Genomic DNA, 41,652 nt, shown 5'->3' with positions numbered 1-41,652 from the left:
CCCCTACACTTTTTTTTTAGGACAAGACAAGACAAAGACATCTCGCAGTAGCCACAAGGCATGCCTTGTGGCTACTGCGAGATTGTGCTACTGCGTGGTTGTGGTTGACAATTCTTTTGATTTTACCTCTTTGGTTCTGGCTTGTCCAGGTTAGGAGCAAGCATTTTAAAACAAAACTGATTATCAGCAAATCTTTGCGTACTTTTGCACCCTGAATGAACTTTATCAGAAGTTGACTGCTTATGATGGTTTATTCATAAATATTCTATTCAATAAATAGCAGTTTAACAAAGCAGCACATCTTAAGTGTCAAGTCTCGGTAAAATGTACAGATACCAAAGGTAAAAACCCGTCAGGTTTTAGAAGCCCCAATAAATTGCATAAAAATCAACCAATGACATCATTCAAATCGCTTGGATTAAAACCCGAAATAGTTCAAGCCGTAGAAGCCCTCGGATTCGAAAAACCTTCTGAAATCCAGGAAAAAGCCATTCCTCCCCTTCTTGAAAAACCACAAGACCTCGTAGGACTGGCACAAACCGGCACCGGAAAAACAGCAGCTTTCGGCCTGCCACTGGCGCATTTGCTGGATTTTAGCAAAAAACAAGTACAGGCAGTTATAATTTGCCCCACACGCGAACTTTGCAATCAGATACACGCTGATTTTAAGGATTTTCTGAAATTCATTCCCAAAGCCAAAACAGTAGCCATTTATGGCGGAGCCAGTTTTGGGGGACAATTGAAAGAACTCGATCAGAAACCACAGATCATTGTGGCCACCCCTGGTCGCCTGATGGATATGATGAGGCGCAAAAAAATAGACCTGAGCAAAGTGCAATACTGTGTGCTTGACGAAGCCGATGAAATGCTCAATATGGGCTTTAAGGAAGATATTGACAGTATTTTGGCTGATACCAATGCCGACAAAAAAGTGTGGTTGTTTTCTGCCACCATGCCACCTGAAATCGCCCGTATCAGTAAGACTTATATGCACAATCCGGTGGAAGTAACTGCCGGAACAAAAAACTCAAGTGCGGAAAACCTGGAACACCATTACTTTATAGTAGATGGTCGCCAGCGCTTTGCCGTTTTAAAAAGAACACTGGATTTCTGGCCCGATATGTACGGCCTGGTTTTTTGCCAGACCCGCAGGCAGGTCATTGAAGTGGCCGAAAAGTTGGCCAAATCGGGCTATCCGGTAGATGCCCTGCACGGTGAACTTTCGCAGCCGCAAAGAGATGCCGTGATGAAAAAATTCAGGGAAAAATCCATTAGCGTGCTCGTAGCAACCGATGTAGCAGCACGAGGTATTGATGTGGATGATATCACACATGTGATCCACTTCAATTTACCCAATGAAATTGAAAACTATACCCACAGAAGTGGAAGAACAGCACGTGCCGGTAAATCGGGGATTTCCATTGCATTGATCACCCCGGCAGAACAAAGAAAAATCAAAGATATTGAGCGGAAAATCGGCAAGAAAATGGAACATTCACAAGTTCCTGCCGGTGATGAAGTGGTGAAAAACCAATTGGCCGGTTATCTCAAGGAATTGATTGAAGCACCTGTTGACAATAAATCTTTTACAGAATGGAGGGCTATGGCTGAAAAAGAATTGGCAGCTATTTCCAAAGAAGAACTGATCGAAAAAATCCTGGCACTTAAGCTGAAAGATATCGTAACAGAACACAGCAATGCACCCGACCTCAACCGAAAGGCAGGTAGAGGTAGTAGAGATGGCGGATCATCTTATGGCAGCGATCGCGATAAATTCGCCACTCTTTTTATCAACCTCGGTGAAATGGATAAATTAGACAAAGGAGGTATGCTGCGCTTTATTTGCGAGAATTCAAATGCAGAAGGATCTGCTGTTGGTAAAATTGATGTGAAACGCGAATTCAGTTTCGTGGATGTGCAAAAAGAATTGGCCGATGATATTATTGGACAATTGCGCGGAGCAAAAATGAAAAACCGTCCTGTAAAAGTTGAAGTGGCTGAAAGAAGTCAGTCAAGAGGAGGAGGAAACAGAAATAGTGGAGGAGGCAGAAATAAGAGGAAGGGTTTTAAAAAGAAATCATTCAATAAATCTGAAGGTTTTGAGCGCAAAAGAAAGCGGAAATACACTAAATAATGTTATATTAATTAATGGATGAAAGAAGTTTGAGTAAACGAAAGTGCAACTCCTTGGAAAATCGTTACTGTTTATAAAACTTCTAAAATAAATAAGTACCATGCAAATTAAATATAACAAGGAAAACGACATTGTTTATATTCAACTCAGTGAAGCACCCATTGCCGAAAGTGACGAAGACAAAAAAGGCGTCATTATAGATTATGCTGATGACGGAAGTATTGTAGGAATTGAAATTTTAAATGCTTCAAAAAATTTAAATGATCCTTCGGATATAAAGTATGTAGCCGCCTGATTGTAAAGTTATTCATGGTTGCTAAATAGTTTCTTTATTCTGTAAATATTTAAAACACAATAAAATATTAACAGAAAGTCATTAAGAAATTACCTTTTTGAAAAACTTCCCATGCCTTCATTACTTTGGAAATTTTAAGTTCAGCCGATATATCAAAAAGTATAATTCAAATTAACATTTGGTCAAATTAATTTTGTAGCCCTAAACGATTATCACATATTTGTCAGAAACAAAATGCTGTTATACCCATTATACACAGTGAAAATCGCAAGGAGGCTATATGGAAAATAAAGATTACAGCAAAGGAAACCTACTGGTTGCAGAGCCTTTTTTACAGGATCCCAATTTCAAGCGCAGCGTGACATTGATCTGTGAACACAGTCCAGAGGAAGGCAGTGCCGGACTGGTATTGGGAAAAAAAATGAACATGACCCTGGGAGATGCCATTCCCGATCTGAAAAAACATAAATACCCACTTTACCTCGGTGGCCCTGTTGCCAATGACACTTTGCATTTTCTGCACAATTTTGGCGAAGAGCTGGATGGCAGCAATGAAGTGTGTGAAGGACTGTGGTGGGGCGGCAATTTCGAGCGCTTGAAAATCATGATCGATCTTGGTGCTGTATCCCCTGATGATATCCGTTTTTTCATTGGTTATAGTGGATGGGCGCCCGGGCAACTGGAAATGGAAATGCAGGAAGAATCCTGGTTTACCCACCCTGCTCGTGCCGAACATATTTTCAAAAAACAATCTACAGACTCACTCTGGGAACAAATATTGCTTGAAAAGGGCGGGCAATACAAGCAGATGATCAATTACCCGGAAGACCCGCAGTTGAATTGATTGTTTGCTTAATTTATTTGAATATTTATCAGAACTTTAGCTATAATTATGTATCAATACTGCTATCTTAAAGGTTATATTTAAAACCACCTAAATTCACTTTCAAGATGAACGGCATACTTGAACAAATAAAAAAAACACTTGCTGCCCATCTGCCCGATTTGCAGAAGCGCTATCCCATAGAGCGGCTGGCACTTTTCGGTTCACTTACGCGGGATGATTTTGAAGAAGGGAAAAGCGATGTTGATATTCTAGTGGAATTAAACGGGGATATGGATTGGAATTACTTTGATCTCGTGTGGGAATTGAATAAGCTGTTTCCCGAACTTAAGGTGGATGTAGTAAGCCAAAACGCCATACAACCGCATTATTGGGAATATATTGAGGAGGATCTGCAATATGTCTAAGCGAAGTGAAAAACAACTGGAACAACTGAAAGAAGAATTATAAGCAAATGATCAATTACCCGGAAGACCCGCAGTTGAATTGATTGTTTGCTTAATTTATTTGAATATTTATCAGAAGTTGAGCGGTGAGAATGTTTGCGATAATTGATATCTTGAAGGTTACAATTAAAACTACCTAAATTCACGATCAAGATGAGCGGCATACTGGAACAAATAAAAAATACACTTGCAGCCCATCTACCCGACTTGAAAAAACGCTACCCCATTGGGCGGCTGACTTTATTTGGCTCAGTTACCCGAAAAGATTTTGACCCTGATAGAAGCGATATAGATATTCTGGTAGAGTTCAATGGCGATATCGGCTGGGAATTTTTTGATCTTCATGAGGAACTGGAAAAAATATTAAACAGAAAAGTGGATTTGGTATCAAAGCGTGCTTTAAAACCCCATTATTTGGAGCATATCAAAAAGGATTTGGTTGATGTCTTATAGCTCCAAAATATTGATCATTGATATGCTGGATGCAATAGGTGCTATCCTGGATTTCAGTTCTTAGTTGGAATATTTTTAGCTTTAAAATATGTTATTATGCCGGCATTTTGGTTTTGGAGTGGTGTACCAGCCTTATGGTTTTTTTGTAATTTCAAGTTTGAATAAACATGCAGGAGAACCAACATATAGAATATAAATTGAACTGGAGGGATGAGTACCTTAAAACACTCTGTGGCTTCGCCAATGCAGAAGGCGGGGAGTTATTGATAGGTGTGGACGATAATGGGGTTTCTACTGGCATAATCGACAGCAGGAAATTGCTGGAAGCCTTGCCCAATAAAATTTTGCAAAAATTGGGCATTCACGCTCTTGTACATCAAATTGAAAAAGATGGGGAAAACATTTTAAGCATTATCGTTGACAGGTATGATGTTCCAATTTCCTTTAATGGCAAATACTACATCCGCACAGGAAGTACTACTCAAGAATTGAAAGACAAAGAGCTTACCCGTTTTTTGCTGAAAAAAAGCAAAATGTCCTGGGAAGGAATTACCGAGGACAAGGCCAATTTAGACGATATAAGTGAAGATACCCTTGCAAAATTTAAAAAGCTGGCGAAAAAGCGTGTGCCGGGCATTGAAAATGAGGACACGCACTCCGTGCTGAAAAAGTTACATCTGATTGATACGGAAGGTCATTTAAAACGGGCTGCCATCCTTCTTTTCGGCAATGATCCTTTGAAATATTACCACAGTGCCTACTTCAAAATAGGCAAATTTATGAGCGATACCGATTTGGTTACGGATGACGTAATTGAAGGAAACTTATTTGACCAACTGGATTTGATACTTGAAGTACTGCGGGTAAAATACCTGAGATTAATGGTTAAGGGATATAAAGACTGGAAAAGGATTGAAGAATATGAGTATCCCGAAGACGCCATGCGCGAGGCGGTCATCAATGCCCTAATCCACAAGGATTACACGGGCAGCCATACACAGATGAAGATTTACCCAGACAAGATTATGCTCTGGAATCCCGGCACACTCCTTGAAGGTATCACTATCAAGCAGCTAAGGGCATCGCACCAGTCTGTGTTGCGAAATGAATTGATCTGCAATGCGTTTTATAAGGCGAGTTTGATTGAAAGCTGGGGAAGGGGTACGGTTCAGATTACTGAGAATTGTCTGGAAGCGGGATTGCCCGAACCGGAATTTCGAGAAGCGTTTGGTGGATTTGAAGTGATTTTTTATCAGGACAAATACACAGAGAAGTACCTGAAAGATTTGGGATTAAATGAAAGGCAGGTTAAGGCGGTTAATCACATAAAAAACATTGGAAAAATTACCAATAAAACATACCAGGAAATCAATTCAGTATCCAATAAAACGGCCTACATGGAATTAGCTGAAATTGTTGATCTACAAATTCTAAAAGTCCAGGGAAAAGGGAGGTCTATTTCCTATACCCTTAAATTGTAGCAAAGTAATGGTTAAGTAATGATTGCGTAATGAAAGTAACGATAAAGAAATGTTTGACCTAACACAACAGAAACAAAAGGAGCTGGCTCTTTCTATGAAATTTGAATTGCGCCAAAATCGGATTTATATGGTGGGCAGGTTTTGTTCAAACTTTTAGGTATAACCGAGTGTGTGGAAATGATCAACTACCCGGGAAACCCACAGTTGAATTGAGCATTTGCTTGTTTTTCTGTTTGATTATTTCAAAACAATAAACTTAAGATTTAATGTTATTGTTTTCGATAAAATAATTTACCTTAACCAAAATAGACTTAGAAAAAGCTTGAAAAATGAATGATCTATTAAAACGCATTACAATAGTACCAGACCTTTGCAACGGTAAACCAAGCATCAGAGGCATGAGAATTACCGTTGAAACTGTTTTGCAATATCTTTCAGCCGGTGTTAGCCCTGAGGATATTTTAAAAGCATATCCATTTCTTGAAAAAGAAGACATACAAGCATGTATAGCTTTTGCCTTAAAGGGTTTATTACTTCAGAAAAATGAAATTCAACTGGTAGCTTAAATGAAAGAAATGCAGTTTTTGGTAGATGTAAATCTGCCAAAATTTTTCAGCTTTTTTAATTCCCCCAATTTTTCCGTTTGTTCAAGATATTAATCTACAATTGATTAAATAATGAATCCAATTTCAATAGCCATACATGGTGGTGCTGGGAATATTTCCAAAAACCAGCTCAGTGAAAGCCGGGAAAAAGCAGCTACTGAACTGCTTCGGAAAACGCTCTCCTCAACCTACCAAATGCTGCGCAAAAATGCCACTGCCATAGAAGTGGTTGAACATGCGGTAATGTTGCTGGAAGACGATCCGCTTTTCAATGCGGGAAAAGGATCGGTATTCAACCACCTGGGAAAGCAGGAAATGGATGCCGCCATAATGGACGGCAGAAACCTGGAAGCTGGCGCGGTGGCAAACGTGAAAAATGTGAAAAACCCCATTGCGCTGGCAAGGCTGGTAATGGACAAATCAGAGCATGTGCTGCTGGCCGGAGCTGGTGCCGAGGATTTTGCCCGCCTGGTGAATTGCCCATTTGAAGCCGACAGTTACTTCTTTGACCAATTGCGCTATGACCAATTGCAAAACATAAAAGACAGCGACAAAAGCGCTTTGGACCACTCCGTAAATACCGATGAAAAGTACGGCACAGTTGGAGCTGTGGCCTTTGATGCTTATGGCAACCTGGCTGCTGCCACTTCCACCGGAGGCATGACCAACAAAAAATACGGCAGGATTGGCGATTCTCCCTTGATTGGAGCCGGTACTTATGCCAACAACAAAACATGTGCGGTTTCCTGCACCGGAAGCGGGGAATATTTTATCCGCAGCATGGCCGCAATAAGACTTTCCTGCCTGATGGAATACAAAGGGCTGGACCTGCAAGCTGCTTCGAAAGAAGTAATTGAAAAAACTATTGCGGGTTTAGGCGGCAGTGGCGGCTTAATTGCAGTTGACACAAAAGGCAATATTGCAATGCCTTTCAATACTACGGCCATGTACAGGGGGGCTGTGGATGGCTTTGGTGGAGAAGTGGTGGGGGTGTTTTGAAAAAATTATTCCCGCATACAAGTATTTGTTACTTGCGTGAGTTTGATTTTAAAGAGTTATAATTCATAATACGTTTATCACATTATTCACTTTACGTATTATCCCGAAAAAATATAAATACTCGCTATTTGATCTGCATCAATCCTGACAGAGACTTTTTGGAGCCATGCCAGGGTTAAGATGACACCCTTTCAACCAAAGGAAACTGAATCCTTACACTTGTACCACCCGAACTGCTTTCAATGGAAAAATCAGTGGAGCGTTTGTAATACTGCTTGTAAGCTTCCAACCTCTCTTTCAGGCCTTTCATAGACCAGGACTGGTGGTTGTCTTTGCCGTGGCTTCCAATACTGCGGCCATGTACAGGAGCGCTATTGGAAGTGGTATGGATAGTGTTGTGGGAGTGTTTTGAGTATTTTATAATTAATATTATATAGTTTTTTTGTGTGTACATTTAAGCAAATCACAACTGATGTATTGTTGAATTTTTTAGAGCTATAGTGTCCTAAGCCATTTCTGGAATAAAACATCATGAATGCGATATTGCCCATCTTCCTTGAACACGATTTCTTTATCAAGTAAACTTTTTATTGCTGACTGAACTGAACTTGCCACACCCAGGCTATATTTCATGATAAAGGATTTTCCGGTAATATTTTCAGCAGGCTCCTCTCTTGCGATTGCTTTCAATAATTGCACCTGTGCATGAGACAAGAGATTAAGCCATTCGGTATATGCCCGTTTTTGCTCCTGCATAAGCTCTTTGGTAATATTAATAAAATCTTCATTTTCAGGTTTATCATGCCGGAAAAACAACCTGTTGCAAATAACTTGAATACTATACGTCTCTCCATTGCACCAGCTGTAGATTTCACTTGCCAGTGTCTCAGAAATAGATTTACCATGTTCACTGAACTTTTTTAATATAAATTTCACATATACAGACTCGTCAATTGTTTTGATATCCAACAATTGTGTGCTTTTATAAAAAGGGCGTTGATAGGAGCTAAACATAGATTGTATTATCCCTTTGTGGCTCCCACAGAATGCAAAATGAAGCGAGGGAAATTTTTGAGTAAGGCCACGAAGTTCTGCCTCAGTATTGCTTTCCCTGAAATGATTTATTTGCTGAAATTCATCAAATACAAGCAATACAGGCTGATCCTGCTCTTCCAAAAATGAAGCTACCGCCTGTAAAGAATGTAGTTTGTTATCAGGTCTGTCAGTGTTATACCCTAATGAAAACTCAGGCATTCCTGAGTGAGGGTCAAAGCCCATTTTGATGCCAAGGCTTGCTATCAGCTTCTGAAAACCAAGCCTTATTCCTTTCCGGCCAGCACCGAATTTTTCATACACAACATCTACTGCTTTTAATGTCATTTCCTGCTGTGATCTACAGGCAGAAATATCAATCATGACTGTTTGTACCTGGTGTTTCTTTTCAAGTATATCTGCGAGTGCGTAAAGCAAAACTGTTTTTCCCAGTCTCCTCCACCCAAAAAGCGTGAAATTCCTGTTGTTTAAAACATGTTCGCGCAAAAGTTTTAATTCGCTTTCCCTGTTGCAGAAATATTTTTTTCCTTTAAACCCATGTAAAACAAAAGGGTTTGTTAATTTTTTTATCATAATACGTATATTACATTATTCAATTACCGTAATGCAATTTACGTATTATGTTTCGGAAAAGAAAAACAGCGGTATTTTTATACGAATAAGCATAGTTTTATCTTAATGCGTAAACCACATAATCTAGTTTGCGTATTGTACAAAAAAATGGAGCCCTAAGCTCGGAGCCCTGCCTCAACCCTGTCAGGGTTAAAATCACAGCCTCTCAACCAACGGAAACTGAATCCTTACACTTGTACCACCCGAACTGCTTTCAATGGAAAAATCTGTTGAGCAAACTTTCAAGTTTGACTGAATTCAATATATTGAGAAAAGCCGGAAAAGGAAAAAAAACCACCTATAGCTTATGATGTGGCGGGAATAGCGGGAAATAGATAATGCAAAAGGAGCTGGCTCTTTCTATGAAATTTGAATTACGCCATAATTGCGCCAATTGCGCCAAAATCGGATTTGTATGGTGGGCAGGTTTTGCGCAAGCTTTTAGGCATGACCGAGTGTACACTTATCAATAATTGAAACACTCCCTCACCTTTTTATTATTTCTGAAGCTCAATAGGTGGATCAATCCATAAATCTGTATCAGGTGATGAATCTTTATATATTCTGGCTTTACTTGCCATTTCTTCCATCTTATATTTTATTTCAGGTGGAATTGCTTCTCCTTTTGTAGGTACATAGCCGACTTTTATGTCAGCGTGGAAATCATGATGTTTGGGTGTATAAATTACATCAGCCTCCAAATCTCTTATCTCAGATGCAAAAAGTACTCCTAAACCATAATATGAAGCTTTTCTATTCGGGTCTTGGATTGATTTACCATGTTTTTTACAAAAATTTTCATCACAATAATCAAGCCTGATAACTGACACTTCATCCTCTCCTGCTTTAGTCCTAAAAGCCTGCCACTTAAGTATTTCGTCACTCTTTCTAAACTGAGTTGGGAATAACAAAACCCTAACAATTTTCTCAATATCAGCTATGTGATTAGGAATTTCAGATTTAGTAGCTGACTTGGAGCTGTTTTTATAAGGTCTTAACGAATTCGTTAATTTTTTCAGCTTCTTTTTTATCCAAGATATCACCTTTTACAAAAATTGGTTTTTGAGAATTATATTTTACATAATAAGAATAATTATTGTTTCCAATTTCCAATGACACTCTCTCTCCAGAACTATTCTCCCAAAATACTGAAACTGTACCATTTGAATTTGGCAAGACACCTTCTATATCACTTATTGTTTTGTCTGCTAGAAGGTTTATGAAGTTTATGGCATTTGCAGCACTTTCTACTTCTAATGGATAAGCACTAAAACCGTCCCAGTTCATTTTTAAGGATTCGAAAGATACAATCTCTTTTATAAGTTCCTCCTTAACTGATTTTTTTTTGTAAAAATGATTGTTTAATTCTAATTCGTATTCCGAAAAAGGGGTATCTACTAAGTTTTGATAATTTTCAAGTGTGATATTTTCATTTTTATCCTGTTGAAATAAAACCTCTTTTGCTGCTTGAGCATCACTTATACAAGTTAATGCTAAAGCTGTGCCTACTATCAGAATTTTAGTAGAAGATTTGGAAACTTGAGATTGCAAACTAGGTGAATAAGTAACATCACGATCATGCCAAACATTATCACAATACATAGCAAGTCCTTCTGGGTCAAAATTTTTATTATCTGATATTATCTTAAAGGTCAACATAATCAATGTTTTAGTTCTTCAATTGCATTTTTACTTATTGCCCAATTAAAAATATTGAATATTTCTGTATTCATTTTAGTAGCTAAATCCATAAAATCTTTATGTTCAATATCGCTAACTTTAAATCTATCGATATCAACTAAGACATGTCCAATCTTTTCATTTGTGGCTGGTAACACTAAACCATATCTTAATTTCAGTCGATTATTGTCTTTAACGTAATCGATAGTGTGAATGTTTTGTTGAATTAAATGAGTATTGGGGAAGTAAGAAGCATTATTTATTAAATCGGGGTTCAATAATATTTCCATAACTTCCATTGGCGACAAGTCAGTCTTTTCTGGAATTTGAAATTCAATAATATTTATTTTTCGGATCGCCACTCGAGTAAATTTATTAATACCACACAATTCTAAAGATTTTAATATCTCGTGCAGTTCATTTTTTATATTTTCAAAATTTTTATATTCTTGACCCGATATAGTATATGTAGTTGTATCTTTTGAAAATCTTAAAACCTTATGCCCATTTTGAGAGCGCAGTTCAAAACCGGAATCGGTTTCAGTGAGAGGTTGTAAGATAGGGGTTTGATCAGATTTGAAAGCAATTTCAAATCCTTTTTGTACGCTATTTTTTATTCTAGGTAATAATTCGCTAAACTGATCTGTTAAAGTATCTTTGTTTTTTATAATTGAATCTGTAGTTTCATACTTAATTTGGAAAACAACAGATTTCAGGTAATTACTACTGTAATGATTAATCTCACTTCTATCAACATTCGGGAATCCAAACATATGTAATGGTTGATTAAATTAAAAGTGAAAAGTTACTATAATCACACTTTAAAAACCGGATATGCTGCATTTTATTTTCTGTTTTTAAAAAAGTATTAACTCTTTGCTTATGCTAAGGTAAAATATTTTACTTAAACCCAAATTTAATAGTTGTTAATCATCACAAATGAAAGCAAGTTCAATAACAGATATGAGATTATTACATGAATATTTTTGGTGTAGATTGTTATTCAAAAACAAAGAAACTTTGCTTTTTTTGTCAGAAAATAAAGAGATGTTCTAAGCTTCTTTTTTCAGAAAACTCCAGAAAACTATGCCTTTTTAATCTTCGCACCTGATGTACGGACAACTATTATTTAATACCATAGTCACCGGCTTTCTGCTGGCTTTAGTAGCTGTTGGATTCAACTTGATATTCAACACTACCAAAGTATTTCATTTGGCGCATGGTGCTTTGTATGTGATTGGAGCTTATGCCTTGCTGCAATTTATGGAGATGTTCAATGTAAGCAACACAGTAACTGTAGTACTTGCTTTAACAGGAAGCCTGATTGTTATAGCATTAATTGCTGTGTTGATTGAGAAATTGATCTACCAACCTTTGTCCAAGAAGAAAGCCAGCCAGGCTATTTCTTTGATTAGTTCGGTGGGCATTTACATATTCCTTATCAATCTCATTGCCTTGCTTTATGGAAACGAAACCAAATTCGTTGATCCCCATCTAGGCAGCAGTTTTTCCTTGGTGGGACTAACCATTGTTCCGATCCAGTTGGTGCAGCTAATCGTTTCGGTGATTCTTATTGGAAGTATTCTCCTTTTCACCAAAACGAAATGGTTTTTAAAAGTTAGAGCCATGATCAGTGAGGAAACAGTTGCATCGGTTTTGGGAGTAAATACAAAAGCAATTCGGATTTGGACAATGGCTATCGGAAGTATTTTAGCAGGTATTGCTGCAATCCTGCATTTATTTGACACAGGGATGGATCCTCACCGCGGAATGACCATTACCTTAAGTGCAGCGGTGGCCGTGATAATTGGTGGTAAAGGTTCAGTAAAAGGAACCGTTCTAGCTTCACTATTAATAGCGTTTTTACAAACCGCTACGGAATGGTTTATTTCTGCTCAGTGGAAAGAAGGTATGACCTTCCTACTTTTGATTTTGGTAATTCTATGGCGAACAGAAGGTATTGTTTCATTTAAAATGCGGGTGGAGGAAAAATGAATTACCTTTTGCACATACTGATCATGGTTGAGATATACCTCATTCTTGCCCTGGCCATGAACTTGCTGGCTGGCTACTCAGGATTATTATCTTTAACACAGGCAGCCTTTTACGGCATAGGTGCTTATGCCGCAGCCTTATTGCTAACAAAATCAGGTGTTTCTTTTTCTATGGCATTATTAGGTGCAATAGTTTTCAATCTCGTTGCTTGTTTGCCAGTAGTTTGGTTTTCCATTAAGCTTAGGGATTTGTTTTTTGCCCTGGCTACCCTGGCATGGCAGATAATAGTTTTTGCCGTACTCTACAATTGGACAAGCATTACCAATGGTCCTTTTGGAATTACCGGCATCCCCAAACCAGAGCTATTCGGTTTTTCATTTAGTTCACTCCCTTCTTTTGCCATTTTGGGTGGTGTGGTTGCGCTATTGGTTTTGTTATTCTTCATTGGCTTGCACCGCACACCACTTTCGAGATTTTTCCAGGGAGTGCGTGATGATCAATTGGCTATGATGACTTTTGGGAAAAGCCCAGCTTACTATAAAACTGTCGCTATAATGCTGTCCAGTGGTTTTTCCGCTGTTGCAGGAGTGCTTTACGCCACTTATTTTAGTTATATTGATCCAACCTCTTTTACTTTGGATGAATCTATTCTTATCATTTCCATGGTATTGATTGGAGGTTTAGGAACCATCAAGGGGTCATTGGCTGGAGCTTTGTTTTATATTTTACTGCCAGAATTACTCCGCTTTTTAAATATCCCGGATGCCGTTGCTGCAAATCTGAGAATGATGATTTATGCCAGTATTTTGGTTTTGGTGGTGATGTATCGGCCATACGGTTTCTTTGGTAAATACAAGTTTGAATGATTTTACACGTAAAACATATCAGCAAGTCCTTTAACGGACTTACAGTACTGAAGGACATTTCATTTGAGCTTGAGTCTGGAAGTATTACAAGTCTTTTTGGAGGTAACGGCTCCGGTAAAACTACCCTGTTCCACATCATAGCCGGTTTCCTAAAGCCTGATACAGGAAAGGTTTTCTTTAACGACAAGGATTTGTATGGGAAATCAGCTATAGAAATTGATCAATTGGGAATTGGCAGGGTATGGCAAAGCCCACGTGTATTTAAAAACCTCAGCGTGGAAGACAACCTGCTGTTGGCTACCAAAAACCATCCGGGGGAGCGAATTCTGAATTATTTGTTCAAGCCAGCAACAATCTGGCAAGAGGAAAAGGAGCGAAAAGCCAAGGCAGAAAAGGTTTTGAAAGAAATAGGGCTTGCCGGAAAACTCCAGAAAACTGCCGGAGCATTATCTTTCGGGCAGCAAAAATTATTGTCCATTGGCATGTTGCTAATGAACGAAGCGGAGTTGCTCTTACTGGACGAACCTTTTGCAGGGGTAAACGGCAAAATGGTGGACAGCATTTCAGAGGTGCTACTCCGATTAAAGGAAAGCGGAAAAACCATTTTGCTTGTGGAGCACAACCGCAAAAAAGCAAGAGAAATCAGCGATGCGGTTTTTCAACTTATTAAAGGACATATTGAAGCAGAAGTATTGACAAGTGAGTGAGCAAGAAAACATATTAAAGGTGCAAGGACTGGCAGCCGGTTACCCGGAACTGACAGTACTTGAAAATGTAAACCTGGAATTGGCAAAGGGTGAGGTATTGGCGGTGATTGGGCAAAACGGCAGTGGGAAATCCACCCTGCTAAAAACGCTGTGTGGGTTGCTACCAAAAAAAGCAGGGGAAATAAAGTTTAAGGGAGAATCTTTCAGTAACATTGCTCCTCATCAGCTACCGAGTAAAGATATTTCCTACTTTGCCCAGGGCGGTTTGATTATGCCCGACCTTAGCGTACGCGAACACCTTGAACTGGCAGGCTCTTATAATGGTATTAAAATTACATCTCAACATTTTGACAAAACCTTTAATGAATTTCCTAAATTGCGAGGTATGCAAAAACAGCGTGCGGGAAATTTAAGCGGAGGCGAAAGACAAATGCTTTCCTTTGCCATTTTATTGATGCAGGACACTGGTACCTGGTTATTAGATGAACCCACTGCCGGATTGGCACCTGAGATGGTAGCTTTTACAACTGATTTTTTAAAAAAGGCCAATCTAGAACGAGGAATCACCATGCTATTGGTAGAGCACAATATGGATGTTGCCTTTCAATTGGCTTCTAATGTGGTTATTACCAAAAAAGGAACCTTAACTAAAAAATATTGCAGAGAAGAGTTTCATGAAGAAAAGTATTTTACTGAGCTTGAAAATCGAAAAGAATATACAAAAGAGGATTTCTTAAATAAATTTGTTTACAATTAAAATAATGACAATGAAAAACTTAAAAACATGTGTTGTAGGCCTGATGGTGATGATTACCCTGATTTTTTCAGGATGTCAGTCTTCAAAAACGGATACAGATAACCTGACAGTTGAAATAGCGTGTAACTTACCATTAACAGGAGAATTGGCTACATATGGAACATCTGTAAGAGATGGGAGTAACTTAGCCATTGATGATTTATCTGATTCCTTAAAAACAAACAAACTTGTACTGAATTTCGATTTTCAAGATAATGGAGGATTAGCTAAAAACGCAGTTAGCATATATCAAAAGCAAATTTTAAACGAACCTCACATTTATGAATCGGGAGTGTCTCCACAAACTATGGCAGTCATTGACTTAGTTAGCGAAACAAAAATTCCTCATTTTGTATGGGTTTATGCTCCATATATCAATGATAAATATCCCAATACATTTAGGGCTTGGCTTGATTTTAAAGAGGAAACAGAATACTACCTGAAATATGCCAAACACCGTCAGCCCAAAAAAGTGGCCATTGTATATGTGAATATTGAGGTATGTCAGACAGAATTTGACTCAATCGTTGCCCCAGGATTAAAATCTCAGGGTATTAATGATATAATGATTGAAAGATATGATATCACAACTTCAGATTTTAAGACTTTAGCTTCAAAAGTGAAAGACTATAACCCTGATTTGATTCTTTTAAATGGGTTTAAAGACCACATGATACAGCTAATAAAAGACTTCAGGACATATAATTTGATTAAGAATGGTAATACGATCTGTTCATACGATTTGCTTGACGCAGCACCAGAGCTAAGTAATGATTTGCTTGAAGGACTTAGATACACTGTTCCTTATTTTATAATGCACCAAGATGACCCGAAAATAAAAGAATGGAGAAAAAGATTTAAAGAAAAATTCAATCGTGAGCCGCTCTACACTGATGCCTATGCTTATGATAAAACTTTAGCAATATATTATGCGTCTAAAAATTTGGATAAGCCCTTTAATTACGATGAGATGACAAAAGCACTATTAAAATCCGAATTTGACGGGATTACAGGACCATTTAAGTTTGAACAAAATGGTGATTTATTGCTAAACCTCGAGATCGGATACTATGAAAACGGCATTTTAAAACCTCAATTCCCTTAAATCATGGATACAAGAATAGGCGGGCTTCTGAGGAAGGAAGAAAAGTTAAAGAAAGTAAACCTTTCCAAAGCAAGAACATTTGACGGTAGCGATGAGTCCATTTCTGCGGACAACTTTTACAACAATTCTGGATTATCCGCTATAAAGGAAACTATTATAGAGCAAATTGGAGAGGTCAAAATAGAATCTTTATTCTTTGAATATTCTACTTTATGCTCCACCCTTGATAGCAATACTCTGTCTGCTTTCCTATGTCTATGGCAAAAGAAAAGTGTTCTACCTCAAGATTCTCTTGCAGATAAATTAGAGGAGATAATTGCTAAACTTTTTAAAGCTAAACTATCCTTATACTATTTGCCTGAATTTTTTATCGCACCAGAAGAAGCAAGTGCCAATATCACTGTTTTGCCAAGTTTTAAAGATACAGAAGTGTTTAAACAAGATGTTGAGCATGAATTTAATGTCTACCTTGACCGTTATAATGAAGTAACGAATCAAAAAAGCAATTCCTTAAAGAAACCGCTAAAGTCAGTAGCAGACAAGCATACTTCAGTTCAAAATCTTTCACTATCTGGTGTCAGCTATGATTACATGGTTAAAAAGAGTCGTGAATTCAAAAACCAAAAGGTCCTTCCAAACCATCTCTTGCTTCACCATTTGTACGATCAGGAATTACTCTCAGATGAAGTTAAGGACAGTAAATGTACAACCCTAATTTCTATCCCGTTATTAGGTGCCCCAATGGGTGATTTTAATGAAGGGTATAACGGACAAGGTGCCCTGTTTATTTATTTGGTCACAAAAAACGAAATAGGTAGCAAAATATTAAAATCTCTCATCCCTGAATTATCTATTCTCAATAAAGATATCACATACAATTACTTATTTGAGGTAGGATATACTTATGCTGAGAGAGCCTACAAAAGTGCATTGCGGGCTGCTATTTCTCAAATAATGAACCGCCAAATGTCACACAATATCAATTCCCATGTGATGGCCAATCTTGTTAATCTATCCAGTTTTAACGATGAAGATATTCGTTCTTTTTTACGCTATTTGCAGTCACGCATCGAATTTATTGCGGACATTGTAACATCTGAACCGTTGGTTACCTTCTCCGCAAATTTAGTTTCGGATGTTTTAGATGGCTTTTTTGGAAAAATAGAAAATAAGGGTAATTGGCCATTGTACATAATAAAATATATAAGTGGATCTAATGAAGTAACTTATGGGACATGGGAAAACCAACAAAACATATCAATAGAGCATGAACTCCGGAATAGGGATATTCAAATTGCTCTACCCAATAACATTTTAGGGGCACAAGCTTTTTATGTCATTCTTGAGAACATAATTAGAAATTCAGTTAAACATGCAACAATCCCTGAAAAAGTAAGTAATGGCGAAAAGTATAAGGACTTAAAAATAACTATTTGTACGGATAACAATTTCAATCATCCAGATTATTATAAGGTTGTTATTAAAGACAATCTGGGAAGTGCAAATCAGGAACAGAGAGAGAAGAAAACCTATGGAGAAAACAAGGATTTAAGAATTGACACTTGGCTCAATTCAAAATTGGATAAAAAAGTATTGGATGAGAATGGTAAGTTAAGACAAAAGGATTGGGGCTTGCTGGAAATGAAAATCTGTGCGGCATATCTTCGTAAATATCCATTAGACCAAATCGATCAGAACCATTCGGATAATTATTTAACAGAAAATCCCGAAAAAAAACTGATTGACATTACCCTGGATGATGATAATAACTTGTGTTATGAATTTTATCTTCTGAAGCCTAAGCTTGCTTGTGTGATATTTGAGAAGGACATTCCATCGGATTTGTTCACAGAACAAGAACGACTGCAGAGTCTGGGTATTACTACTATCGAACTACAACAAATTGCTGATATTGACGCCTTGTTCATTTATGGTGAGTTAAAGCTAAATGATGGGAAGCGTCATGAGGTGAGTCATCCTTATTTGCTATTGGAAAAAGGGATCATTAATGGCAGGAAAGTAAGAAGCAACCAAAGCTACCTTGAGTTAGAAGCAGAAAAACTGACATCTCTACTTAAATATGATGATATAGAACAGGAGATTTTAAGGTTGTTGTTGGATGCATTAAATAACGAAGTGAAAGAGGTGAAATTCTTAGATGCAGATAAGGATGGAGAGAAGAATTTCCCGGATTGCGCAAATAGTGGGTTAGCAAACTCGATTATATTCCATTTGCACTTGGAAAGACTATTGAACAACTCAGAGTTGCATTTATCGGATTATCCTAAAAATTGTTTTTATTATGAACCCTATTCCAGCCAATCTCCAACTGCCAAAATTAAACAATTAATTGCCGATCAAGATAATAGTTCAATTAAGCATGAATTAAATCTTGCTGCATCATTAAGAGTCGGCATACTTGATGAACGGATACAGGCGGATGCTTCCAAAGACGATAATCATGATCAAATAATTCTTGATGGCATGAATGTTCATATTCCAAACTCGCAGAATATAGACCTTAATGCGAATAGTTTTCATGTTTTAAGAAACGAAATATTGTTAGCAGATAAAATAAAGGACTGGATTGAAGACAAAAAAGTCCATATGGATTATATTCTCATTCATATGGGTATTATTGAAAAGATACAACAATCAACAGAGCCGGAAGACATTCAATCCTTTCTGGAGAATTATTCCAGCGATGGAGACAAAGGTCAGGCAGAGCTTATAGTAATATCCGGAAGGGGCAAACCATCAAACCTCCCTGACCGTATTTTCTACTTACCATTCTCATTAGTGAATCAATATGTGATTACGTACAGGAGCAAACTTTATATTTATAAACTTTTAAAAGCAGCAAGAAGGTACAATGGCTAAATACATCATTTTTACAAATAACAATGTAGGATGCTTTCCTGACAAAAACCCTTTTCAAATTATGGGTATTCCAAATTTTGGTAGCAGCACGGGTATTGCAGTTGCAGGTAAGAGCGGTGGTAAACTGATAACCAAATCTGTATTTACAACTGATAACTATGACTTTCTTTTTTTAAGTGATTTAGCTGTAAATGAGGATTATATTCCTCTGATAAAATCCTTTGCAGGTAATGATCAAGAAGCATTTGTACTTCTTCATAGTGGGGTTAATGAAGATACCGATATCACAAGAAAAAATCAACAGAAGAAGGCATTAAAGAAAGCATTAGGAGAGAACTTTGAATGGTTCATAGAACAATCTCACGGCAGCAATAGCATCTATAGGAATGAACTAATCGAATTAGCTGAAATTATTTCTTCGAAGCCATTGGATGAAAATAAGTACAATGATGTACTTAAAAATCTTAAATTATATTGGCCTAATCCCCATCTCGAATCCCTCATCCATCTTCACAAAACCCTATCCATTATCAAATTAAAAAAAAATGAAAATCCAGATTTCAATGATCTGAAAGCAAAGGATGAATACAAACTGGCCTTTTTGTCATGGGAAAAAGATAAAAATGGCAATGACCATGAAGTAGATGCACTCCTTGAATGGACATCAGAACAAATTCCCATATATTCAATAAAATAATGAAACTCATCTTTACATACGACACTGATGAACTAAAAGGTTTCGGTAAAATTGTCACAACCGCTGGGGAAGATGTTTCGGAAAGTCATGTGTTGACTGATAATGAACACCTATACGATGTGGCAGTAAAAATAAAGAAAGAGATTGTAGATCAAGATGATGCCATCATATTCATCCCGCAATTTCTGGACTGTGAAGATGAAGAATTCAAATGGTTGCAGAACAATGCCGGTATTGCATTAATCAAGTTCCTCCGTATGCTGGAAGTGCGGCAGCATATCGTATTGATCACGCCATACGCAAAGCTGCAACTCATTGAAGAAAACCCCGGCAATCTCATCGTTTCCTCTAAGGGTGTGTCTTTTATGTCCTATCTGCATGAAGTGAAGGATATATCATTGGAGAAACTTAAAGAGCTGGCAAAAAAGACCTTTGACGAAAAACAAGACCTAAAGCCATACCTCCTTGCAGAATTCCGCCTGCCGGAAGACGAACGGCACAATTGGGCGAATTGGTGGGGGGTAGTTCAGTTGGTGGATGTACACAGACATATCTTTCCACAGGAGATTAGTTTTAATTCCAGCCAACCTTACCCCGCAAAGATCAATGATCATTTAAAGCAGCTTAAAAGTAGGCAGGCGCTCTATTTATACAATCGGGTTAACATTGATAAGAGCTTGGCCCAACAGATTGTACGCTTTTATGAACGCCAACTAAAGGCGTGGGATTATCAAATTGACTCCTTATCAACTCGCATACAAGGATTCGGAAAAAAGGAACCTTCCTCAGCCGACTGGAAGGATTACATTAGTTATGTGAATAAAGTTATTGAAGACTATCCCACTTTTAATCAATGGGAACGGGAGAAATTGCCTTCCTTAAAGGAACTTTACAATGCCCGGTTTACCGCCCAGGAACAGATTGAAAATGGAAAAAAGATTTTAGCTGAACTTAAAGATAAATCCACAGAATTAGGGGAATATATTAGAAATTATAGTTTCCGTACTATTGAATCAACCAAAGACGATTTTAAGGATATAATCATAAAGCTACGGTCTATTTCGACTGAAAATGTGAAACCTCGTATTTTACACATTGATGACCAGGCACAACAGGGTTGGGCCGAAATTTTCCAGTTAATTATTTATGGTAAAAAGCAGGAGGAAAAAACTTTTTCTGTTTGGAGTAATATGGAGAATAAAAACGAGGAACTCTCAATGGATATCCTTGGGAAAATCAATGATTTTAAACCGGATTTGGTTTTGCTGGATTTACGCTTGAAAAACGAAGGAGGCGTACAAACCAAAGTGGAGGAACTTTCTGGTGCAAAAGTGTTACAAAGCATTAAGCAGGAATTCCCGGGTCTTCCTGTTATGATAACAACAGCTTCCAATAAAGTTTGGAGTTACCGCAGCCTTCAACGTTTAGGAGCTGATGCTTATTGGAGTAAAGAGGGCTTGGATATAGCCGGCAATCTCAACAATGAACAGCGTAATGATTTTAGTACCGGCAACTATCTTGATTTTATTGAGTGCATCCATAATCTCTGCGGACAGAAATATGGACTTCTGAAGAAATTTGGAGAATTTAAGAAAGGATTCGAGAAAAAAGTATTCTGGTGGGAGAGCGGTAGATGGACATATCCCCAACAAGATAAAATAGACAATATTAAAATAAACGGGAATAGAAAAAAAGAACAGCACAAAAAATTCCTGAAAAATTTAAGAGGTGGCGCACAAACAGGTACTAAAAGCAATATACAAAATATACTTAATGAAGTTTACTTCTTACTTTTCTCCTATCTCCAACATAGTATGATGGGAAATGGCTTCTATGAAGAAGAGGAAGAATGGTTCTATCCTTCATTGATAATCCAGCAATTGGGGAAATGCCTTGAAATTATTCACGGTTTTGAATCATTGGCAGCAATGAAAGTCAAACCCACAATAAAGGTTCTTTATGAAAGAGAAGATAAACTTGGAAAATCTTTATATAGAAAGAGAGGTGATGCTTCCCATATTAACAAAGCTAAAAACCTGCAATATGATAATGTCAAGGAGTTTATAAATAATATGGTCAAATATTTTGATAACCTACCCATCTACAATCAGAATCAAAAGATAAGGGAAGATGTCTAAACGAATCGAAATCAAACGCCTCTTCATCCTCGATGAGGAAACAAAATTCTTATTTCCAGACAAGGAAGGAGATGCGCTTATCTTATCTACTGATCAACTCTCAAAAATTGAAGAGCATAAAGCCACCTTGGAGGCCGTCATCATCCTTGCCGAACTGGACTGGGAAAGAAAGCATTTGCAGGATTTTTATGGCTATCAGGTAGCACAGCAAATTCTGAGTGCCGTTGAGCTGAAATCTTATTTCAACTTATTGTTTATTTCTACCCTGCTAAGAGAAACGCTGTATAAAATAATTAACAACAGGAACAGGGTATTTGCTAAAAGCTTTAGGCATGAAAAAATAGGTTCACATTTCAGTCTCAGTAAGATAAGCTTGCCTCCCGTAAGTAAACGGAAATTTGAGTACCTAAGAAAGTACTGCCTTACGGAATCGGGGATTTTGGACAAATTGGAACATGACATAAGACCGGGTAGAAAACTTTCAGATGACCAAATTGAAGACCTACTTCAACATATCCGAGCAAATGCTGATCTTTTAGATGGTAAAATGCTTGAAGTACTAAAGGACACCAATGTTTCCGATTTTCATCAAAAAAGGAGGGGACTTCATGAACAACTGATTTCAAGGATGCGGGAAGTAAGTGGGATTAAAGGACAAAGTAAAAATGGCAACTCTTACAAAGTTGAATCCTGGAAGCCTCGATTGCTGCTTTTGGAAGATGATACCGAGCAGCTTTTTAAAATGGAAGGCTTTTTAGAACCATATTTTGAGGTAGTAACGAAATCCAATGGTGCTGACGCTAAAGAATACTTAAAAAATAATGCAGAGCAAGTGAGTGTTGCTATGTGTGATATGGAACTTTTAGAAGCAAACAACTTAGATCAGGACGTGCAGGGAATTGATGTGCTTGAATATGTCAAAGATAACAATCCACATATTGTATTAAAAGTTGTAAGTCATTTACCGAAAAGAGCATTGAAAGTGTTGTTTGGGGATATGCTCAGGGTATCTGATTTGGTTTACAAATCCATGTTGCTTGAAGGCAACCCAGATTTTATTTCTGATTTGGTGACAGAAATTCAGCACGAAGTTGATTTAAGGCAAACATTTCAAAAACTTCGGGGGCCATCTAACACTTTGTGGGGTAATATTTCACGTCAAGGTGGTCGGGGCGGAAGATTAAAACAGTTCTATTATGGACTGAAAAATGATCCCGATAAGAAAAAGGAATTTGATCAGATGTGGAGTGAGATTGATGAAAAACTGAAAAATGTCATGGATAAAAAAGGCAGGATCAATTCTCATTTTCCTCAGGTCAATAAGCGAAATGAAATAGCAGAGATGCCTCTTCAGAAATCGTTGGCATATCTGAAGGAGTTGTTGATCAACCGTATGTTTTGGATCAGAAATCTATATGGTGGTGTTCAGGAGGAAACAGTAGCTTTTAGTGACTACAAAGGCTATTTTGAAAGCGGGTTCCTTCTGTTTTCAACTGACAAAAAAAGATTTAGTCAGTATGGTTCACTAATTGGTTTCTCAATCAGTAAAAGCTCTACAGGGAATGGCCACAAATTAAAATTCAATCAGTTTTTTGATGAGGAATTGATTCGAATAAAAGAAACAACTAAAAACCTGTCATTTGATTTAGCAAATAGCTTCCTTCTTGATACGATTTATGACCTCTTGGTTCTTATAAGCAAGGCTGGAGGACAAGCATTTGATAAAAGAAAATACCCTAAACCACAAGACTTTTGGGATGCAGACGTTCAAATGCCCTTTATTAACTCAGTATTACAACAATTGATCAAAGAAACGCCATCCAAAGATTTAAGAAGCCACCCTGAAAGTAGAGAGAAGGTGCTTGAGGAATTATCAATATTGAGGACTTTTGATGAATTCGACACTTATCCAAACGACATTAAAGAGCTAATATCGAAGTCCATTAGTAACATGGATAAATTTCCAGAAAACTGAGGAAAGCTTAAGCTTTACCAACTTGCCTCATCAAATCCCTTCAGATGAGCTATTCTTCAAAACATATTTTAAGAGAAAAGCCATCACCACTGAATAGAGAGGTTGATATTATTCGGTTTAACCGCATTGCCAGTGCACGGCATTTGGGGCTTAAACAGTTGTTGGATACAGCATTTACTGAAAAGAAATTTCCACACGGAAAAGTTAAGAAAACTTAATGTGATAGATATTCGCAAATGTAATCAAACCCTAAAGATATGATCCCTACAGAAATCTTCACCAAGACAATTGATTCCAATAAGGCAGAAAAAACAGGGCAGACTTCGACCTCAACTCGAATCCAGCAATCAAACAGAATAGATAGCCGTGATATAGTCAGGGCTAGAATAGAGTCACTGCTGGATTTCGCCTATCGGAAATCTTCTAGCACATCTTTACCTAATCTTCAAAATAATTAAACCATGTTGAAACTTGACAAATACCGCTTTGCGAAGAAAGATATTGATATGAGTCAGGCTCCTTATAGGAAGAATGGCACATTTCACTTTACTCCTGGCCTTGGAAAGATCATGGGGCATGAGAAATACAAAGCCATACGTAAGCTCAACAATGATATTAAGTCTTTGGAGGAAGAGCGTGATGGCATTTTTCAGGAGATGCTACATTACCGCACTTCCTACGAAAAGCTTGAAAAGGGACACCATGAAACAAGCAGCTCATTAGATAAGGAGCTAAAGCGAATTGAAGAAGAGCTGGAACTGAAGAAATCCGAACTGGAACAACACAAGGAACACATGGACAAAAGAGATGTGGTGCTTGTGGAAGAAGAGCCTCAGAAAGAAGTAGAAGAGGAAAAACCCTCAAAGCCAAAAAAGAAAAAATGGGTATTACCCTTTGCTATATTTTTAATGTATATCGTAATTGAAGCCTTTACCTACATCACTCAGATTGATAGTTTGAGAGACGTAAAGAGCTATGAAGAAATTGGTGCCAGGGTACTTGCTATGTTTGTTTTGATACTCCTATTCCATATCGTAGCACACATGGCCCGTAAAAGCAAGAAACTCATTTACAATATAGCAATGGGATTCTTCCTGCTCATGATTGGGATCATGATGTTTGCCCCCACCACCTTGCATTATATCTACCCTGAACAAACAGAAACTACAGATGCTTCCATGTGGTCAATAGACGAGGCCAATGCGCCAGCGGACAATATTGCCAATATATCGAACCCAGAATGGGTCGAATTATATCGCAAGATGGAATGGGCACCGGCTGGACTAGGTATCCTATTTTTTCTAATCATCTTTTTTATAGTACCAAATCCCTATTTCAGTAAGCCAGCGGAGGAAGATACAGTAGAAAAGGAAATGAATGATGAAGAATTCCCAGTTCAAGAAGATGACACCGCCTGGGCTCTGAATAAATGGAAGCAGTTAAAAAAGGAAGTACAGATCCTCCGTACAAAGAAGGAAAACATCGAAGCTGAAATTCAGAATCATAAAACAAATGCTGAGGATTTGATTCCCTTAAGCGACAAATTGGAATCCTTAAAGAAAAAGACAGAAGAAATAGACCAAAGTATCACTTCAAAGGAAATCGAACGTACGGAATTATTTACTGCCCTAAAGGACGAGTTCGATGAGTATAGGGCAGAATATGAGGATATCCTATCAGGTGATTCAGTAAAGCAGGCTATCCTCAAACCTGAATGGCCTGAGACAAAAGATATTATCAATCATTTCAAAATTTCATAATTATGAGAACTTCAACCATATTGTTTTTACTTTCCATTGCCACCCTTATATGCCTGCTATCATCATGCTCGTCAATGATTGAGTGTGATCAGGTTGAGAAGCGACACGCCTTCATTCTAATGGATCTTTCAGACAAAGAACTTTTCAAGGAGATAGAATCAGATTTGAAAGGAAACTTCCCAGGCTTTATGCAACGCACCAGCCTCGGTAATATCTCTCCTTGCGAGCAATTCTCGTTGTCCTTTGCTCATTTTGGCGGACAGGAAACATTGGATATCTCCACTCAATCTATTTCAATCACTCGTAAAGGCTTGAGCGGAGAAGAGGAAAGACGTCTGGCCAATCCTAAACCCCTCGTGGAGTTGATGAGGGAAAAGACGGTGGAGTATAATGCCCTTACGGATGATACGGTAGTTACTTCAAGCACAAGTGTTGCTAACATACTTTTAAAAGCAATTATTCAAGCTGACGTTGATGCCGAAAATTATTTTTTAATCCTTTCTGACGGTGTAGAGTACAATGAGCATTTAAGCCTTTACGACTCAATACCTGGTTCTGAGAAAGTCTCAACACTTTATAAAGAGATTATAGAGCCATCGGTTATTGGGGAGTTTCGCCAACGACAACAGCAAGGACTTCAAGCAAAAATTATTATGGTCTTAAAATCAGAGCCGAAAGGCAATGTAAGTCGCAGAAAAATAAAAGCTTTTTGGATAAGTGTTTTTAAAGAGCTAGAACTTGAATACCAATTCATTGATAACCTTTCAAATAAAGTTATACTATGATATTTTTATTAGCATTTATCAGTTTTATAGGTTTGATTGCAGCGTTAATAAAATTGCTCCCTGATCTCTCCCAATTCGTCTGGTCAAAAACGAAAAAAATCAGTTTCCCAAAAGAATTTGTGGATTTTGGGGCTATTGTAGTAATACTATTTTTTATCTCCATTATAGCTGTTACAGGATTTGTATTTTACAAGTTTAGTATAGCTTTAGTAGCATATATTCTGTCTGATGATTTGGTATCTTTTTTCATTTTGTTAAGAGGGGTCTTCTCTTTCTCCAATGAATCTCAAAACCCTTTCGCATTCAATCACCTGATATCGGGTTTAATATTGACACCCGCTATCCAATTTTTAGCAGTCCATCTTATTTACAGGGGAGTTAGAAAATTCTTGAACGAAATAAATCAGAAGTATAATAATCCGGCTTCCTATAGCGAAAGTGATGTGTTTTATTTTGGATTTATTGCTGTTATCATTTTCATCTTGCTTGATTTGGTGCTCTACAGCCAAAGCATTCCAATGATTTCTCAGGTAGCACACCTAACTTTTCTGGGGCTATCCAAAATTGCTCTTGGTATTTTTTATCTGTCCTTGGCACACATAAACCTTTTAAAAGTGGACAAATACAGGAACTCAATATTAAACTACGTTGAGATGAAGCAATATGTCCAAAAGATTGTTTTTTCGCCCTGGCGGATAGTTTTAACTGTATATATTATCGCATTAATCCTGCATTTGCCCTTTTTTACAGGTATTCAATTTCATGAAAACAATTGGCTAATTGGTTTCATTGGCATAATTGCTTGTATTGTTAGTTATCTCTTACTTCGCTTGCACCTTGCCAAAGGATTCAACTATTTAGGTGTCATTATGCTGGTTGAAGGACCTTCTGAATTAGGCCCAAATATGAACATCGTCAAACCAGAGAAAGAGAAAAAATTCTACTATGTAGTGGGATTAGTTAGTTTGCTATTCTTTGTGTTTAAAATGAAGCTATTCTTTTTCTTTGTGACTTTAATGCTAATGGCATTATTATTTCTAATTACATTATTAGTCTCAACATATTTTTTCTTCTTATTTATCTCTTTAATACGCGCAAAAGTTAAAAATTTCTCTGCTCCTGAGGTTACTTATCAGCCGATAATTATTTACTTACTCCATTCCAGTAAATCTTTATTAAAAAGTGTTGGAATAATGATTAGCGCTATATTTCTGATTTGTTCTTTGCTTACTTATTTTCCAATTCCCTTAAATCTCACAGACAATAATGAAGTTAATGCGGTTTTCGATAAAGATGATAATTTACTTTTTTCAGATAATTCTAAAGAATACCCGAGTATAGCAGTTGAATATTCTAAGATACCTCCATTTCTTTTAAAATGTTTGATTATTAATGAAGACCGTGGGTTTTTAAGTCAAAATGACTTTCTTCCAAACAGATCAAATTGGCATGGTTTTTCATTTACAGTACTATACAGGTATTTCTTAGATAAAGGTGGTGGTTCTAACTTAAATCAGCAATTTATAAAAAACAAGGGATTCTTTGGCTTTGGTAAATTTCCACAAGATATTCAAAAGAAATTTGCTGAAATACTGACTTCATATCAGCTTTCTAATCAATATAGTCCTGAAGAAATTATAACATTCTACCTTAATGTGGCGAGCTTTCATGGGAAAGGGCACTGTGGTATAATAAATGGAGCTTATTATGCATTTGGAAAACCATTAAAAGAATTGAACCAACTTGAAATGATGTATCTTATTACTACCCTTAAAAGCGGCTCTTTATATAAGACTACAAAAGGGTACATCAAATACTCAGAGGTTGCATATTATCCCGAAGAAATAAAGAAAACATTACTGATTAAAGCTGAGTCATGGAATAACCAAGGTTTTTTATCAAAGCAAGACATTGCTCTACTTAAAAGTCAGAATTTGAGGTTTGCAAACAAGCAATATAACAGCTATTGTCATACAACTACAAATGAATTCCTTCGAAAAGAAATTAATTATTTCAATAATCCAGCAGGCAATTACATAAGTTCTTTATCTCTTAAAAACCAGAAACAAATTGCTGGTGCGGTCAGTAATTTTGAATTTTTGTTTGAAAATAAAATAGTAAATAAAGAACATAACCTATACTCAGCTGTACTTGTAGTTGACATAAAAACAGGCAATATAATAGGACACTATGGGGGGCGGGGTGAAACTGACTTAACATCGTTTGGAACTGGATACAATATAGCCAGCCTTATAAAACCATTCTTATTAATTCAACTTCTTGAAGAAGGTTGGAATTTTGATGAAATCCGCCTTTATGATGGCGATATGAAAGGCAAACTCACCCCTAAAAATTTCAGGGGAGTATATTCTAATTATTACGTGGGAATACCCCAAATATTAAGGCAATCACTTAATGCTCCAATGGTGAATATTAGGGAGTTGATAAATCCAATATATTTGTTTGAAAGAGTTGAAAATAAATTCTATGAAATGAATATTTCAAAAGATCCATACCTTGATTTTAAAAATAAATCCAAGCATGGTGAATATGAAGTAAACTACCCTCTTGGCTCTAGAAATATGACATTGTATGATATAGCTCAGATGTATCAAGTACTGCTCAATGGAGGAATGTATCGTCAACTAACTGTTTTTTCTTCTTATTTTAATTCTTCTGGCCAAAATTTAATATTTACACCAAAGCACAGACAGATATACAACCGAACAAATGCTGACAATATAAAACTCGCATTAAGTCATGCAATGGAACCAGAAGGAACTGGAATACACATAAAAGACTTACTTCCTACTGATAAAACTTACTATTTTAAGACAGGAACATCTGACGAAGCAAAACACGGTTATACAGTTTTATCTGATGGAAAAACCCTAATCGTATCATGGGTTTCATATTGCAAGAATGAAAATGAACAATTAAAATGTAACGGCACACCTGAAATACCATTTGGATCTGGAGCTAAAACAGCTGGTGCGTTAGCTGCATTAATTTACAATAAGCTTCAAGACTGATTAACAAAAACATAAACATTAAACCACTATGGTTTTAAAACAACATATATTTTATTTAATTATCTTTACAGTAATTACAATGACATTCTGGAGTGTTAAGAAAATGTACTTTCCTAAAAAAAAATTCAGTAATTACTTGTTATTTGATGATGAAAAAGAAGATAAAACATTAATTAAAAATCAAGCAATACAATTTAATTCAAAAAATAATGTAAATTATAATACGTTTATTATGCATTCGAAAGACACAACAATAGATAATTTTGGGATGCCATTTTTTTATCGATCAATCTATCAATATCCTTCTGTTCATGGAATGAAAGACAGTATTGCTCAAAAAAAAATAAATTCTCTTATCAAGATTAATGCTAAGTCTGATTGGGAGAATAGTCTTGGATTTAACTATGAAGTTAAAGAGGTAAAATTCCCTGAAATTGCTTTAGATCGGATATTTCCAAAATCTATTAGTGCCCAAAAAGCTAAAACATTAAAATTTCACAATGCCTCTTTCATTCGAGTAAATTACCTCAATAATCATATAATTAATTTTACAAAAATATACAGATCAATTCCACCAGATGGTAAAATCACATTTTATACCGAACATTGCGTTACAATAAATATTCACAACTTAGATACCGTAGGACTTAACAAAATATTAAAACCGAGTTACAAAGATTTTGTAAAAGAATACTTTCAAAAAACCTCCAATAGTAGTTTTAGCACAACAGAATTAAAAACTTTTTCTGTAAATAAGGCATACTGCTTTACAGCTAAGTCAGTTGTTTTTACAATTAGCATATATAGTAATGCATCATACGATTATCTGCCATACGAAGTTGAAATTCCCTTTACACAATTAAGTGAGATAATTAAGAAGAATGGATTGTTAGCAGAACTTAGCATTCCCAAATAATGAACCTCTTTTATCAAACAATAAACTTGCCGCTTAAATGATGTATGACTTAATTATTTGTCTATTTTATGGCAATTCCATGATGATAGATGAATTGTCCATTCTTGGGGATGTTTGATCGGTCAATGCTTTTCCTTTTATTGCCACTTTGACTATCTGAAACTTTCAAAGCCTTAGACCAGGAAATCCGAGCTTATGCAAATAACATAAACCGCTCAACCACCCCTTACAAATCTTCCTAAGTCTCAGAGGCTTGGTAAGTTTTTGATACATCAAATCACAAACTACCACTTCACAATTTTTTTGCTCAGCTGTAAACCTGATTTTGTATGTATATGGAGAAAATAAACACCGGAACTTAGCGCTGGCAAAGCTATTGGTTTAACTGCCGCTCTATTGTTGTATTCCTCCTCGACTACATTGCCGAGCAAGTCAATTATTTTGTAATCATAGCTTTCACTTCCATCGTTTTGGATATGCAGTTTATCATTGAAGGGATTGGGGAAAATCTTAAAAGATGCTGCCGGGTCAGGATCATTTATTCCTGTACAATTTTTTACTTCAATGGTTTTTGAAATTGAGTTTTCACAGGCATTTGTATCAGTGTAAGTGTATCTGATTTCGTGGTTTCCAATACCAGCTGCTTGTGGTGAGAATTTTTGCTTGTCAACTCCATTCCCACTAAAAACACCACCTTGGGGATATGCCATCAAATTGATTTCCTGATCACTTAAACATAAATCTGTGTTTAAATTTTCAAAATTGAGTTCAGTTAACTGGTTTGTAAAGACTGAAAGTGTATCCTTATTTATGCAATGATTACTGTCTGTAATTTGAACAATATATTTTGCAGAATCAGAAGCAGGACTCACTATTATGACATTGCTTGTGTCTGCTGTGTTCCAAAGTATTTCACCTGGTCCATTTGCATAGAGTATGGTTGAATCCCCGGCACATATAGTTGTATCAGGGCTTGTGTTTAGTGCCGGCAGTTGCATTACATCTATTGTTACTGAATCAGCCCCAGCGGATTCACAATTATTGGAATCTTTGACAGATAAACGGTAAGTGGTTTTTTCTATAGGACTAACTTCAATGGATGCTGTTTGCTCCCCTGTATTCCATGTGTAGTTGCTACCGCCTTTGCCCATTAGATTTACTTTGTCGCCCAGGCAAATGGAAGTATCGTTTCCGGCATTAGCCACTGGAAGCGGATTAACCACAACTTCAAAAGTGTCAGTATAGCTACATTGATATTGGTCTGATATACTCACATAGTAGCTAGTATTTGAAGTGGGGGAAACAGAAATAGAGGATGATGTATCGCCCGTACTCCAAAGGAAATCTTCTCCTCCATTGCTATTTATAACTGCTGTATCATAAAGGCATATTTCAGTATCTGGAATTGGCGGAATTTCAGGATGCTTGCTGAGCTGTATTGTTCGGAGACTGTCACAGCCATTGGAGCCAACAAAAGTATCAATATAGGTGCCGGGTGCGGAATATCCTAAAAATGTTGTATTTGGACAAATAGCTTTGGAAATAACAGTATCATTTTCGTAAACTGAGTAGGTTACAGGTATTCTGTTTGTGTTAATACAGCTTGTATCTGGAATATCGAGTGTTCTAACTGCCCGAGCATTTCCAGGCAAATCCTTGCCCCAGGCATTGTAAAACGTACCATTATTAAAATTCAGGATCCAAATAGAATTGTTATTATTCTCCGTAGAACTAAAATATCTTGAACCTGAGAAACTATTGGTAACGAAGCCACCTATTTCATTTTTATTTGCAAACAGTTGTTCAAGTTCCAAAAAGCTTGGGAGATACCAGTCCCCGTAGCCGTTTAAGATGAGACTATCACATAAACGGGCGGCAATTCCCGGTTCAGCACAATTTTGCACAATTGCTTTGGTATTGTGTTGTCCGGTTCCAACAGATTGTGATGTATTTCCTATAAACGTCCCCTCACATCCCCAAACTGCGGCACTCGCCTGATCAGAAGCTGCAGCTATCAATCCTTTTATACCAGAAGTATGATACCCTAAATCATTTGGGCCAAACTTGTAGGCAAATATTCCGCCCGAAACAGTATCTCCAGGCTCAACAAAAAAAGTGGATCTTGCCTGGGCATAATATGTCCCGGGAACAGAGGTAGTATATGTTGTAGAATTTGAGGCCAGTAGATTTCCTCCAAGCGGTGCATCATACCAATCAACAATTGCACCGGAAGCTGCATTTACACTTAATGTCTGGAGGCCATCTTCCGAACAGGCCAGTATATCTCCGTTGGACTGCAAACCCTCAGCAGCAGGGGCAACAATAAGATCAATAGTAATAATACTGTCACAACCGGCTGCATTATTCATAACTGCGGTGTATAGGCCAGAAGTATCATATACCTGCCCATCAGGTGCCGTATATGCATCACAAACATATCGGGTAATGGTCGCACCTGTATTTTCAAGCAAATTGATGCTTAAACTGCTTGTATCGCCACTGCCGCAATGATTAACGCCTTCCACATATAATGTTCCCGATGAGTTGACCTGCAAATCTATGCTGGTTCCGCTGCCGCTGATTATTCCATTTCCCGTAAAATACCAGTTGTAAGAATTTGCACCATTTACGGAAGCTATGGAATAGGAGGAAATGCTTCCGCTGCACGGATTTGTATTGCCAGAAATATTTCCCGGCTGTGGTGGATAGCTTCCACTTAATATTGTTATTGTTTTGCTATCGGTAACTGTACAGCCTCCAATGCTTGTAGCCGTAACGGAATAATTGGTACTCACTGTGGGTGAAACAGTTATGCTTTGCGCGGTTTCACCGGTGCTCCACTCATAAGTATCGATATGATCGCCAATTGCAGTCAACACCATGCTGCCTCCTGTGCAAATACTATCTTGACTGGAATAAATCTCAACATTCAATGGGGTACATCCTAAGGAATTGACAAGGTCTGCACGGGGATATACTTCCATGGTCGCCTGCATTCGGTCTTTTTGATCGGAAGTAAACAAATCTCTGGAAGAGCAATAACTCATATAATTATTCCTGGAATTACTCCAAACCCCACTTCCGGTACAGGGATTGCTGGTACCACAATCTCCTCGTTTATGGGGCGGAGTGTCGCATATATAATCACCATCGTTTGTGCAATCATTGTTTACAGGGCAAGAATTTCCATCATTGTCTCCGTTAAAAGTATGGGGTAAATTTAAACCGTGTCCCAGCTCATGCGCCAATGTTTCCTGATTATATCTCATGTATGGACTGTACATAACCGTTCCATCATAGGCCCCTCCCCAGGGATAATAGGCAAAGCCTGCCACACTGCCACATATATCATGCACCACCCATATATTGTAATAATCAGAAACCGGCCATTTGCTTAAATCCTTTAGGTCTTCTTCATCACCACCTGTGCAATTACTTCTCTCCATTCCATCGCTTGCATAGTTTGGAATACCCGAACCATCTACTCTGTTGATACCATTGGTAGGACAGCCCTCGGGTGTAGTTGTAGCCAGGCAAAAATTGATATCCATGTCAAGTCCTGAACCTATTGTATTTGAGTATCTGTCATTCAAACCATCAATGGCTCCATAAATTTGTGAATCGGGAATATTGCTCCCCAGGCCTTCTGATTCGCCCAGATGGATCACATGCACTACTACAGGAATGGTGTATTGCTGTGGTGATGCAGCCTGTTGACTGGAAGGATGCATTCTTTTGTATTGCAGTTTATTTTGTACTGTCGCTTTCTGTTGAAGAAAAGCATTTTTGTAATTGGTATTCTCCAACATCATGCGCTCATGCAATTCATCAGTACCACAGGTGTTTTGTGCTTTGATGTTGAGGGTAAAAAGCGAGAAAAGCAATAAAAAAATCAATATCAAAATGCTATAGTTTTAGGTTAGGAATCTGATAGTGCAGTCCATTTATCTGATAATGGATATTTTGCGGTTTAAAGTATGGTCATCTATCTTATGAAAAATGACCACAGTGCTAATTTAAATAAAATACAATGCTTTTCCATTTGGCATTTTTAAATACTGCAATTAAGGGTTTAATGACGGCTGGCCAGGATAAACATAGATTGACAATCTGACAAAAAAAGGACTCCTTACCACAGTCATCCGATGACTATCTGAACTTTCAAAGTCTTAGACCAGGAAATCCGAGCTTATGCAAATAACATAAACCGCTCAACCACACCTTGCAAAACTTCCTAAGTCTCTGAGACTTGGTAAGTTTTTGATGAAATAAAAGCTGTGCAAAACATTAAGGGAATTCCCACTTTTCTGCTCTACCTAAGCAGGCAGGTCAGGGAATAAACGACTTCTATTGGCCTTATACATAGCACCTACACATCTAAGCAGCTATTTTTCCAGCCATTCAATCATCTATTTCCCATTGCGCTTCACCTCCACCTCCATAATAAACCGATCTATAATATTGCTTGTGGATTGCGGGTTGACCATATGGTACAGGTGTTCACGGAACAATGATTGCTCTCCATAATTGGTAATATCTATGATCTTCACATTTGGACTGTTTTTATAAATATCCGATACAAATTTGGCAATCACATCATTCTCGCTTTTCAATATTAGAATGGGAATATTGTGTTTTTCAATATTCTCAAGCCGCTTTTTATTGTCCAGCTTTGTAGAAGCCCTAAGGGCAGAATATACCTGTATGGCAAATATCTTAACCGGCAAACGGTTCAGGGCTCTTTTTAAGGGGATGCGGTTTAAATGTGGTAGCGTATCGAGGCGGGTCATCAGGTACAGGATTCTGTTTTTTGCAGCCCTCCATATTCTGTTCCGGATACCCGTATCGTGACTGATCATCCACTTATTGAGGTTGATCCCCCTTTTGCGGACACCATTTCTTGAATCCAGTGGCATAACTGTTCTTAGCGCCAGGGTCATTGACCGTTCTGTAATCCCCAAATCAGATTTGAGCACTACCTGGTCCAGGAAGCCGAGAAAGGCATGTTTGGCCTCCTTTCCAAAAAATGGGTTGGCACCTACCCTACCCTTTAGGTATTTTCTCACGCCTTCCAGTTCATCCCAGAAATCATCCATCATGGTAAAATAGATATTGCCCATGGAATGATCCAGCAGGTAAACCGAGTGTCCCAGCTCACCAAAATGCTTGATCACGGCATCGATATTGCGCATTACAAATTCAGAATAATCTTTGGGCGGCAGATCATGGGGAATGGTTCCGTAGTGCATTGCTGCTGCAACATACCTACTAGAGGGTATAGCTGCCAGAAGTCCGTCAAAGGAATTCAAACCCAGAAAACCGTGTACCATCAATACTACCGGTCGTTTGATTTTTGTATTTGGATTAAAAGGGCGGGCCATATCGAGATTTATATTGGTAGAACCGTATTCGGTTTCCCTTGATATCACTACCTGTGGCCAGGTAAGTGCAGCATCATCAATAAAGACCGTCATACGCTTTTCCACATCATCAATAAAGCGCAAAAAACCAGGGCTTTCATCGGGTTTTGCCCAGCGGTAGAACAACCAGGCCAATGGCCTTCTCTTTTCGGATTTAGTAGCTAAAAAGGCAATGCGCCTGGATTTGCTGATGAAAGAAGGGGTAAGCGTCAGTTCCTTTATTTTACGGTCTTCCACTACCATCCCTATTTTATCGGAACCAAATGCGCTTGAATTCCTGGTCACAGAAGCTACCCTACCTTTGGGGTCGGTAGCGAGGAAGATATAATCCAAGCCTTCTTTGTTGTTGTCTTTCAGGTATTTGGCCAGTTTTTTATTGAGCCCATCGGCATAGGCATCGATATTGTCGCGGTCGAGGCTACGCCCCAAAATCTGATCCTTAGTAATTTTCTTGCTGCTGAGTAATTTTTTCAAAAAACCAATCGCATCGGTTATGCCCATCAGTCCGCGCTGACTTTTCAGTTTTGAATTGACAAATGTATAGCGAATAAGCTCCGGGTGCTCCAGTTTTTCAAAATGCTCCAATATATAATCATAGGCTCCCGAAGGCGATTGTCCGTGGGAAAGCCCAACTAAAAAGGGTTGCCCGTTCCTGGTTCCGTTATTGGCATAATGTATAAAGTCTTTTCCAACAGCTTCATCAAACTCTTCCCTGGTTTTGAAATATCTTGTTTCAGGAGCTTTATATTCCTTTGCAGCCTCGGGTGCCGGCATTAATAATGAATCGGTATCCATTTGCTATAATATCCTCTTTTGAAAAAATTAATTCTTAATTAGTGTGACCGCTTGAACAAGCATGTTTTTTACTTGTGTTATGCGAATGTGAAGTAAACGTAAATTTATGCTTTCACAGGCAATGTTCAGAAAAAATCACAACAGATTTTTATCATTCAATAAGCAACAGGCAAATATTGATTTTTTATTTTTCCCAAAACAACAACTTAAGCATTCAAATTTTAAATTGATTCAGTTATTTTTTTCTATCCTTCCTATTCATGCTATTTATTTAAAGCTTTGAAGCATTTCAAAAGCAAAGGCCAATAATTTTGATTTCTCTTCAACAGTATATGGCAAAGGCAATTGAGCGATACCCATTATACGTCTGAAAATTTCTACACTTGCAAAAGCATTAAGCAAAGCCCGATCTACCTGATCTGTTCCATAATATTGCGACAATGCCATTTCAACAGTATCCTCATGGCCTGACATAATGAGGTGAGCAATCAATACACCAAGGTCAAATTCAACAGGGCCGAAAAAACAAAATTCAGGGTCAATTACCCGTATGCCATTATTTGTATTGAGCCAGGAACCTGGATAATAATCTCCCATTAAAAGAAAATGACCATCTGAAAGATAAACCTGCTTTAGCTTTTTGACCTTTTCTAAAAGCAAATCATTTTTTTTGTAAGCTTCTGTTATTTCAGCTAAGCCAAGCTGTATTTTATCCAGATCAAAATCATTATCAGTACTAAATGGGAAATCAAAAATATGCCTTGCATTAAGTTTTCGCATTGAACGGTTGTATATGCGCTCATTAGTTGTATTTACATTATAACTGCTGTGCAATTCTGAAAGAATCAATACCAGTTTCTGGATTTCACCTATATCCACTCTAAACTCCTTCCTGTAAATATTCATGTAATCAGCAGCTTCTCCCAGATCTTCCAGAATAAGCACTCCTGAGGGTGCATCGAGTTTCAAAAGATCGGGGAAGAATTTCTCAATTCCATTTTTAAGTTTTATCAATCCATAAAACTGTCCTTCAATTATACTGCGCTCATCGGGAGCTTCAATATGTGGGTATTTTTCTACCCAGGGGCGGGATTGCTTCACTATAAAACTTCTTAAATTGCTTTTCACCCGCAATACTAAGTTCATATTGCCATTACCCGCTACAGATACTGATTTCAATTGTTCATTGGGTTTTAAGAAATTTTGCTTGTCCAGGTACTTTTCCATATCCCACAGATTATCACTTTCCAAAAAATAACCTGAAGGACAATTTTTATAATATTTTTTTTTGAGTACTTCCTGATCAATTAATGTTATCTGCATTGAATAGAGGTGTTAAAGTTGAAGTCAGTTTAAATATTGTTTAAAATATTATAAGTTTTAAAACATCATGGTATTTGCAATCTTAATTAAAATAAATTAGAAAATGAAATTTACACCTTTGTAATTTTAAGAATGTGTAATTTATAAACAAGTTTTTGAATTGGTCTGATTTTTATTTTCTGTAAAAAAAAGTAATTTCGCCAATGGATTACGATACAGAAGGTGCTTTTTTTCAAATCGTTGAAAAGTGCTTAAAAGGGAATCGGGTGTAAATCCCGGACAGTCCCTGCTGCTGTGAGTTCCATAAGCTTTTAGCTCTCTTAAATGCCACTGTCCCGACCCCGATAGCTATCGGGGTCGGGATGGGAAGGCCGCTAAAAGTGGAACAAGTCAGAAGACCTGCCTTCAGTATCTATTTTCTGCTTACAGGGAAATGAGCAGTTAAATAGCGAAGCCGTTCCGAAATTGATGGCGACCTATATCCTTTTATTTCCCACCATTTTATTTAACCCAAAATTTTTAACAACATGAAAAGTTTATTTTCAATGGCGGCAATTTTATTTGTTGCAAAAATCGCCTTTTCGCAAGGCATTGTTTACCCTAAAAATTTGGTGCTTGCAAATGGTGGACAGTATGGCGATACCACTCAAAATGTGGTAGTTCAAAACCTTCACCTTTATTCGCAATCCCTGAATTTTGCAGACACCATCAATACCCAGTCCATTCAGGATATTTTGGTTGATGGTTCCTTTGCCTATCTAGCGGCAGAAGATTCCATTTACAAAATTGATATTCCAACTATGGACATTGTTGCCAGGGCTGATTTTCCGGCTCCCAGTACCTATAAGCTTTTGCTGAACGACAGCATTTTGTGGGTGGGCAATTGGTACGATTTCGGTTCTGCCCCCGATTATCTTTACGCCTTCGACAGCGATGATTTGAGCCTAAAATTCTCGGTTCCTGAAATAACTCAAAAGGTAAGCGACATGGCATTGCTCAATGATACCTTAATTGTAACTCAAAACCTCACAAGCAGTGCGTTTTCTGATTCTGCTGGATATGCCGTATTGCTCGATGCCAATGACGGAGCATTTCTTAGCAATATTCCTTTGGACAATGTGGCAGATGCAGGTTGGATTTTTGTAGATAACGGTGAAGTGACATTTGTAAACCCCGTTAGCAATACCTACGGATATTTTGACAACAATGGGAATTATGTTTTGACTCCTTTTGGCAAGGATATATCAGGCGGTTCAAGTTCCAAAATTCAATTAGTAGATGATGTCCTGCTTGGAATATTTGATGACCAAATCGGTGCTTTTGATTTTGATACGGAAACTTTTGTTGCAATGGATTTAATCGATTCGGTTACTTCTTTTGTATTCGATCCCATTGAAGCTGTATTTTACGTTACGGCAACGGATTTTGCTAATTACAAACAAGGTGGCGCATATGACACGCTCGGGCAAAAACTCTATGATTTCCCAGTAGGCTTTTCTCCAGAAGCACTGGCTTTGTATTATGCCGAAAACCTTGCGCCTACCACCTCAGATGTGAATGACACTACGGAAGAAAATACTGCAAAAAGTATTACCATTTTGGCCACAGATCCGAATAATGATCCATTGGAAACAAGCATTCTGACCCAAGCGCAAAACGGAACAGCTTCGATTAATGTTGATCAAAATATTGAATACACGCCCAATTCTGGTTTTTACGGCTTGGATTCTCTAAGTTATGAAGTTTGTGATACCGAGCTGCCCGCTTATGCTCAACTTTGCGATCAAGCGAAGGTTTATGTTTGGGTCGATCAGTCGGTTGGTATTGTGCAGTTGGATGCGCAAAACACTTTTAGGATTTATCCGAATCCGGCCCAGTATTCCACAAGGATTAATGTGCAAGAAGCGGGAAATTACAATTTGAGGATTGTAGCTTTAGACGGACGTGTTCAATCCCTAAAGGAAAATGTCTTTATTGATAACAATTACGATCTAAACTTGCAAAATCTTGCTGCTGGCCAATATATGGTAGTATTGGAAAATGCAGGAAAAGTGCAAGTTCAGAAATTGATTAAAAAATAGAGGTAGAACGCTGATGACGCTGATTTAGCAGTTATTTACTGATTGTTTTCAGCTTACTGAAATATCAGTGTAAATTATAAAGATCAGCGTCATCCCTGCCTTTGCCGGCAGGCAGGTGCGTTCCAATATTTAGATAGAATGAGATACATAATCATCATATTGCTTTTCAGTTTCAGCCAATTGTTGGCCAATAATGTTCATATTGCTGAGCTTTCTACGCCAGATGCTACGCATTTTCAATTGGAGCTGAGCTGGGAAAATTCATGGAAGCTGGACAGCAATGCGCCTTACAATCACGATGCGGTTTGGCTTTTTGCCAAATATCAGGAAGAAGGTGGGAAATGGCAGCATCTAAAGCTCAGTCCCGATTCTGCGGCACATGATTTGCAAAATTCGGATTTAGCCCTTAGGGCAGAAGCCGATTCAGTGGGCGTATTTATTTATTCAAATAGCAATGGAGCTTTTCCATATCAATCGACTTCACTTAAAATACAGCAAGTGTCGGGCATTGATTTGCAAAATGTAAACCTAAAGGTCTTTGCCATTGAAATGGCTTACATACCTGCGGGCGGCTATTTTCTGGGCGACAGCCTGAGCAATTTTACTTTTAGAAATGGCAGCGATTATGCTCCGCTTTGGGTAGATTCTGAAAATGCTATTTCTGTGGGAACGGGCTTGAGTGAATTGTGCGATACCTGTTCTTATACTGAAAATATTCCGGCCGATTATCCAAAAGGAACAGAAGGATTTTACTGTATGAAATATGAAATTTCGCAGGAACAATTTGCGGCATTTTTAAATACTTTGGATTTCAATCAGCAAAACAATCGAATTGGGATAGATTTATCGGGGGCAAATATTGGAAGCTCCATAGTGCCTATTTTCAAGAAATACCGCAATGGCATAGTGGTGGAAAATCAAGGAGATGCAATAAGTAATTCGCCAGCAAAATTCGCTTATGATTTGAATACCAACAATGCTTTCAACAGTGCCGATGATGGGCAAAATATTCCATGTAATTTTTTGAACGAGGAAGATTTAAAAGCCTATTTGGATTGGTCGGGTTTGCGCCCGATGACGGAGTTGGAATTTGAGAAGATTTGTCGGGGAAATGAAAATTTCGATTACAAGGAATATGCCTGGGGCAATGCTTTGGTGAGCAATGCCAATAATCTCAGTCAATCAAGAACTGCTGCGGAATATTGTACGGATAGTATTTCGCCTGGTCATGGTTTTGCCAATCATTTGTATCCCATTACTTCTGGCGAATATTATATCGAAGGACCTATCCGCTGTGGATTTGCAGCGAATGCTCAAAGCGACAGATTGACTTCAGGAGCAGCTTATTACGGAGTGATGGAAATGAGCGGAAACCTTTGGGAGCAATGTGTTAGAGCTTATGGGGCGGGTGTTTCTTTTGATGGAAAATGCGGTGATGGACAACTAGATGCTGATGGAAATTCAAATGAAACGGCTTGGAGCAATGGCAATGCCGATTTATTCATTTTCAGCGGAGGGAGTTGGTTCAGTTTGGTCTTTAATAATTTGAATTATGAATTCCGGGATTTGGCTGTTTCAGATCGTTTTTATGGGAATTTAAATGCCTCCAATAGGAGAAATTCTGCGGGTGGACGAGGTGTGCGTTAAACCAGTGGTCAGACAACTCAAAGTCGTCTGACCACTCGATTTAGAAATGAATAAAATTTGATAAAGCATTTTGTTTTATGAAAATATATCAATTTTTATTAAGGGTTTTGGGGTTTTTTGAAGTAGGGGGGG

At 37.7% G+C, this 41,652-nt stretch carries 32 protein-coding genes and 1 riboswitch; of the genes, 24 read left to right on the top strand and 8 right to left on the bottom strand.

Annotation, left to right across the window (positions count from 1 at the left end; translation table 11 throughout):
* Positions 1-394 precede the first annotated feature (394 nt).
* The 8 genes from WD048_16010 (at position 395) to WD048_15975 (ending at position 7,257) form a co-directional block, all read left to right on the top strand.
* Positions 395-2,134 (top strand): DEAD/DEAH box helicase, encoded by a 1,740-nt coding sequence (locus tag WD048_16010; GenBank protein ID MEX0813724.1) that lies wholly within the window; start codon positions 395-397, stop codon positions 2,132-2,134.
* Positions 2,135-2,234: 100 nt separating this feature from the next.
* Positions 2,235-2,429, top strand: coding sequence for a DUF2283 domain-containing protein (locus WD048_16005; GenBank protein ID MEX0813723.1), 195 nt, complete (start codon positions 2,235-2,237; stop codon positions 2,427-2,429).
* A 280-nt stretch (positions 2,430-2,709) separates the two neighbouring features.
* The gene (locus tag WD048_16000; GenBank protein ID MEX0813722.1) at positions 2,710-3,273 is read left to right on the top strand and encodes a YqgE/AlgH family protein; all 564 of its coding nucleotides are present in this window, start codon (positions 2,710-2,712) and stop codon (positions 3,271-3,273) included.
* Positions 3,274-3,380: 107 nt separating this feature from the next.
* Entirely contained in the window at positions 3,381-3,680 is a 300-nt protein-coding gene (locus WD048_15995) for a nucleotidyltransferase domain-containing protein (protein ID MEX0813721.1), read from the top strand.
* Between the two features lie 192 nt (positions 3,681-3,872).
* Positions 3,873-4,172, top strand: a complete 300-nt coding sequence (locus WD048_15990; GenBank protein ID MEX0813720.1) for a nucleotidyltransferase family protein — start codon at positions 3,873-3,875, stop codon at positions 4,170-4,172.
* Positions 4,173-4,339: 167 nt separating this feature from the next.
* The gene (locus WD048_15985; GenBank protein ID MEX0813719.1) at positions 4,340-5,653 is read left to right on the top strand and encodes an ATP-binding protein; all 1,314 of its coding nucleotides are present in this window, start codon (positions 4,340-4,342) and stop codon (positions 5,651-5,653) included.
* Between the two features lie 329 nt (positions 5,654-5,982).
* Positions 5,983-6,219: a DUF433 domain-containing protein gene (locus tag WD048_15980; protein ID MEX0813718.1), complete on the top strand. Its 237-nt coding sequence runs from the start codon at positions 5,983-5,985 to the stop codon at positions 6,217-6,219.
* 111 nt (positions 6,220-6,330) lie between these two features.
* Complete coding sequence (locus tag WD048_15975) at positions 6,331-7,257, top strand: isoaspartyl peptidase/L-asparaginase (protein MEX0813717.1); 927 nt, start codon at positions 6,331-6,333, stop codon at positions 7,255-7,257.
* Positions 7,258-7,432: 175 nt separating this feature from the next.
* On the opposite strand, the gene WD048_15970 is transcribed toward WD048_15975, so the two are convergent.
* From WD048_15970 to WD048_15950, 5 genes are all read right to left on the bottom strand, one after another.
* Positions 7,433-7,711 (bottom strand): hypothetical protein, encoded by a 279-nt coding sequence (locus tag WD048_15970; GenBank protein MEX0813716.1) that lies wholly within the window; start codon positions 7,709-7,711, stop codon positions 7,433-7,435.
* Between the two features lie 41 nt (positions 7,712-7,752).
* Positions 7,753-8,883, bottom strand: coding sequence for an ATP-binding protein (locus tag WD048_15965; GenBank protein MEX0813715.1), 1,131 nt, complete (start codon positions 8,881-8,883; stop codon positions 7,753-7,755).
* A gap of 536 nt (positions 8,884-9,419) precedes the next feature.
* Positions 9,420-9,965, bottom strand: a complete 546-nt coding sequence (locus WD048_15960; protein MEX0813714.1) for a hypothetical protein — start codon at positions 9,963-9,965, stop codon at positions 9,420-9,422.
* Positions 9,907-10,581 (bottom strand): hypothetical protein, encoded by a 675-nt coding sequence (locus tag WD048_15955; GenBank protein MEX0813713.1) that lies wholly within the window; start codon positions 10,579-10,581, stop codon positions 9,907-9,909. The genes WD048_15960 and WD048_15955 overlap by 59 nt, the downstream gene beginning before the upstream one ends.
* 2 nt (positions 10,582-10,583) lie before the next feature.
* Entirely contained in the window at positions 10,584-11,375 is a 792-nt protein-coding gene (locus WD048_15950) for a TIGR04255 family protein (GenBank protein ID MEX0813712.1), read from the bottom strand.
* Positions 11,376-11,712: 337 nt separating this feature from the next.
* Between WD048_15950 and WD048_15945 the strand changes: the two genes are divergently transcribed.
* The 14 genes from WD048_15945 to WD048_15880 all read left to right on the top strand — a co-directional run bounded on the left by WD048_15945 (position 11,713) and on the right by WD048_15880 (position 30,254).
* Positions 11,713-12,597, top strand: a complete 885-nt coding sequence (locus WD048_15945) for a branched-chain amino acid ABC transporter permease (GenBank protein ID MEX0813711.1) — start codon at positions 11,713-11,715, stop codon at positions 12,595-12,597.
* Positions 12,594-13,463, top strand: a complete 870-nt coding sequence (locus tag WD048_15940; GenBank protein MEX0813710.1) for a branched-chain amino acid ABC transporter permease — start codon at positions 12,594-12,596, stop codon at positions 13,461-13,463. The genes WD048_15945 and WD048_15940 overlap by 4 nt, the downstream gene beginning before the upstream one ends.
* Entirely contained in the window at positions 13,460-14,170 is a 711-nt protein-coding gene (locus WD048_15935) for an ATP-binding cassette domain-containing protein (protein MEX0813709.1), read from the top strand. Before WD048_15940 ends, WD048_15935 begins: the two co-directional genes overlap by 4 nt.
* A complete protein-coding gene (locus tag WD048_15930) occupies positions 14,163-14,927 on the top strand; it encodes an ATP-binding cassette domain-containing protein (GenBank protein ID MEX0813708.1) in 765 nt (254 codons plus the stop codon). The genes WD048_15935 and WD048_15930 overlap by 8 nt, the downstream gene beginning before the upstream one ends.
* Before the next feature lie 10 nt (positions 14,928-14,937).
* The gene (locus WD048_15925; GenBank protein ID MEX0813707.1) at positions 14,938-16,071 is read left to right on the top strand and encodes an ABC transporter substrate-binding protein; all 1,134 of its coding nucleotides are present in this window, start codon (positions 14,938-14,940) and stop codon (positions 16,069-16,071) included.
* A gap of 3 nt (positions 16,072-16,074) precedes the next feature.
* Positions 16,075-18,951: a hypothetical protein gene (locus WD048_15920; GenBank protein ID MEX0813706.1), complete on the top strand. Its 2,877-nt coding sequence runs from the start codon at positions 16,075-16,077 to the stop codon at positions 18,949-18,951.
* A complete protein-coding gene (locus WD048_15915) occupies positions 18,944-19,648 on the top strand; it encodes a hypothetical protein (protein ID MEX0813705.1) in 705 nt (234 codons plus the stop codon). The genes WD048_15920 and WD048_15915 overlap by 8 nt, the downstream gene beginning before the upstream one ends.
* Positions 19,648-21,786 (top strand): response regulator, encoded by a 2,139-nt coding sequence (locus WD048_15910; protein MEX0813704.1) that lies wholly within the window; start codon positions 19,648-19,650, stop codon positions 21,784-21,786. Before WD048_15915 ends, WD048_15910 begins: the two co-directional genes overlap by 1 nt.
* Positions 21,779-23,761 carry a response regulator gene (locus tag WD048_15905; GenBank protein ID MEX0813703.1) on the top strand — a complete coding sequence of 661 codons (1,983 nt, stop codon included), beginning with the start codon at positions 21,779-21,781 and terminating at the stop codon, positions 23,759-23,761. Before WD048_15910 ends, WD048_15905 begins: the two co-directional genes overlap by 8 nt.
* Before the next feature lie 44 nt (positions 23,762-23,805).
* Positions 23,806-23,979, top strand: a complete 174-nt coding sequence (locus WD048_15900; GenBank protein ID MEX0813702.1) for a hypothetical protein — start codon at positions 23,806-23,808, stop codon at positions 23,977-23,979.
* 243 nt (positions 23,980-24,222) lie between these two features.
* Positions 24,223-25,521, top strand: coding sequence for a hypothetical protein (locus WD048_15895; protein MEX0813701.1), 1,299 nt, complete (start codon positions 24,223-24,225; stop codon positions 25,519-25,521).
* Positions 25,522-25,523: 2 nt separating this feature from the next.
* The gene (locus WD048_15890) at positions 25,524-26,306 is read left to right on the top strand and encodes a hypothetical protein (GenBank protein ID MEX0813700.1); all 783 of its coding nucleotides are present in this window, start codon (positions 25,524-25,526) and stop codon (positions 26,304-26,306) included.
* The gene (locus WD048_15885; protein MEX0813699.1) at positions 26,303-29,338 is read left to right on the top strand and encodes a transglycosylase domain-containing protein; all 3,036 of its coding nucleotides are present in this window, start codon (positions 26,303-26,305) and stop codon (positions 29,336-29,338) included. The genes WD048_15890 and WD048_15885 overlap by 4 nt, the downstream gene beginning before the upstream one ends.
* Positions 29,339-29,366: 28 nt before the next feature.
* Positions 29,367-30,254 carry a hypothetical protein gene (locus WD048_15880; GenBank protein MEX0813698.1) on the top strand — a complete coding sequence of 296 codons (888 nt, stop codon included), beginning with the start codon at positions 29,367-29,369 and terminating at the stop codon, positions 30,252-30,254.
* Positions 30,255-30,538: 284 nt separating this feature from the next.
* Here WD048_15880 and WD048_15875 read toward each other — a convergent pair whose 3' ends face one another.
* The 3 genes from WD048_15875 to WD048_15865 all read right to left on the bottom strand — a co-directional run bounded on the left by WD048_15875 (position 30,539) and on the right by WD048_15865 (position 37,792).
* On the bottom strand, positions 30,539-34,156 hold the full coding sequence (locus tag WD048_15875) for a M43 family zinc metalloprotease (GenBank protein MEX0813697.1): 3,618 nt from the start codon (positions 34,154-34,156) through the stop codon (positions 30,539-30,541).
* 507 nt (positions 34,157-34,663) lie between these two features.
* Complete coding sequence (locus tag WD048_15870) at positions 34,664-36,469, bottom strand: alpha/beta hydrolase (protein MEX0813696.1); 1,806 nt, start codon at positions 36,467-36,469, stop codon at positions 34,664-34,666.
* A gap of 267 nt (positions 36,470-36,736) precedes the next feature.
* A complete protein-coding gene (locus tag WD048_15865; protein MEX0813695.1) occupies positions 36,737-37,792 on the bottom strand; it encodes a hypothetical protein in 1,056 nt (351 codons plus the stop codon).
* 203 nt (positions 37,793-37,995) lie between these two features.
* Positions 37,996-38,214: riboswitch (cobalamin riboswitch) on the top strand.
* A 105-nt stretch (positions 38,215-38,319) separates the two neighbouring features.
* On the opposite strand from WD048_15865, the gene WD048_15860 reads away from it, so the two are divergent.
* Together WD048_15860 and WD048_15855 are read left to right on the top strand one after the other, a co-directional pair.
* Positions 38,320-39,873 (top strand): Ig-like domain-containing protein, encoded by a 1,554-nt coding sequence (locus WD048_15860; protein ID MEX0813694.1) that lies wholly within the window; start codon positions 38,320-38,322, stop codon positions 39,871-39,873.
* Between the two features lie 138 nt (positions 39,874-40,011).
* Positions 40,012-41,520 carry an SUMF1/EgtB/PvdO family nonheme iron enzyme gene (locus tag WD048_15855; protein ID MEX0813693.1) on the top strand — a complete coding sequence of 503 codons (1,509 nt, stop codon included), beginning with the start codon at positions 40,012-40,014 and terminating at the stop codon, positions 41,518-41,520.
* The last annotated feature ends 132 nt before the right edge of the window (positions 41,521-41,652 follow it).

The sequence above is a fragment of the Chitinophagales bacterium genome, assembly GCA_040877935.1.
In the GTDB taxonomy this organism is placed as follows: Bacteria; Bacteroidota; Bacteroidia; order Chitinophagales; family CAIOSU01; genus JBBDNB01.
The sequence above is the reverse complement of the archived record's forward strand: the minus strand, read 5'-3'. Positions and strand labels throughout refer to the sequence as shown.

Excerpts from the sequence above, each read along its gene's own strand:
- WD048_16010 (MEX0813724.1), top strand. The coding sequence starts at position 395 with ATGACATCATTCAAATCGCTTGGATTAAAACCCGAAATAGTTCAAGCC.
- WD048_16005 (MEX0813723.1), top strand. The coding sequence starts at position 2,235 with ATGCAAATTAAATATAACAAGGAAAACGACATTGTTTATATTCAACTC.
- WD048_16000 (MEX0813722.1), top strand. The coding sequence starts at position 2,710 with ATGGAAAATAAAGATTACAGCAAAGGAAACCTACTGGTTGCAGAGCCT.
- WD048_15995 (MEX0813721.1), top strand. The coding sequence starts at position 3,381 with ATGAACGGCATACTTGAACAAATAAAAAAAACACTTGCTGCCCATCTG.
- WD048_15990 (MEX0813720.1), top strand. The coding sequence starts at position 3,873 with ATGAGCGGCATACTGGAACAAATAAAAAATACACTTGCAGCCCATCTA.
- WD048_15985 (MEX0813719.1), top strand. The coding sequence starts at position 4,340 with ATGCAGGAGAACCAACATATAGAATATAAATTGAACTGGAGGGATGAG.
- WD048_15980 (MEX0813718.1), top strand. The coding sequence starts at position 5,983 with ATGAATGATCTATTAAAACGCATTACAATAGTACCAGACCTTTGCAAC.
- WD048_15975 (MEX0813717.1), top strand. The coding sequence starts at position 6,331 with ATGAATCCAATTTCAATAGCCATACATGGTGGTGCTGGGAATATTTCC.
- WD048_15970 (MEX0813716.1), bottom strand. The coding sequence starts at position 7,711 with ATGTACACACAAAAAAACTATATAATATTAATTATAAAATACTCAAAA.
- WD048_15965 (MEX0813715.1), bottom strand. The coding sequence starts at position 8,883 with ATGATAAAAAAATTAACAAACCCTTTTGTTTTACATGGGTTTAAAGGA.
- WD048_15955 (MEX0813713.1), bottom strand. The coding sequence starts at position 10,581 with ATGTTGACCTTTAAGATAATATCAGATAATAAAAATTTTGACCCAGAA.
- WD048_15950 (MEX0813712.1), bottom strand. The coding sequence starts at position 11,375 with ATGTTTGGATTCCCGAATGTTGATAGAAGTGAGATTAATCATTACAGT.
- WD048_15945 (MEX0813711.1), top strand. The coding sequence starts at position 11,713 with ATGTACGGACAACTATTATTTAATACCATAGTCACCGGCTTTCTGCTG.
- WD048_15940 (MEX0813710.1), top strand. The coding sequence starts at position 12,594 with ATGAATTACCTTTTGCACATACTGATCATGGTTGAGATATACCTCATT.
- WD048_15935 (MEX0813709.1), top strand. The coding sequence starts at position 13,460 with ATGATTTTACACGTAAAACATATCAGCAAGTCCTTTAACGGACTTACA.
- WD048_15925 (MEX0813707.1), top strand. The coding sequence starts at position 14,938 with ATGAAAAACTTAAAAACATGTGTTGTAGGCCTGATGGTGATGATTACC.
- WD048_15920 (MEX0813706.1), top strand. The coding sequence starts at position 16,075 with ATGGATACAAGAATAGGCGGGCTTCTGAGGAAGGAAGAAAAGTTAAAG.
- WD048_15915 (MEX0813705.1), top strand. The coding sequence starts at position 18,944 with ATGGCTAAATACATCATTTTTACAAATAACAATGTAGGATGCTTTCCT.
- WD048_15910 (MEX0813704.1), top strand. The coding sequence starts at position 19,648 with ATGAAACTCATCTTTACATACGACACTGATGAACTAAAAGGTTTCGGT.
- WD048_15905 (MEX0813703.1), top strand. The coding sequence starts at position 21,779 with ATGTCTAAACGAATCGAAATCAAACGCCTCTTCATCCTCGATGAGGAA.
- WD048_15900 (MEX0813702.1), top strand. The coding sequence starts at position 23,806 with ATGAGCTATTCTTCAAAACATATTTTAAGAGAAAAGCCATCACCACTG.
- WD048_15895 (MEX0813701.1), top strand. The coding sequence starts at position 24,223 with ATGTTGAAACTTGACAAATACCGCTTTGCGAAGAAAGATATTGATATG.
- WD048_15890 (MEX0813700.1), top strand. The coding sequence starts at position 25,524 with ATGAGAACTTCAACCATATTGTTTTTACTTTCCATTGCCACCCTTATA.
- WD048_15885 (MEX0813699.1), top strand. The coding sequence starts at position 26,303 with ATGATATTTTTATTAGCATTTATCAGTTTTATAGGTTTGATTGCAGCG.
- WD048_15880 (MEX0813698.1), top strand. The coding sequence starts at position 29,367 with ATGGTTTTAAAACAACATATATTTTATTTAATTATCTTTACAGTAATT.
- WD048_15870 (MEX0813696.1), bottom strand. The coding sequence starts at position 36,469 with ATGGATACCGATTCATTATTAATGCCGGCACCCGAGGCTGCAAAGGAA.
- WD048_15865 (MEX0813695.1), bottom strand. The coding sequence starts at position 37,792 with ATGCAGATAACATTAATTGATCAGGAAGTACTCAAAAAAAAATATTAT.
- WD048_15860 (MEX0813694.1), top strand. The coding sequence starts at position 38,320 with ATGAAAAGTTTATTTTCAATGGCGGCAATTTTATTTGTTGCAAAAATC.
- WD048_15855 (MEX0813693.1), top strand. The coding sequence starts at position 40,012 with ATGAGATACATAATCATCATATTGCTTTTCAGTTTCAGCCAATTGTTG.